The organism is Mucilaginibacter sp. (assembly GCF_041088075.1).
GTDB lineage: Bacteria > Bacteroidota > Bacteroidia > Sphingobacteriales > Sphingobacteriaceae > Mucilaginibacter_A.
Genome location: NZ_JBGCVY010000065.1, coordinates 1 through 57671, shown reverse-complemented (window position 1 = coordinate 57671; position 57671 = coordinate 1). Strand labels below are relative to the sequence as shown.

Annotated in this window: 41 protein-coding genes (1 of these 41 running past the window's edge); 27 read left to right on the top strand and 14 right to left on the bottom strand. The window is 42.9% G+C overall.

Going from position 1 to position 57671, the window contains the following annotated elements:
- Positions 1-782: the 5' end (the start) of a cyanophycin synthetase gene (cphA, locus tag V5804_RS15940; protein ID WP_369592396.1), read on the bottom strand. It extends 1843 nt beyond the left edge of the window; the window shows 782 of its 2625 coding nt (coding positions 1-782); it begins with the start codon at positions 780-782; its stop codon lies off the left edge, out of view.
- A gap of 150 nt (positions 783-932) precedes the next feature.
- Between cphA and V5804_RS15935 the strand changes: the two genes are divergently transcribed.
- The 9 genes from V5804_RS15935 (at position 933) to V5804_RS15895 (ending at position 10555) form a co-directional block, all read left to right on the top strand.
- The gene (locus tag V5804_RS15935; protein ID WP_369592395.1) at positions 933-1844 is read left to right on the top strand and encodes a cyanophycinase; all 912 of its coding nucleotides are present in this window, start codon (positions 933-935) and stop codon (positions 1842-1844) included.
- Position 1845: 1 nt separating this feature from the next.
- Entirely contained in the window at positions 1846-2688 is an 843-nt protein-coding gene (locus V5804_RS15930; protein ID WP_369592394.1) for an isoaspartyl peptidase/L-asparaginase, read from the top strand.
- A gap of 65 nt (positions 2689-2753) precedes the next feature.
- Entirely contained in the window at positions 2754-3350 is a 597-nt protein-coding gene (locus tag V5804_RS15925; protein ID WP_369592393.1) for a hypothetical protein, read from the top strand.
- 221 nt (positions 3351-3571) lie between these two features.
- The gene (locus V5804_RS15920) at positions 3572-3802 is read left to right on the top strand and encodes a hypothetical protein (protein ID WP_299289992.1); all 231 of its coding nucleotides are present in this window, start codon (positions 3572-3574) and stop codon (positions 3800-3802) included.
- 341 nt (positions 3803-4143) lie between these two features.
- On the top strand, positions 4144-4647 hold the full coding sequence (locus V5804_RS15915; RefSeq protein ID WP_369592392.1) for a DUF3347 domain-containing protein: 504 nt from the start codon (positions 4144-4146) through the stop codon (positions 4645-4647).
- Between the two features lie 91 nt (positions 4648-4738).
- The gene (locus V5804_RS15910) at positions 4739-6274 is read left to right on the top strand and encodes a PAS domain-containing protein (RefSeq protein ID WP_369592391.1); all 1536 of its coding nucleotides are present in this window, start codon (positions 4739-4741) and stop codon (positions 6272-6274) included.
- The gene (locus tag V5804_RS15905) at positions 6274-6636 is read left to right on the top strand and encodes a PleD family two-component system response regulator (protein ID WP_369592438.1); all 363 of its coding nucleotides are present in this window, start codon (positions 6274-6276) and stop codon (positions 6634-6636) included. Before V5804_RS15910 ends, V5804_RS15905 begins: the two co-directional genes overlap by 1 nt.
- Before the next feature lie 309 nt (positions 6637-6945).
- Complete coding sequence (locus V5804_RS15900; RefSeq protein WP_369592390.1) at positions 6946-9303, top strand: TonB-dependent siderophore receptor; 2358 nt, start codon at positions 6946-6948, stop codon at positions 9301-9303.
- A gap of 43 nt (positions 9304-9346) precedes the next feature.
- Positions 9347-10555, top strand: a complete 1209-nt coding sequence (locus V5804_RS15895; RefSeq protein ID WP_369592389.1) for a PepSY-associated TM helix domain-containing protein — start codon at positions 9347-9349, stop codon at positions 10553-10555.
- A 192-nt stretch (positions 10556-10747) separates the two neighbouring features.
- On the opposite strand, the gene V5804_RS15890 is transcribed toward V5804_RS15895, so the two are convergent.
- The 5 genes from V5804_RS15890 to V5804_RS15870 all read right to left on the bottom strand — a co-directional run bounded on the left by V5804_RS15890 (position 10748) and on the right by V5804_RS15870 (position 17375).
- Entirely contained in the window at positions 10748-11833 is a 1086-nt protein-coding gene (locus V5804_RS15890) for an efflux RND transporter periplasmic adaptor subunit (protein WP_369592388.1), read from the bottom strand.
- A gap of 5 nt (positions 11834-11838) precedes the next feature.
- The gene (locus tag V5804_RS15885) at positions 11839-15096 is read right to left on the bottom strand and encodes an efflux RND transporter permease subunit (protein WP_369592387.1); all 3258 of its coding nucleotides are present in this window, start codon (positions 15094-15096) and stop codon (positions 11839-11841) included.
- Positions 15097-15109: 13 nt separating this feature from the next.
- Positions 15110-16501 (bottom strand): TolC family protein, encoded by a 1392-nt coding sequence (locus tag V5804_RS15880; protein ID WP_369592386.1) that lies wholly within the window; start codon positions 16499-16501, stop codon positions 15110-15112.
- Between the two features lie 108 nt (positions 16502-16609).
- On the bottom strand, positions 16610-16912 hold the full coding sequence (locus V5804_RS15875; RefSeq protein ID WP_369592385.1) for a hypothetical protein: 303 nt from the start codon (positions 16910-16912) through the stop codon (positions 16610-16612).
- Positions 16913-17114: 202 nt separating this feature from the next.
- A complete protein-coding gene (locus V5804_RS15870) occupies positions 17115-17375 on the bottom strand; it encodes an MOSC domain-containing protein (protein WP_369592384.1) in 261 nt (86 codons plus the stop codon).
- Between the two features lie 333 nt (positions 17376-17708).
- Here V5804_RS15870 and V5804_RS15865 point away from each other — a divergent pair, with 333 nt between their 5' ends.
- Entirely contained in the window at positions 17709-18689 is a 981-nt protein-coding gene (locus tag V5804_RS15865; protein ID WP_369592383.1) for a hypothetical protein, read from the top strand.
- Positions 18690-18832: 143 nt separating this feature from the next.
- Here the strand turns inward: V5804_RS15865 and V5804_RS15860 are convergent, their stop codons facing one another.
- Positions 18833-19114 carry a hypothetical protein gene (locus V5804_RS15860; protein WP_369592382.1) on the bottom strand — a complete coding sequence of 94 codons (282 nt, stop codon included), beginning with the start codon at positions 19112-19114 and terminating at the stop codon, positions 18833-18835.
- Positions 19115-19450: 336 nt separating this feature from the next.
- On the opposite strand from V5804_RS15860, the gene V5804_RS15855 reads away from it, so the two are divergent.
- The 5 genes from V5804_RS15855 (at position 19451) to V5804_RS15835 (ending at position 26044) form a co-directional block, all read left to right on the top strand.
- On the top strand, positions 19451-20521 hold the full coding sequence (locus tag V5804_RS15855) for a glycoside hydrolase family 43 protein (RefSeq protein WP_369592381.1): 1071 nt from the start codon (positions 19451-19453) through the stop codon (positions 20519-20521).
- Between the two features lie 98 nt (positions 20522-20619).
- Positions 20620-22713, top strand: a complete 2094-nt coding sequence (gene pta / locus V5804_RS15850) for a phosphate acetyltransferase (protein WP_369592380.1) — start codon at positions 20620-20622, stop codon at positions 22711-22713.
- A 235-nt stretch (positions 22714-22948) separates the two neighbouring features.
- The gene (locus tag V5804_RS15845) at positions 22949-24163 is read left to right on the top strand and encodes an acetate/propionate family kinase (protein ID WP_369592379.1); all 1215 of its coding nucleotides are present in this window, start codon (positions 22949-22951) and stop codon (positions 24161-24163) included.
- Between the two features lie 280 nt (positions 24164-24443).
- Positions 24444-25283 carry a three-Cys-motif partner protein TcmP gene (gene tcmP, locus V5804_RS15840; protein WP_369592378.1) on the top strand — a complete coding sequence of 280 codons (840 nt, stop codon included), beginning with the start codon at positions 24444-24446 and terminating at the stop codon, positions 25281-25283.
- Positions 25283-26044, top strand: a complete 762-nt coding sequence (locus V5804_RS15835) for a DUF5131 family protein (RefSeq protein ID WP_369592377.1) — start codon at positions 25283-25285, stop codon at positions 26042-26044. Before tcmP ends, V5804_RS15835 begins: the two co-directional genes overlap by 1 nt.
- Positions 26045-26086: 42 nt before the next feature.
- Here the strand turns inward: V5804_RS15835 and V5804_RS15830 are convergent, their stop codons facing one another.
- The 5 genes from V5804_RS15830 to V5804_RS15810 all read right to left on the bottom strand — a co-directional run bounded on the left by V5804_RS15830 (position 26087) and on the right by V5804_RS15810 (position 33521).
- Entirely contained in the window at positions 26087-27136 is a 1050-nt protein-coding gene (locus tag V5804_RS15830) for a PmoA family protein (RefSeq protein WP_369592376.1), read from the bottom strand.
- Positions 27137-27156: 20 nt separating this feature from the next.
- On the bottom strand, positions 27157-28512 hold the full coding sequence (locus V5804_RS15825) for a Gfo/Idh/MocA family protein (protein ID WP_369592375.1): 1356 nt from the start codon (positions 28510-28512) through the stop codon (positions 27157-27159).
- 21 nt (positions 28513-28533) lie between these two features.
- Entirely contained in the window at positions 28534-29898 is a 1365-nt protein-coding gene (locus V5804_RS15820) for a DUF1080 domain-containing protein (RefSeq protein ID WP_369592374.1), read from the bottom strand.
- A gap of 211 nt (positions 29899-30109) precedes the next feature.
- Positions 30110-30619 (bottom strand): DUF962 domain-containing protein, encoded by a 510-nt coding sequence (locus V5804_RS15815; RefSeq protein WP_369592373.1) that lies wholly within the window; start codon positions 30617-30619, stop codon positions 30110-30112.
- Between the two features lie 421 nt (positions 30620-31040).
- Positions 31041-33521 carry a hypothetical protein gene (locus V5804_RS15810; protein WP_369592372.1) on the bottom strand — a complete coding sequence of 827 codons (2481 nt, stop codon included), beginning with the start codon at positions 33519-33521 and terminating at the stop codon, positions 31041-31043.
- A 795-nt stretch (positions 33522-34316) separates the two neighbouring features.
- On the opposite strand from V5804_RS15810, the gene V5804_RS15805 reads away from it, so the two are divergent.
- The 11 genes from V5804_RS15805 (at position 34317) to V5804_RS15755 (ending at position 55553) form a co-directional block, all read left to right on the top strand.
- Entirely contained in the window at positions 34317-36860 is a 2544-nt protein-coding gene (locus V5804_RS15805) for a kelch repeat-containing protein (RefSeq protein ID WP_369592371.1), read from the top strand.
- A gap of 759 nt (positions 36861-37619) precedes the next feature.
- Complete coding sequence (locus V5804_RS15800) at positions 37620-40829, top strand: SusC/RagA family TonB-linked outer membrane protein (RefSeq protein WP_369592370.1); 3210 nt, start codon at positions 37620-37622, stop codon at positions 40827-40829.
- A gap of 14 nt (positions 40830-40843) precedes the next feature.
- Complete coding sequence (locus V5804_RS15795) at positions 40844-42763, top strand: RagB/SusD family nutrient uptake outer membrane protein (protein ID WP_369592369.1); 1920 nt, start codon at positions 40844-40846, stop codon at positions 42761-42763.
- Between the two features lie 11 nt (positions 42764-42774).
- Positions 42775-43536 carry a DUF3823 domain-containing protein gene (locus V5804_RS15790; RefSeq protein ID WP_369592368.1) on the top strand — a complete coding sequence of 254 codons (762 nt, stop codon included), beginning with the start codon at positions 42775-42777 and terminating at the stop codon, positions 43534-43536.
- Between the two features lie 357 nt (positions 43537-43893).
- On the top strand, positions 43894-46080 hold the full coding sequence (locus V5804_RS15785) for a hypothetical protein (protein ID WP_369592367.1): 2187 nt from the start codon (positions 43894-43896) through the stop codon (positions 46078-46080).
- 172 nt (positions 46081-46252) lie between these two features.
- Positions 46253-48523: a GH92 family glycosyl hydrolase gene (locus V5804_RS15780; RefSeq protein WP_369592366.1), complete on the top strand. Its 2271-nt coding sequence runs from the start codon at positions 46253-46255 to the stop codon at positions 48521-48523.
- A gap of 138 nt (positions 48524-48661) precedes the next feature.
- Entirely contained in the window at positions 48662-49615 is a 954-nt protein-coding gene (locus tag V5804_RS15775) for a nitrilase family protein (protein ID WP_369592365.1), read from the top strand.
- Positions 49616-49855: 240 nt separating this feature from the next.
- Positions 49856-50506, top strand: coding sequence for a basic secretory protein-like protein (locus tag V5804_RS15770; protein ID WP_369592364.1), 651 nt, complete (start codon positions 49856-49858; stop codon positions 50504-50506).
- 6 nt (positions 50507-50512) lie between these two features.
- On the top strand, positions 50513-52801 hold the full coding sequence (locus V5804_RS15765; RefSeq protein ID WP_369592363.1) for a GH92 family glycosyl hydrolase: 2289 nt from the start codon (positions 50513-50515) through the stop codon (positions 52799-52801).
- A 359-nt stretch (positions 52802-53160) separates the two neighbouring features.
- The gene (locus V5804_RS15760; RefSeq protein ID WP_369592362.1) at positions 53161-54903 is read left to right on the top strand and encodes a GMC family oxidoreductase; all 1743 of its coding nucleotides are present in this window, start codon (positions 53161-53163) and stop codon (positions 54901-54903) included.
- Positions 54904-54926: 23 nt separating this feature from the next.
- Complete coding sequence (locus V5804_RS15755) at positions 54927-55553, top strand: gluconate 2-dehydrogenase subunit 3 family protein (protein ID WP_369592361.1); 627 nt, start codon at positions 54927-54929, stop codon at positions 55551-55553.
- Between the two features lie 181 nt (positions 55554-55734).
- Here V5804_RS15755 and V5804_RS15750 read toward each other — a convergent pair whose 3' ends face one another.
- Positions 55735-56847 carry a Gfo/Idh/MocA family protein gene (locus V5804_RS15750; RefSeq protein ID WP_369592437.1) on the bottom strand — a complete coding sequence of 371 codons (1113 nt, stop codon included), beginning with the start codon at positions 56845-56847 and terminating at the stop codon, positions 55735-55737.
- A 159-nt stretch (positions 56848-57006) separates the two neighbouring features.
- On the opposite strand from V5804_RS15750, the gene V5804_RS15745 reads away from it, so the two are divergent.
- Complete coding sequence (locus V5804_RS15745; protein WP_369592360.1) at positions 57007-57243, top strand: hypothetical protein; 237 nt, start codon at positions 57007-57009, stop codon at positions 57241-57243.
- A 29-nt stretch (positions 57244-57272) separates the two neighbouring features.
- Here V5804_RS15745 and V5804_RS15740 read toward each other — a convergent pair.
- On the bottom strand, positions 57273-57671 hold a 399-nt coding region (locus V5804_RS15740; RefSeq protein WP_369592359.1), incomplete at its 5' end, for an ImmA/IrrE family metallo-endopeptidase.

Here is a 57671-nt window from a genome sequence, read left to right as displayed (position 1 = left end):
CCATCCAACGGCTTGAAAACCAAAGGGAAACCAACTTTTCGGATGGCTTCGTGAACGCCTTCAACAGAAGTGATGGTGATGCCTTTAGCCACCGGAATGGCCTGTTCTTCCAGTAAACGTTTGGTTTCTTCTTTATTTCCGGCCAAATCAACGGCAATGCTGCTGGTGCGCTCGGTCATGGTGGCACGGATGCGCACCTGGTTTTTGCCGTAGCCCAATTGCACCAACGATTGGTTATTGAGCCTGATCCAGGGAATATCATGGGCAATTACCTCTTCTACCAAAGAACCTGTACTTGGCCCCAAACGCGTTTGCTCGCGGATTTTTTTAAGTTGTTGAATGTCTTCCTCCAAATCATAAGGCAAATTATTGATCAGTGCTTCAGCAATTCTAACGGCCGCTTCGGCTGCGTAAACGCCTACTTTTTCTTCTTCATAATTAAAAACCACATGATAAACGCCTTTGGTATGGGTTTCGCGCGTGCGGCCGTAACCGGTATCCATCCCGGCCAGGGTTTGGATTTCGAGGGCGATATGTTCAATCACATGCCCCATCCAAGTCCCTTCTTTTACCCTGGCAAAAAACCCTCCGGGCACGCCTGGCGAACAGCGATGGCTGTACAACGAAGGCATAAAAGCTTCCAGCCGTTCGTAAAAACCGGTAATTGTATTAGTTGGCTGTTCTTCCAATTCCTCCAGGTCCAGGCGCATTTGTATCAACTTTTTCCGGTAAGTGCTCCAAATATTTGGCCCTTTCAGTACCTGAATCTTTTCAATCTTCATAAATTTTATCCTGCTAATACTGTTTTTACACCTGTTTTTTTGTTAAAACACCTGCAATTAAATAAGTTTTTGAATATTAAATGCAATTATCATTCACTTTTTAGCGCTGCGTGCCGTTATCTTTGGAAAAATACCTTTAATTTTTCATTGATGAGCATACCAACAGGCAAATTAGTAATTATAGGCGGTGCCGTTGACTTAGGTACAAACATCAGTGCCTTGGAAAACATCAAACAGCCAGACCATCTCCGGTTTTTTGAGCACGGAATTTTAAAACGGATCATTACAGAATCTGCCACAGAAAATCCTGTTGTTGAAGTGGTTACCACGGCTTCCCAAATCCCGGAACTGGTGGGCACCGAATACATCAAAGCTTTCAGCCAGCTTGATGTGGAGAACGTAAACGTGCTGGACATCCGCAGCCGCGAAGATGCCGCCAACCCTGATTATTTAGCGCGCATCAAAAAAGCAGATGTGGTGATGTTTACTGGCGGCGACCAGCTTCGTTTAAGCTCTATTTTTGGCGGAACCGAGTTTTTGTTTATCCTGAAAGACCGTTACCTGCACGACCATTTGCTTGTGGCCGGAACTTCCGCCGGTGCGGCCGCTGCTTCTGCCAACATGATTTACCGCGGCCAAAGCAACGAAGCGATGATCAAAGGCGAAGTGCAAATTACGGCTGGTTTGGGTTTTATTGATTCTGTAATTATAGACACCCATTTTGTGCAGCGCGGGCGCATCGGCCGTTTGTTTTATGCTGTGGCCAGCAACCCTGGCATTTTAGGCATTGGTTTGGGCGAAGATGCCGGGCTTTTGATCACCGAAGGCAAAACAATGGAAGCTATTGGCTCCGGCTTAACGATTGTAGTTGAAGGCCGCGACATCATCGAAACCAATATTTATAATGTAGAAATGGGGACGCCGGTTTCTGTTGAAAACTTGAAAGTACATGTAATGTCTATTTATGATAAATTTGACTTGCAGCAGCACAAGTTGTTTATCAACAAAACGGCCAAGGTTTTAAACAACCATGCCCTGAACATTCCAGACAACAATTATTGATATGAAACTGATTATACACGGCGGGTTTTTTAGCGAATCTGGCACCAACCAGGAAATTAAAAAAGCCAAACAGGAAGCTTTGGCCATTATTGCCGAGGCCAGTTATGTTTTTTTAAAAACACATTCGGCGGTGCAAACTGCTGTTTTTGCCGTGTCATTGTTGGAAGACAGCGAACTGTTCAACGCCGGTTACGGTTCACAAATCCAAAGTGATGGCAAAATCAGGATGAGCGCGGCTTTGATGGACGGCGGCACGGAACGTTTTTCGGGCGTGATCAATATAGAAGATGTAAAAAACCCGATCCGGATAGCCGAAAAATTATTGCCGCTGCAAGACCGTGTTTTAAGCGGAAGCGGTGCCAAAGATTTTGCCCGCGAACATGATTTCCCATACTTCAACCCGCAATCACCGCAGCGCAAACACGAATACGAGCAGAAACTGCAAAACTCGGTACGCTTAGGCACGGTTGGCTGCGTAGTGTTGGATGAATTTAACAACCTTGCCGCAGCTACCTCAACCGGCGGAAAAGGCTTTGAAATACCTTGCCGTGTAAGCGATTCGGCCACGGTTGCCGGCAATTACGCCAACCGTTTTGCAGCAGTTTCGTGCACCGGCGTTGGCGAGGATATTATGAGCGGTGCCGTGGCCGCCAAAATTGTAACCCGCGTAACCGATGGTTTCAAACTGGGCGATGCCTGCGAAAAAACATTGACCGAACTAAGCGGGTTTGATGGTTTTGCAGGCGTGATCGGCATAAAATCAACCGGCGAGATTTATCATGCCGATACACATCCGTATATGGTTTGGGCAAGCTACGATGACGGGCTGGAAGTTTTTAGTTAAGCACAACACTTTTAAGCTTTGGCCGTTAATTAATTGATTTGTTTTTCTATAACAATCAGCGTTTTATGAAAATAGTATATACTCTTTTTATCGGCCTTTTTTCATTGCAGGCTTCGGCACAGCTTTATGTTAAAATGCCCTGGCAAAAAAAACACGAACGCTTTCCGTCATTAGGTTTAGTGAAGGAGAAAACGCCGCCACCAGCACTTATCTACAATACTTCTTTTAGCACCTTTAAAACCGATTTAGGCCGAAGCCGCTACAGCATTGATGCCGAAGAAGCCTTGTGTATGCGCAATTTGCGCCACAGCATGCGTTACGGGCAGGCAGCCATGCGCATTCAGTTTGATAGTTTGGCCAATTTTTATTTTCGGCAAAACCGTTTTTCGGAAGCCAAATGGTACGTGCTGCGCAGCAATGCCATTTCGCGCCAGCAAAAAAATTATGAAGGCATTATCGGTTCGCTGGTGGTTTTGGCGGATGTAAAATCAAACCTGGGCGATTTTAAACAGGCCGGCGAAGATTTAACGGAAGCTAAAAACATTGCTGCCTTGCACAGTTTAACGCCCAACCTGCTGCTGATAGAACAGCACACAAAACAGATCAAGCTAAACAAAGACGGCGGCATTAAAGTAGAAAACCATTACGCCGAGCTGCTGTAGCAAACCTGTTTCAATATTTATTTTTGACAGGAATATTAAAACCGGCATGCTTCTTTTACCACATAAAAATTGGTGTTGTTGCTATGAAAAAGTATTATTTAAGATCATGGCTTTTAAATATTCAAAATAATATTCAAGGTTAAAACGGCATTTGTGTTATTTGATATAAACAAATTGTATTTTTACGAGTTAAAGTAAAACAATTATTAAAAATCTAAATCATGGCAAAAGCTAAAAAAGAAGAAACTGAAGGCGGAATAACAGCTTATTCTGTTAAAACAAAAACCAAAAATGTCCCGATGGTTGACCCTGTTATCAATTGCAAATCGGGCAGGTATATTGCGGTGGGAAAAGATGCTGATGGGAACAATATGGCTGCCATTTTAGGAAAAGACAAAGCAGAAGAACACATCAAGAACGGAAACGCCAAAAAAGGCGAAGGCTGGGAATAGAAATTGTTGTTTTTTATAAACTACAATTTTTTGTCAGTTTCCGCTATTTTATAAACCGGCATTGCCTGGTTTATAACTAATTAAAGCTATAAGGCCGGCCAGCAGTAAACTGTTGCCGGCTATTTTTTTGCAACAGGTTTTGGGGCTAGTTTGAATTTATGCCATAAAAAACGCCATGCTTCTTTTACCGTCTAAAAATCGGTATGTGCATCAATTTAAACAAACCGAAACCGGGCAAGGCCAATTTTTAGGCGGTAAAAGAAGCATCGGAAATAAATTTTTAAACGCTCCCTTAGCCTTTTACGGTTCAAAGTTTAATTTTGCCTGATTAATATCCGTCTATGAAAACTATTAAATATTTATTGTTGGTGCTGGGCATAGTTGCTTTTCATCAAACCAAAGCCCAAGCCGTTAATGCTGTTTTTAGCCCTGTTTTACACGGGTATTTAAGTGTAGAAAAAGCCCTGGTTGATGACGATGGCAAAGCGGCAAACCAGCAGGCCGCCGAAATGGTAAAAGCCGTGCAGCAACTCAACACCGATAAACTGGAACCTGCACAAAAAGCAGCATGGACAAATTACAGCGAAAAATTGCGGTACAACGCGCAGCACATTAGCGAGTCTACAAGCATCGAACACCAGCGCGAACATTTTGCCGCGCTTTCTGATGCTGTTTTTAGCCTGCTGAAAAAATTTAAGCCCGATGTTACCGTTTACCGGCAATATTGCCCGATGAAAAAGCAGTACTGGATAAACGCTTCTGCCGAAATCCAAAACCCTTATTACGGAAAGAAAATGCAAAATTGCGGCAAAGTAACGGCAACGATTAAAGGCACTGCCTTGTAGCACCGTAAGAAAAAACGGCAAATTGCCCTGTTTTCGCAACCAAAGCCCCGGAAAAATGTATAAATTGCCCATATAAGACGATCAAAATTAAATGGATACAGACAATTCTTTAGGTTTTAATTTTTCCGGCGAATCGCATGAGCTTGATTTCCACTTGCTAAAACTTGCCGTTGATGCTTTTGTTGCAGGCATTATTATTACCGATTACCGCCAGCCCGACCATCCTATTGTTTATTGCAACAAAGCTTTCGAAAAAATTTCAGGTTATCAAAGAAGTGAAATCATTGGCCGCAATTGCCGCTTTTTGCAGGGCGACGACCGCGAACAGCCTGCCCGCTATCTTTTAAAAGAAGCGATTAAAAACGGGGAAACCGCCACAGTAGAATTGCGCAACTATCGTAAAAACGGGGATTTGTTTTGGAACGAGCTGTATTTATCGCCGATAAAAGATGCAAACGGAAACGTAACGAATTTTATGGGCGTGCAAAACGACATTACCAAACGGAAAAATGCCGAGCAGCAATTGCAAAAGGAGCGCGACGAAATGGAACGTCGTGTGATCGAGCGTACCAGATTGTTAAAAGAGAACGAAGAATATCTGTCGAGTATTTTGCAAACGGTACGTGAATCGTTACTGGTTTTAGGGCCGGATTTACGCGTCCTTAGCGTCAACAGGCATTTTTTAAGGACTTTTAAAGTATCGGAAGCTGAAACCATCGGTATAAAACTATATGACCTGGGTGATGACCAATGGAATATTCCGCAATTAAAAGAATTATTAGAAACCATTTTGCCAAGCAACAACCCAGTTTTGGATTTTGAGGTAAGCTACGAGTTCCCGCAAATTGGTAAAAAAATAATGCTGCTGAATGCGCACCAGATTGAACTGGACGGCGAGTACAAACAGCACATCCTGCTTTCTTTTGAAGATATTACGGAACGCAGGGAAAGTGAACAACGCAAAGACGATTTTATTTCCATCGCCAGCCACGAACTGCGCTCACCTTTAACAACGGTAAAAGGCTACATCCAGCTTTTAGAAAGGATGCTCCCGAAAGATAACGACAAGGTTACGCAAGCTATCGCAAAAACCAATGATTACCTAAACCGGATGAACGAGTTGATTACCAATTTGCTGGACACTTCCAGAATCCAAAACGGCAAAATAGAACTGCACAAAGAGGTTTTTGATTTTGACCAGATGGTGAAAGAAGCCGTAGAAAACGTACAGGGAAGCTACAACTCGCATAGGATTGTAATCACCGGCAGCACCAAACTCAGTTACGCCGGAGACCAGCACCGTTTAGAACAAGTGGTTATCAATTTGCTTACCAACGCCATCAAATACTCACCCGAAGCCAGCGAAATAGCAGTTTACCTGTCGCGTGTAAGCGGGTTTATAAAAGTAGCGGTAACAGATTACGGCCTGGGCATTGGCCGCGAAGACCAGAAAAAAGTGTTCGAGCGGTTTTTCAGGGCGAACAGCATCCAAAAGAAATTTCCTGGCATGGGAATTGGCCTGTACGTATGCGACCAAATTATTAAAAACCATAAGGGCACTTTGTGGGTTGATAGTGAAGCAGAGAAAGGCGCTACCTTTAGTTTTACCTTGCCGATAGAATTGTGATGATAAACAAAACAGTACTTGTATGTGATGACGACCAGGGTATTCTCGAAATGCTTGTACTTGTACTGGAAAGTTATGGCTATCAGGCAGTTGCAGAAAGCAACAGCCCGAATATGTTTAAAACGATCGAGCAAGTGCACCCCGGCCTGGTAATTATTGATTTGTGGATGCCGGAAATGACGGGCGACGAAGTGGTTAAACAACTGCGCAAAAAACCCGAAACGCAGGATTTGCCTGTGATTGTAATTTCGGCCAGTATGGATGGAAAACAGATGGCAGACAACGCCGGTGCAACACATTTCATCAGCAAACCTTTTGATATTTTTAATTTGATTGATAAAGTAGAAGAATACTACGCTTAAAAGCGACACCAATTTTTAGGGCATAAAAGAAGCATCGGCAAAAAACGGCGATGCTTTTTTTATGCCTTGTTTTTTTTGCCTGCCAGCAATTAAGCTTGCCGAAACCCCTTTTTTATCTTTACCACGCCTTCTTTTTATTTAAATTAATTCTAAATAATTTTCTGCCGAAAAGATTAAAAATTATATTTGCCGCTAATTAGAATTAATCTAAATAAACGCATGGCTGACTTTATACACTACTTTCAAAAAACAATTACCCTTTCTTTCCTACTGATAATTATAACAACAGGTGTTGATGCCCAATTAATTATGGGTAAAATTTCAGGAAAAATAAAAACAACCGACGGCAAAACCGAAGCCCACGTAACCGTAATGGTTAAAGAACTAAACCGTGTAACCACGACCAAAGACGATGGCAGCTATATGTTTGGCAACATCAAACCAGGGGTTTATACCATCAGGATTTCCTGCATCGGCTGTGCCAACAAAGAAACCGCGGTAACCGCTTTGGCAGGCAAAACCACGGTGGCAGATTTTACTTTGTCCGAAAGTTCTTCCCAATTATCCGAAATAAATATTAATGCCCGTAAAAACAGCAACAATAAACCGGTTACGTTGGGCAAAGCCAATATCAGCCTGTTGGATTTGCCGCAAAGCAGCGGCGTGGTAAGCAGCCAGGTAATTAAAGACCAGCAAGTTAACCGTTTGGGCGATGCCTTGCGAAACGTAAGCGGTGTTTCGCTGACCCAAACCCGCGGCGGCGTTTCCGAATCTTTTTCGGCACGCGGTTATACCATTGGCGTTTCCGGCGGTGCGGGAAGCATTTTCCGAAATGGCGTTTTAACCAATTCTGCCGGTTTCCCGGATGCAAGCACGCTGGAATCAATTGAAGTTTTGAAAGGAAGTGCAGCCTTGCTTTACGGCAATGTTTCGGGCGGGCTGATCATCAATTTGGTTACCAAAAAACCAAAGTTTGATTTTGGCGAGGAAGTTGCCCTACGTTACGGCAGCTACAACGATTACAAACCGATGGTTGATGTTTACGGCCCGATAAGTAAAAACGTAGCTTTCCGCGTGATTGGAACTTATGAAAACAGCGACAGTTACCGCGATCAGGTTAAAACAAAAATAACCAATTTAAGTCCATCTTTACTTTTCAACCTAAATAAAAAAACAACTTTATTAGTTGAAGGAAATTATTTGAAATCAGATTTGACACCAGATTATGGCGTTGGAACTTCAAACAATGGCCGCTTTATTCCTGATGTCCCGCGTTCGAAATTTATCAATACCAATTGGGCATACAGCAGTTTGGAACAGGGAACAGGTTCGGTTACGTTGAACCATCGTTTTAACAACAACTGGAGCTTGAATGCCATCGGTTCTTTGCAAGGCACAAGCGTTAACTCTTTCGGCTCGAGTTTGCCAAACAATGTTGATGCGAATGGAACCTGGAACCGGGGTTTGGCCCGCGCCAAAACTTACGAAGGCGATTATACCGGGCAGATTAACCTGAATGGAAAGTTTAAAACAGGTTCCATCGGTCACCAGCTTTTGGCAGGAACAGATTTTGCAGAAGTGCTAAACGTAACCCGGAACTTTGCCATCAGCGGGATAACAGCAACCAATACGGTTTACGATAAAATCAATATTGTTGATCTGGATGAGTTTACGCCGCGCACTGATATGCCAAATTCCACAGATACTTTACGCACCAAATCGCCTTCTTACCGCTTTGGGTATTATGCGCAAGATTTAATCAGCCTGACCGATAAATTTAAAGTGCTGGCCGGTTTGCGTTACTCCATCCAAAAAACAGAACAAACTTATATTGAGAATTTAAAAACTGGTGTTGATAGCCGCGGCACTGCTTCGACCAAGTTTGACAAAGCTTTTTCGCCCAAACTGGCTTTGATTTATCAGCCTGTCAAAACCACTTCGGTTTACGCCAGCTACAGCAACAACTTCATCACCAATTCTTCTTACACAGATATTTACGGCGCAACTTTAAAACCCTCTACCGTAAACCAATACGAGGCAGGCGTTAAAAACGATCTGTTTAACGGAAAGCTAACCGCCAATTTAAGTGTTTACCGGATTGTGAACAGTGATTTGGCTGTGCAGGCACAACTGGACCGTAACGGAAAACCGAACGCCATTTCTACCATCCGGGAATTTAGCGGGGAAACGACCAGCGACGGTTTTGATTTGGACATCAACGGAACGATTTCTAAAAACTTTTATTTCATCACCGGCTACGGCCACAACTACATCCGCTACACCAAAACCGGCAACACAACAGGTTCTTACACCGTTGGCGAACGTTTGGTGAACAGCCCGGCCAATACTTTTAACGGAAGTTTGTTTTACACGTTTGACCTTAATGCTTTGCGCGGGTTAAGATTAGGCGCATCGGCTTTTTATACCGGCTCTCGTTTTGGCGGCTACAACAACACGGTTAACCAACCCCAAAAATACAGCCGTTTAATCCCGTTAAGCGGTTTTACCACGGTTGACCTTTCTGCCGGGTACGCCTACAAACGCTTCTCTTTGTTGGGCAAAGTTTCCAACATCGGCAATACGTTAAATTATTTAATCCACGATAATTACAGTATCACGCCGATTGCGCCGAGGCAGTTTTTAACCACGCTTTCGTATAAATTTTAATCTTCAACACCACACCAATTTTATACCGGTAAAAACAGTATCCATGAAAACCGTCTTCCGCAGCATTCATCTTTACCTCAGTCTGGCCGCAGGTATCATCATTTTTTGTTCGTGTTTAACTGGTACGATGCTGGTTTTTGAAGATGAAACAGAACACGCCCTGCACCACGAACGTTATTTTGCGGAGCCGCAAAAGCAACGCCTGCCCACGGAACAATTGATTTTTAGTGCGATAAAAACAGTATCAAAAGCCAAATTAGGCAGCGTAAAAGTTTATGTCGATGCCGAAAGAACGGTTGAAGTTGGATTGATCGTTCCGGAAAAAGGCAAAAGCGAAGAACAAAGAAAAAGTCAGGAACATCGGCCCAAAAACACGGAAGCAAAAGAAAAAAAACAGGAAGGCGCAAGGCCAAACCTGACTGTTTTTGTAAACCCTTACACCGGCCAGGTTACCGGTCAGTTGAACCGCCGCCAGTCGTTTTTCTTTACGGTAGAAATGCTGCACCGCTTTTTGCTGGCCGGAAAAGACAGCGTGGGCAACAAAATAGTCGCCTTTTCTACCTTGTTTTTTCTGTTTATTTTGATAACCGGCGTGGTTTTATGGTGGCCGAAAAACAAAAAAATCATGCGCCAGCGGCTGCGCTACAAATGGGACGGCAGCCGGAAACGCCTGGTCCACGACTTGCATATTGTAACCGGATTTTACACTTCTGCCTTTTTACTGGTGATTGTTTTTACGGGATTGATCATGACTTTTTCCTGGGCAAACAAACTGCTGTATGCCATTGCCGGTTCTAAACCTGTTTCTGAGCAGCCAAAACCGCCAACTTCTGTTTTTCAGGCAGGAATAAAACCGCTGCCAATCGGCGAAATTTTGGCTTTGCAGGAAGAATTGGACAAGTCAGCATCGTACACCATCCGTCCGCCGCGCGATTCTGCCGGCACTTATACCTTAAATGTTTTGCAAAAAGGAGCCGCCGTAGAAACAGCAAACGATACTTATTTTATTGACCAATATTCGGGGAAAGTGATCGGCACACAAAAGTTTGCCGATAAAAGTGCCGGGCAACGTGCGCGGGCGTTTGTAAAACCCATCCATACCGGTTCCATCTATGGCTTGAAAACCAAAATTATCAGTTTCATCGTGTGTTTGCTGTCACTGGTTTTCCCGGTTACCGGCGTGCTAATGTGGCTGAACCGAATCAAAAAAAAGACTGGTAAAAGAAGCACCGGCCAAGTTGTTGTGAATTGAGCTATAATACCGGTTATATTTTCAAAGCCTGTTTAAATTCCATCTTAAAAAACTATCATGCTTCTTTTATCCACTAAAAATTGGTGCCTGTATTTACCCCATTGATACGAGGTTTAAAAAAAGCACCAATTTTTAGGTGGTAAAAGAAGCATCAGAAATAACCGGACGAAATTGAGGCAAGGCTTTAATTGATTACCTTAAAACATCGCCTTCTTTGATTTCATCCGTTCCCAGCAATACAATTTTTTCGTTGGCTTTCAGGCTACCAAAAACTTCAGTAGAATCGTGGCTGGCCAAACCTTCTTTTACATCAACCAAAGCTGCTTTTCCGTTACGAACGGCCACAACGTATTTACGCTCGGTAGAACGGACGATGGCACTGCTCGGGACCAGCAAAGATTTAGAGCCGGAAAGCATCGGGATTTGCACTTCTGCATACATGCCCGGTTTTAGCTGCCCGTTTGTGTTGATGACATCTATTTCAATCGCTTCCTGGCGCATACTGCCCAATGCGTTGGCCGAACGGCTGATTTTAGCTTTGAAAGGCTGGCCAGGCATGGCGTTAAAGGTAAATTGCACCGGATTTTTTAAATCAACCTTATCTACATAATCTTCGGGAATGTCCACCTGCAAACGCAACTTTCGGGTATCCTGTAAAATCAGCATGGGCTGGTCGGTTGATTTACCAGGGGCAACCAACGCACCGGGCGAGATGTTACGTTGCACGATCATCCCATCAAAAGGCGCATAAATATTAAGGTAGCCCAACATGGTACGGACAGAAGCCACGTTGGAACGTTCGGAATTAGCAATCGCTGCATCGGCCTTCATCCGCGACAAAGCATTGTCCAAATCAAGCGGCGAAACAGAGCCGGGTTCCAGCGATGCTTCTTTTAGCCGCTGATATTTTTCTTTACTGGCTGTGGCCGTTTCCTGCGCTTGCAAAAAACGCGAATTGGCCGATTGTACTTGTGACTGCATTTCCGGTGCTTCCAAAGTAACCAGCAACTGTCCTTTTTTTACCATCGAACCGCGGTCAACATAAACCTGTTTAACAAAGCCGTTCACTTTCGGAAACAAATTCACTTCGTTAAAAGGTTTTAACTGGCCTGGCAAACGGGCCGATGATGACAATGATTTTTCGGCCACAGTAGCCAATTCGTGCTGTCCTGCTGATTTACTTTTTACATCGGCCGTTAAATCAACCGGTTTTTGGTTGCCCGAGCAGGCATATAACAAACAGCAAATAGCTGCCGGTAAAATGGTTTTATAGTTCATGGTGGTTATGCGTTAATTGGTTCGGGTTTAATTTGAGCTTTTGTTTCTGATTCGGTTTCATTTTCAGGCATCAAGGCAGGCGAATCGTAAGTAGTTTTGTTTTGTACCCAGGCAAATACTTGCGGCAGGATAAATAAAGCCGCCAGTGTTGAAGCGAATAAACCGCCGATTACAGCGCGGCCGAGCGGTGCTGATTGTTCGCCTGCTTCCCCCATTCCGGAAGCCATCGGGATCATCCCTGCAATCATGGCCAAGCTCGTCATCAATATTGGCCGCAAACGGATGGAAGCACTCGTGATGGCAGCTTTGGTGGCATCGCGGTATTCCAATCGCAGGTTTTCGGCGTTGGTTACGATCAGGATGGCATTGGCAACCGATACACCAACCGACATGATCATGCCCATATAAGATTGCAGGTTGAGTGTGGAGCCGGTAATCAGCAACATCAGCAAAGAACCCAATACCACAGCGGGAACTGTAGAAAGCACCGTTAAAGAAACTTTGAACGATTGGTAATTGGCTGCCAGCAACAGGAAAATAACCAGGATGGCAAACAGCAATCCGTTTTGCAAACTGGACAAAGTATCAACCAGCAAGCCAGACATGCCGCCGATCGTAGCTAACAAACCTTTGGGCGGCGTGCCTAATGATGCTACGGCTTTTTTAACATCAGATGTGGCTGTGGCCAAATCTTTTTTATAGATATTGGCACTGACGGTAAGAAAACGGCGCGGCCCACTGCGGTCGTATTCGCCCGGAACATAGGTGGTTTTAAAAGTGGCAATATCGCCCAGGATCGGGCTGCTTTGCCCTTTAACCAATGGGATTTCTTTCAACTGATCCATCGTGTTCATCACATACTCCGGCACTTGTACCTGAACCTGATAAGTGTAAGCGCCTTTTTCATCCAGCCACAAATTCTTCTCGGTAAAACGGCTGGAAGAAGTACTGGCTGTAACCGACCGGGCAATATCTTTAACATTCAAGCCCAATTGTGCCGCTTTTAATCGGTCAAGTGTAATGGCGATGACCGGAAATTTTAATGGCTGCACAATCTGCACGTCCCGCAGGTAATTGATTTTTTTAAGCTGACCGACCACTTTATTGGCGTAACCTTCAATTTGCGCCATGTCTTTTCCGGCAACCTGCACTTCAATTGGTGTTGATGCTCCCTGGCTCATGATCTTTTCCGTCATGTCAATCGGCTCAAAAGTGATCTGCAGTTCGGGCAGTTCATGCGCGATATTTTTGCGCAATGCATCCTTCAGCTCATCCATGTTCACCTTGTACTTTTCGTCGAGGTTTACCTGCAAAACGGCTTCGTGCGTACCTGTATTGAAAATGTACAGGTTGCTGCTGCCATAACTGCTTGGGATCAACCCGATATAACCGGAAGTAATCTCCACATGGTTGTTTACCGTTTTGTTGATGATCTGTAATACCTGTTTAAACTTGTCCTCCGTTCGTTCCAACCGTGTGCCTTCCGGTTCTTTAATGCGCATTTGGAACTGTCCGTTGTTTATTTTCGGCATCATATCTTTTCCTATGTAAAAGAAGCACAGGCCCGCCAGCAGCACGACAGTTACCAGGTAAAAAGGCACAATCAGCCGTTTGTTCGGCATCCAGTGGGCAAGGATATTGGTAAACTTTCCTTTTATCTTTTCAAAAAAATCATTTTCTCCCGGCTCATTTATTTCGGCAGAACGATGATCGTTCACCTGGATCTCTTCGCGGCGGTCTAATGCTTCACCAGCATGTGCATGAATATGTCCGTGTTGCCCATGCTGGTAACGGTCTGCTTTAATCAGCCAGTTACTTAAAATCGGAACAACAGTTTGTGCCAATACATAAGAAACGATCATGGTCAATCCGATGGACATCGAAAGCGGCAGGAACATTGCTTTTGGGATGCCGTTCATTAAAAAAGAGGGTGCAAAAACAGCAAGGATACAAAGCAGGATCAGCAACAACGGAAAGGCGATTTCTTCGCAGGCATCATAAATTGCCAACCGCTTGGATTTGCCCATTTCTAAATGCTGATGGATATTTTCAATCGTTACCGTCGCCTGGTCAACCAAAATACCAATAGCTAAAGCTAATCCGCTTAAAGTCATGATATTGATGGTTTGCCCGAAAAGGCTCAGTAACAATACACCGATCAGTATAGAAACCGGGATTGTGATCACCACAATTAAACTGCTTCGCCAATCGCGCAGAAAAAGCAAAACCATCAAGCCGGTTAGCAAAGCACCCAGCCCGCCTTCGGTCATTAAGCTTTTTACGGCATTCACCACAAATATGGATTGGTCAAATTCGTAGGACAATTTGACATCATCCGGCAGCAAAGACTGCATTTCGGGCAGCTTGCTTTTCAGGTTTTGTACCACCGTCCAGGTAGAAGCATCTGCTGTTTTTACCACCGGAATATAGACGGACCGCTTGCCATTGATCAAAGCATAATCCACCGTGATGTCTGCTGCATCTGCTACCCGCGCCACATCTTTTACAAAAATAGGTACGCCGTTTTGTGTTTTAACAGGGATGTTGCCAAAGTTTTCCGAATTCTTAATCAGCGAGTTCATGGTCGTCAAGTAAATGGTATTATCCAACCTAAGGTTTCCTGAAGGCGACATGGTATTAAACTTTGAAAGGGCATCCACCACTTCGTCCGGTGTTAAATTATAACTGCGCAATTTATCAGGATCAACATTGATGGTGATCGTTCGTGCGTTGGCGCCAAACGGCGGAGGTGCAGAAAGGCCGGGAATGGTAGAAAACATTGGCCGGATGCGCGTGGCAGCCAGATCGTAAATATCTTTTAAACTGCGGGAAGGGCTCGAAAAAACCAACTGCCCAACCGGCAAAGAAGAGGCATCAAAACGGATAACCTGCGGCGGCAAAGCACCTGGCGGAAAAAAGCTGGTTGCCCGGTTTACCTGCAAAGCTACCTGCGCTGAAGCTTCGGCCATGTTGGTGCTTTCGTAAAACTCCAGTTTAATCATGGTTAAGCCTTGTATATTTTTACTGGTGATGTTTTTGATCCCGTTGATGTACAAAAACTGGTTTTGCAAACCGGTGGAGAAAAAACCTTCCATTTGCTGCGGCGACATGCCGCCGTAAGATTCAATCACATAAATGGTAGGCAGGTTTAGCTGCGGGAAAATATCAATCGGGATTTTTATTGCGGCAAGCACTGCAAAAATTAAAAGACTCATGGTGATGACCATCGTGGTGATCGGCCTTTTGAGTGCGGAGGTAACCATTGACATATGCTTGTTATTTTAATAGGTTAAGTAATGAACCAACTTGGTTTTGGGCGAGGGATTTTTGGAACAAGGCCCGGCAGTAGGCATTTTGGGCATTGGTATAATCCGTTTCGGCACGAAAAAGGATATTTAATGCGGCATCCAGTTCTACAATATTGGTAAGGCCATTTTTATAGAGTGAAAAATTACGCCGGTAAGCCGCTTCGGCTGCCTGCAACTGAATGGGTATTTCGCGAAGCCTTTCTTGTGCGGTAAACAATTCTGCATTGGCCTGGCCCGAACTTAACACCAAAGCATTTTGCTGTTCCTGCAAGGTTTTTAAAGAATAGTTGGTTTCTGCTTTTTGAACCCCAAGCCGAAGCTGCCTTCTTTTCAGGTCAAAAACATTATAGCTGATGCCTACACCAACCAGATAATTGCTCCGCTGAAAGCCCCAACCATCAGAAAGAGCGTTAAAATGATCGCTGTTGTCAACACTTGCACCGCGCCCCCAAGCGGCGCCTTCCAATAATATTTTAGGGTTATAGCTTTTTTTAACTAATAATTCTCGTTGCCGACTGGTTTCGTAAAGTGATTGGTAATAGTTGATAAGCGGATGGTTTACCGTATCTGCCCCCGGCAAAGCCGCAACAGGCGCAGAAGAGATCAACTGAGGGATTGCATTGGTATCGGCAACCATTTGCACGGCAGGGATACCGCTGATGGCGGCAAGCTGCAACTGCACCTGTTTGGATTGGTTGGCCAGTTCGATATAATTTAACCGTGCTTTAGAAAGTTCTGCCGTTGCAATAGAAGTATCTACGCCGGCCCGAACGCCGCTACGGGCAAGCGACAAAATAGAACGCCGGATCTCTTCGTTCCGTTGAATGTTTTTCTGCTGGATCAAAAGCAAGCCTTGCAGGCGCAGCAGTTCCAAATAATTACTGATGGCGTAACCCTGCAACTGAAATTTGGAACGAAGGAACAAGTTTTGCTCGGTATTGACTTCGGAGGCCGCCACTTTATTTTGGGCACCGTAAGCGCCAAAATTGTAAATTTCCCAATCAAAAGAAGCAATGCCCAGATTGGTTAAAGCTGCATCTGTATTGCTGGTAGCGCGCCTGCCGCCAGAATTGGACGGGATAATGCCGAAGCCAAAATAACCACCGGCCGTATTGTTATTTGTGCCGATATCCGCCTGGTAATTTAACCTAAGGTTGGGCAGCCAGTTATACCGCGTTTCCTTTGCTTCTGCCTGGCGGGTTTTGATGGCAGCAGAATCTGTTATTAACGAAGGCGCATTTTGGTTGATGCGGTTGAGCAAAGTATTTAGGTTGATTTGTGCCGGTTGTTGCTGTGCGTAAAGCTGATTTTTAATTAAAAAAAACAGGAACAGTAAACCGGCCTTTTTAAGGCTAAGCATAAGTTGTTGTTAAATTTTCTGAAAAAATAACGAGGGCTGGTGCAAGCGGAACGGCTTGCCCAATTCAAAAACAGCCGGAGAGGTTTAGGCTGAAATTTTTCAGAAAAATCAAATGCTTAGTTTGCCAACCAGCAAAAAATGCCAGTCTGCGGGAACAATCTTAAAAAAGGTATTTTTTAACCCAAAGGTGGTTTTGCGGACGGAAGCCCAAAACCCGAAACCCAAAAAAAGGGCGATAAAAGAAGCATAACGCAGTAACAGTTTAAAAACAGGAGCGGCAAATTTTTGCTCAACAGAACTTATTTCTGCCACAACATCTTCCGTATATTCCCCTTCTTTTCTTTTTCTGATCAGCCTGGATAACAAAAAACGGTTGGGCTGATTCTCTGTATTTAAAACCCTTTTGTACATATTAAATGCAACCAACGGTTTTGCAACGAGCAAAAGCGCAAGGATGAAAATTAATATTTTTACAGCTTTCAAAGGGTGCATCAGCAATTATGGCTACTGTTATCGAAACACAAATTTGAACATAATGTTACTGATTAAACACTGGTAACGCAATTGTTGCAATAGCAGAATGTAAATTTATTCCAACCTAAGCTGTTGGATTTCATGCTACTTTAAGCACATCGCCCAGATTTATCGTCCCGCCGTTCAATATCCGCGCCGTAATCCCGCCATGTCCACGGACGGCATTGTACCCGCCTTCGCCCAAAATTTCTTCCATCCGCGAACAGGGATGGCATTCGCCCGTGTATTCCAGCAAAACTTCGCCTACCCAAAACGTTTTATCTTTTAAGGCCAGCAAGTTGATGCCTTGGATTACCAAGTTCCGTCTCAGCATTTCGGGCAATACTTCTTTTACCTGCATAAAAATGAAGGACACACCCCTGGCCCCTCTCGAGAGGGGAACCTGCAAACGTCGCCTTTCTAAACGTTAGAAAGGTAGGCGTCATATTTCCCCTCTCGAGAGGGGTTAGGGGTGTGTCCTTTAATAAATAGCTGTACATAACGATGTAATGAATAATAAAAGTTTAAACAAGTTCGATAACAGCGTTTATAGGTTTGCCAATTTTTACCCGGTAAAAGAAGCATTTAAGTTTTAGGCTGATTAAAAACCGGCATAAAACCCAGGTGCAAAAATCAAACAAAAAAAGCTTCGTTTGTTTCCTAACTACATTTTTTAAAGAGCAGGACAAACACAGTGCAAACGTTTTTTAACAAGGCGAAACAAGCGGTTTACATCAGGATAGAACTTCAGCCAGCGCAGGAAGGAATGATCGAAGCAAGCACTTTGGCCAAAATACTAAATGCACTGGAAACTTCTTTTGTAAACCTGGCAGAAGCCGAAATCCAAAACCGGTACAGTGGGCAAACTTCGGCCTTAAAAAAAGAAACCAAACTGTTTTTGGCGGCAACAAAATTAATGGTGGTTGATTTTGATTTCGCCCGGATGACTTTTGCCCTTGCGCCCGACCTTTCGCCCGCCGATTATCCGTTTAAAGTGCTTACCAATTTTATGGCGATAAAAGAAGCATGTTTTAAACTTTGGGTTGATACTGTTTTTACCGATGCTTTTTTTAGTGCCGATGTTGTTGAAAAGATGGCCGAAAAATACAGCGCAAAACAACGGATCGGTATTTTTAAACCGGTTTATGACGAACTGATCAACCAGGAAGGTTTTACAATTTATTTTGGGAACGACGCGACATCAACCTCAAAAAAATGGCTTAAAACAGATGACCAGGCATTGCTGACCAAACTGATGCCCGAAGCTGTAAAAAAAGCCAAAGAAGCCGTAGAAACGTATTACCAATTGGTTAAAACGGGCGAAGAGAATGACCTTTTTGGCAAAAGATCAACTTATAAAAAAGTTTTGGTTACAGAAACTGCCCGGCAGGATGTTTATCCTTACCAGGTTAAAAAAGTCAAGGTTGATCAAAAAGTTGTTTTTTTGAGCAGGCAACTTTCGGCAGAAGTGCAGGTGAAAGACGGCTTTTACCAGATCAGTTTGCCCGAACTTCAAATCAGCGTAACAGAAAAACAACGGGCCGACGCAGAAAAAGCTTTTGATGCCGCGCTGGCCCAACTAATTGACCGTTTTAACAAAGGCAACTTGAACAGCACAAATCAAAAATCAAGAACAGTATTTTTGAAACTAAAGGAATTGTTAACCGAGCATTAAGAATTTGATTAGATTTTGTTTGTCATCCTGAATTTATTTCAGGATCCCTCTTTTCGGTCAGAACCTTGCTTGTGGGATGCCGAAACAAGTTCGGCATGACAAAACACAACCGGCCTTAATTCTCGTGATGCTTCTTTTAGCGGCTAATTTACGTTGTGAAACTTTTCAAAATCTTTTCCGCTCAGCTCTACCCAAATTTGCGTCCCGGATATCCCGGACGCCATTTGCAACGGTTCTTGTATAATATTGTAATAATTTTGAAATGGCTGCGGCAGCTTGCCCAGGTTCGGGTGCTTTTTTACAGGCTTTAAAGTAATACCCGTGTAGGCATCTTGTTTATCAATACAGGTGATTTGCGAAAGGCAATATTTGTACCCTCGTTTGATCAAAAAACCCAGCAAACGTTTGGTCAATTCCGTTTTCATAGCTTTTGGTTAAATAAAATAAATGTAGGTAAATGCTGTTTCAAAATAACCCGTATAAATACCTGAAATGAAAATATTTTTACCTGTTTTTTTATCCAATACCAATCAAGATATAAACCAGAACCGGGAAAAGATAAAGTGCTTATTTCTTTTTAGGAGCAAAACGGTCAATCTCAAATGCTTCTTTTAGCACCCTTTTTTTTGGTGTTAGTTTTTTTGGAAATTGAAAGGATCTGTTCACTAATTTTTGACTGGTAAAAGAAGCATTTGAAATTTGCCGGATAAAACCGATCTTGCAAAAAAACCTGGCCGCCTAAACCAAATATCCTAATAAAATTGAAAAACCTAAACCTCATATTCCTTGCTTTTTTCCTGCTGATTGAAGGAAACATCTTATTTGCCCAACAAAAAAAGGCGGCAACAACATCCGGAAACCCGGTTTTCCCTGGTTGGTATGCCGATCCGGAAGCGATTGTTTTTGATGATACGTATTGGATCTATCCAACTTATTCTGATGATTACGGCAAACCTTCGCCCCAGCCCAAACTCTCGCCGCTGCAATTAAAAACGCAGCAAAACACCATCAACAAACAATATTTAAAGCAAACTTTTTTGGATGCTTTCTCTTCCAAAGACCTTATGTACTGGAAAAAACACCCGAAAGTTTTAACCATTGAAAATGTAAAATGGGCGGCTTACTCGATCTGGGCGCCTTCCATCACCCGGAAAGACGGAAAATATTACCTGTTTTTTGGCGCGAACGATATCCAGAACGACAACCAGCCCGGCGGCATCGGCGTTGCTGTTTCTGATAAGCCCGGCGGCCCTTTTATAGATTATTTGGGCAAACCTTTGGTGGATAAGTTTTACAACCATGCGCAACCGATTGACCAATTTGTTTTTAAAGATGTAAACGGCGAATATTACCTCATTTACGGCGGCTGGCAGCATTGCAACATCGGCAAACTGAATGCTGATTTTACCGGTTTTGTCCCTTTTGCAGATGGTGAAATTTTTAAATCCATCACGCCGGAGCATTATGTAGAAGGCCCTTACATGATTGTTCGGAATGGAAAATATTATTTGATGTGGTCGGAAGGCGGTTGGACCGGGCCGGATTACAGTGTGGCTTACGCCATGAGCGATTCGCCTTTGGGCCCTTTCAAACGCATCGGAAAAATTTTGCAGCAAGACCCGACCATTGCAACCGGCGCAGGCCATCATTCGGTTATCCATATTCCTAAAACGGATGATTGGTACATTGTTTACCACCGGCGACCTTTAACTACCACCAATGGCAACCACCGCGAAACTTGCATTGACCACATGTACTTTGATGAAAACGGGTTGATTAAGCCGGTAAAAATCACCAAAGAAGGCGTTGAAAAAAGGGTTTTGGGGAAATGATTTTCTAAGCGGAAACCGTCAATTTCTCACCTCGCCCCAACAAAAACAGCTTGTGTTTCTTTATCTGTTATCAAAGTTAAAGCAACACCAATTTTTGTATGATAAAAACAGTATTCATTGCCAGCACCGAAGCCTACAGCGGAAAATCCATCATTTCCATCGGGCTGGTAAATATGCTTTTGGGCAAAGCGCAAAAAATCGGTTTTTTTAAGCCGATCATCAGCCAGCATTTCCCGGAAAAGAAAGACGACCATATTGATACAATCCTCACGCATTTTGACCTTCCGATAGCTTACGAAGACACCAACGCTTTTACCTGGCAGGAAGCGATGCGCCAGATGGAAACCGAAAGCGAAGGCGAAATGATTGACACGATCATCCGTAAGTTTAAAAACCTGGAAGATAAATACGATTTTACGGTTGTCGAAGGCACGGATTACCAGGGCGAAGGCGCGGCTTTTGAGTTTGAGATCAACGTGCAAATCGCCAAAAACCTGCGCGCGCCGGTTATTATTGTGGTTTCGGGGGAAGGAAAAACGACGGCGCAAGTAGTAAACGGCGCGCTGGCGGCCATCCATAATTTTGATGCACGGGAAATACAGGTTCTGGCGATTGTGGCCAACAAAGTAAAGCAGCAGAGTTTGCAGGATGTGGAAGATCTATTGAAGCAGCAATTGTCTTCCGGTATTTTAATCGCGGTGATCCCTGAAGATAAAACGCTGCAAAATCCATCGGTAAAAGAAGTATATGAAAAACTGAACGGCAAGCTGCTTTTCGGCAAAGAACATTTATCAAACCAGGTTGATCATTTTATTACCGGAGCGATGAACGTGCCCAACTTCCTGAATTACTTGAAAGAAAACGTGTTGATTGTTACGCCCGGCGACCGCGGCGATATTATCATCAGCGCGTTGCAGGCCAATATTTCCACCAGTTATCCAAAAGTTGCGGGTATTGTTTTATCCGCCGGTTACGAGCCGGAAGAACCGATTTTAAGATTGATACAAGGTTCTGAAACGGTTGTGCCGATCATCGCTGTAAAAACCGGCACGTTTGAAACGACGAATACGGTCGGTGCTATCCGCTCAAAAATTACGCCGGGCGATACCAAAAAAATCCAATTGGCGATTGATACGTTTAACAAGTACATCAACATGCCGGAATTGGACAAGCGCATCATCACGCTAAAACCTTCGGGCATTACGCCGCGGATGTTCCAGTACCAAATTACCAGTTGGGCAAAAAGCAACAAAAAACACATCGTTTTGCCCGAAGGAACCGACGAACGGATTTTGAAAGCTGCCGCAAGGTTAATCAGCCAGGATATTGTAAATCTGACGCTGCTTGGCGATCAGGAACAAATTGCAGCGATCATCAACAAGCTCGACATCAACCTCGATTTGAGCAAGGTAAAAATAGTAAACCCGGCCAGCGATGCGCATTACGATGATTACGTGAACACGCTTTACGAGCTGCGCAAAAACAAAAACGTGAACCTGGAAATGGCGCGCGATATGATGACCGACGTTTCCTATTTCGGCACGATGATGGTTTACAAAGGCCACGCGGATGGCATGGTTTCGGGCGCGGTGCATACCACGCAGCACACCATCCGGCCGGCTTTGCAGTTTTTAAAAACCAGGCCGGGCATTTCGGTGGTTTCTTCGGTTTTCTTTATGTGTTTGCCCGATCGGGTTTCTGTTTTTGGTGATTGCGCCGTAAACCCAAACCCAACGGCAGAACAACTGGCCGAAATTGCCATTTCCTCCGCAGAAAGCAGCTTGCGTTTTGGGATAGAACCGCGCGTTGCGATGCTATCCTACTCTTCCGGCACATCGGGCGAAGGCGAAGATGTAGAAAAAGTGCGCCGTGCGACAGAAATCGTGAAAGCAAAACGGCCGAGTTTAAAAATTGAAGGCCCAATTCAATACGATGCCGCCGTAGATTTGGTGGTTGGCAGCAGCAAAATGCCGGGATCGGAAGTGGCAGGAAGGGCAAGCGTTTTGATCTTTCCCGACCTCAACACCGGAAACAACACGTACAAAGCTGTGCAACGCGAAACCGGCGCTTTGGCCATCGGCCCGATGCTGCAAGGTTTAAACAAACCGGTAAACGATTTGAGCCGCGGCTGTACGGTGGATGATGTTTTTAACACGGTAATTATTACGGCTATTCAATGTCAGGATGTTTAATTTTGATGCTTCTTTTATCGCCTAAAAATTGGGGTAATTATATTTTGTCATGCCGAACTTGTTTCGGCATCTCATCAGAAAGGCTGTTACTTTTCACGAGGGATCCTGAAATAAGTTCAGGATGACAATTCAATGCTTCTTTTAGACCTATAAATTAAATGTTTCCACCGATTAGAGGTTATAGACACCCACCAATTTTTACCCGATAAAAGAAGCATCAGCAACTAAAATCAATATGAACATTTTTGTCATCAACTCGGGCAGTAGCTCCATCAAATACCAGTTGTTTAAAATGCCTTCTTCTGCGCCGGTTTGTATTGGTTTGGTGGAAAGGATTGGCTTGGAAAACGCCGTGATCACCTATAAAACCACCATCAACGGACAGGACTTTAGCATCAGCCAAACGCTTGAAATACCCGACCACAAAACGGCTTTAAAAGAAGTAAACCGCTTGCTGACGGACCGGGAAACCGGCGTGATCCAAAACCCAAACGATATTGAAATTGTGGGCCACCGCATTGTTCACGGTGGCGAAGATTTTACCACCACCACCATCATCACACCGGAAGTAAAAAAAAAGCTGAAAAATACTTTTCAATTGGCGCCTTTGCACAATCCTTCGGCTTACCGGGGGATTGAAGTGGCCGAAAAAATCTTTGCCAAAGCCACGCACATTGCTGTTTTTGATACGGCTTTTTTCCAGACTTTGCCTGCCGAAGCTTTTCGTTACGCCATCCCCAAATCGTATTACACCGATTACAATATCCGCGTTTATGGTTTCCATGGAACGAGCCACAAGTATGTTTCCAATGAAACCAATAAATATTTAAATAAACCGGACGCAAAACACATCACCATTCACTTAGGCAACGGCTGCAGTATGAGTGCGATCAAAGCAGGTAAAGCGATTGATACGAGCATGGGTTTTGGGCCGTTGGATGGTTTGATAATGGGCACGCGTTCCGGAAATATTGATCCCACCGTTATTTTTTATTTGGTTAACCAGTTGGGTTTTGATGTTAACCAAATCAGCAATTTACTAAACAAACAAAGCGGCATGTTGGGCCTGACCGGTTTCAGCGATATGCGCGATATTACCAAAGCTTTGAACGAAGGAAATGCAGATGCAAAATTGGCTTACCAAATGTATGCTTACCGCATTAAAAAATACATTGGCGCTTATGCCGCCGCGTTGAATGGTTTGGATGCTATCGTTTTCACCGCCGGTGTTGGAGAAAATGATGCGTTAATTAGAAAAATGGTTTGTGCCGAAATGGATTACCTCAACATCAAACTGAACGAAGAAGCGAACCAAAAACGCGAAAAAGGCATTCGGGATTTGAGCGCTACCGAATCCAAAGTAAAAATTTTGGTTGTGCCAACGAATGAAGAATTGGAGATTGCCAAGCAATGTTTTGATTTGGTGGAACGGGGAAGGATAACGAGTTAAACCAATGCTTCTTTTATCGGTATAAATTTAATAAGTCAAGCAAAAACCGGCATACTTAAATTAGTGGCATAAAAGAAGCATAATAAAAGTGGTTGACAATGAAGGTTTGGACAATATTAAAATGGTAAAGCTAAAAGTAAACGGAAGGTGGAACGGGGTTAACAAATTTTAGCTACTAAAAGAAGCATGGCGATAGTTGGGAAATTGGGAGAATTAGGTATTGATTAAAAATGATTATCAGAAATACTAATTACTTTAGTAAATTTACAGAAATGATTTTATGATGAATCAATTTGGTGGCAATTGGACGGAAGCGAAGATGAAAATAGTAGTTGATTATGCAAAAGCATACTTAACTATTATGAATAAACAATCTTGGGCAAAAACATTATATTTTGATGGCTTCGCCGGTTCTGGTTTAATTGAAGTTGATGAATATAACGAAGCTGTAAAAGGTACGGCATTAAGAATTTTAGATATTGAACAGCCAGAACCATTTGATATTTATTACTTTGTTGAGAAAGAAGATGAGTATTTCGAAGCACTTAAACAAAACATAAAAATCAACTATCCCAATAAAGACAATGCTTTTGTAGTAAAAGGTGATTGCAATACAAAGTTGTTTGATATGGCTAACTTTTTAAAAAGAGATATTAATTACAGGGCACTTGCTTTTATTGATCCGTACGGAATGTCTGTTAACTGGAACTCCATTGAGTCTTTAAAAGGTTTAGGGGTAGATTTATGGATATTAGTGCCAACGGGGTTAGGAGTAAACAGGTTGTTAAAAACTGATGGTAATATTTCTGATGCCTGGTTAAATAAATTAGAGCAATTTTTAGGTTTGCCAAGAAGTGAAATAATTAATCATTTTTATTCTAAGACAACTGTTAATACTTTATTTGGAAACGAAACTTTTGTGAATAAAGAAAAAAGCGCTATTCAAAAAGCTGGTGTTTTATACACGCAAAGATTAAAAACAGTTTTTGAATTTGTTTCACAATCATTTGTGATGCGCAATAGTAATAATTCAATTATGTATCACTTTATGATGGCAACTAATAATACAGCAGCTTTAAAGATTGCCAATGATGTCATCAAACCAAATTATAAATTATAATGGCACAATCAAATATAGAATGGACAGAACTAACATGGAACCCGGTAACAGGTTGCAATAAAATTAGTCCGGGTTGCAAATTTTGCTATGCAGAAGTAATGTCCAGGCGGTTAAAAGCGATGGGCATTGAAAAGTACAAAGATGGCTTTAACATTCGTACACATACCAATGCTTTGAATATTCCTTTCACCTGGAAAAAACCAAAAGTAGTTTTTGTTAATTCCATGAGCGATCTTTTTCATCCTGAAGTTCCGGTTGAATTTATCAAAGCTGTCTTTGCCGTAATGAACAAAACACCTCAACATATTTATCAAATATTGACCAAACGATCTGAAAGGTTATTGGAATTATCAACTGAATTAAATTGGACAAGTAATATCTGGATGGGCGTTTCCGTAGAAAGTGAAGATTATACTTTTCGGATAAACGACTTATCTAAAACTAACGCTGCAATTAAATTCCTCTCCATAGAACCTTTAATTGCACCGGTTAAAAGTTTGGATCTAGAAAAAATTAACTGGGTAATAGTTGGCGGGGAATCCGGCCACAAAGCAAGGCCCGTTCAAAAAGACTGGATTGATTTTGTAAAAGCCGAATGCGGAAAAAAAGGTGTGGCATTCTTTTTTAAACAGTGGGGAAAACCTAAGTTTAATGTAAATCCACAGGATCCAACTATTTTGGCTGACCATCCTCATCATGCTAAAGGTGGTTGTGAATTGGATGGAAAAATATACCGGGAAATGCCAGAAAAAGCTGCCTAATAAACAGCAGCTTTTTACCATTCAGCAAATGCTTCTTTTACCCTAATTTTTTCGGGCAAAATCAGCCGTAAACTTTTTAATTTGGGCCGTAGAAATGCTGTTCTTCCCTTCCTCAACCACAATTCGGTAACGAAAAGTAACCGATTGCCCTTTTTTTAACTGCAAATTTTTTGCGCTTTTGCCGTTGGTAAAAACCTTTTCGCCAAGCGGGTTTGCGGCAAACAAGCCATAGCCGCGCGCATGCCAAAAGGTTGGATAGTTGGGGTTTTGCGGATGATCAATGATGACTACACTTACCGAATCCGCTCCCATTTTGCCGTAAACTTTGCACCAGTTGCCGCGCGTGCTCCAGGCATCGTTTCCGGTTTTGCCTTCGCTGGTGAGGTAGTTTCCTGTGGCCACGTTGTCCGTTCCGCCTTTTACTACGGTTACATTTCCTTTATCGTCTGTAAATTTTTGGTCTTCTTTGGTCGGCATTTGCAGTTGATGTGCCAGCCGCATCCCCAACAAACCATCTTTGGCATCGGTAAAATTAACATCGGTGTTGGCCTTTAAGGTAGTTGTCCGGTCAATCAGGCGATTATGGCCAACTTGTGTAAATTCAAACCGGGTTGTTTCTTCCAGTAAAATCGAATTTTGTTGGTTCACCCAGTTGGCATGGTACGCCAATATACCTTTTGCACCGCTTTTTAGGTCGAGGATTTTATCGGTTTTGATCCAGCCATACTGGCTTTTTTTCTCCTTTGGGATGGCGTAAGAATTGTTCCAGAAATCCAGCCCGTTCACATTCTCAAAATTAAACCAAATACCAATGTGATGCGGATGGTCGGTTGGGTCGCCAGACTTGGGGTTTAAAGGAAAACCGCGGGTTACATCCGTTCCTTCAGCCGTAAAAACCGGGTACAAAACCGGCTTTTCCAATGTATCCGGGTACAAAAAGCTGGTAAAAGGTTTGTTGCCGATAAACACATCAATTTTATTTTTATTGGCCTCTTTCAGCACCTTCACCATTTCATTGGATTGGGCAAAAGCAGCCGAAAAAAACGACGTGCCGATGGCGCAAACCGCTAAGTATTTCAAATATTTTTTCATTGCCGATGCTTCTTTTATCCTTAATATTTAAATGCTTTGCCGCCAGCCATTACTTCCTGCGTCCGTTCGTCAAACGTAACTTTTTGGCCGGTGTGCACGGCGGCGTTCGTCATGATGGTAGCGATAGAATGGCTGTAGCCTGCTTCAACCGGCGCGTGGGGCTGTTTGCGGCTGCGGATACATTCCATCCAGTTGCGCACATGGTTGGAAGTCAGCACATCACCGCCGGTATTGGCAGAAGACACTACTTTTTCGGTGTTGGACAAACTTAGTTCGGGCAATAAATTGGGCTGCATGCCCATTGCCGCTGCAAAGTTTTTGGTTAAGCCGCCTGTGGGCGAAACTTTGTTGGTGTTGAGGTTAAGCTCGCCGCCGTTGGAATAATAAATTTCGGCCGGGTTGTCATCGCCGTTGTGCATCCGCGAAGAAAAAGTAACCTGGAAACCATTTGCAGGATCAGCCATTGGGCCATAATCAAAAACCGCGGAAATCGTGTCCCAGTTTTTGCGGCCGTCTTTCCAGGCATAAATCCCGCCGTTGGCCACTACGCTGCGCGGATGCTGCAAACCGGTAAACCAATGCACGGTATCAATTTGGTGGCTCATCCATTGGCCGGGCAAACCGGATGAATATGGCCAGAACAAACGGAACTCTAAGTATTTTCTCGGGTCGAAAGTATCATGCGGACGGTTCATCAAAAAGCGTTTCCAGTCGGTGTCTTCTTCTTTCAGCAAAGGCACTTCTTTTGGCCGTCGCCATCTTCCCGGCTGGTTTACGTTCCAGGTAAGTTCTACCATCGTGATCGGCCCAAACTTCCCGGAACGGATAAACTCGTTGGCTGCCTGATAATTGCTGCCGCTCCTGCGTTGCGAACCAATCTGCACAATCCGGTCTGTTGCTTTAATGGCTTTTAATGCATTCCGGTTGTCTTCCATGGTTTCTGCAAAAGGCTTTTCGCAATACACATCGCAACCGGCTTTTACCGCTTCCATGGCGTGTAAAGCATGTTGGAAATCGGCTGTGCCTACAAAAACAGCGTCCACCAGTTTTTTATCGTACATTTCTTCGTTGTTGCGGCAGGCGGCCACATCATGCCCCATTTTTTCTTTCCACATGGCCGCGCCGGTTTCCCTTCTTTTGTTCCAAATGTCGGATACGGCCACAAAATCAAAGTTCAGTTCTTTGTAGTGGTTCATAAAACAAGGCATGTGCGTGCTTCTGTGCCTGTCGGAAAACCCAACTGCGCCAACCCGAACCCGGTCATTGGCACCAATAATCCGGTTGTAGCTTTGCGCGCTCCAGCCAACTTTAGAAACCATAACACCGGCACCGGCCAGGGCAGCTTGTTTGATAAACTGACGACGAGAATTTTCCATACTTCTTTTATCGGGTAAAAATTAGTGTAACTCTTTGATTTTGATACTGCGGAAGGAAACCTGGTTGCCATGGTCTTGCAGCAGCAAATGGCCGGCCTTGGCCTCGCCAAAATTGGGCCAGATATGGTACTTGCTGAGGCTGACCAAATGTTCAAACTCTTTGGAGCCGCGGTCGTATTCCAAAACTTTCAACCCGTTAAGGTAATGTTCCACGTGGTTGTTGGGGTAAACCACCACGCGGCCGGTATTCCAGGCGCCAATCGGATGGATGAAACGCGCTTGCTTTTTAGCCGTTATTAAATCGTACAAAGAAGCCAGCGTGCGGTCGCCGTCGCGGCCCAGTTTTGCGTCCGGGTGCAACTCATCGTCCAAAACCTGGTATTCCAGCCCGATGGCCGAACCTTCTGTTTTTTCCTTCAGCGTTACAAAATATTTCAGGCCGCTGTTGGCGCCAGGCGTGAGTTTAAAATCAAAAGAAACATCAAATGCGCTGTACAAACCGGTGGTAACAATATCCCCGCCGTTGGCCGCTTCTTTTCCCGCAGAATTTAAAACGGTCATCAACCCGTCTTCAATTTTCCAGCCTTTTGCCGGGAAGGTTTCTGCCGTCGCGCTTCTCCAGCCTTCCGAATTTTTTCCGTTGAACAGCAGTTTCCAGCCGTGCGTTTTTTCGTAACCGTTGATGAAGTTGGGCACGTTGTTTACCACATAAATATCCGCCGGAAAAGCACTTGGTTTTAAGTTGGATGTTTGGATGCGGATATTTTTAAAATACACTTTTTTGCCGGCCTGCGCTGCGGTGGTAACGGCATGTACCTGCAGACCGATAAAGCCTTCGCGGTCAATGGTATCAACCACATAAGCAACCGGAATATTGTTGATCCAGGTTTTGGTTTCGTTGCCGATACATTCAATTTTGATATGGTTGTATTGGCCAACTTTAAAAGCGGTTTTTGCTTTGGCGTTTAAATCTACCGGGTACAGCCATTGGCGCCGGTCTTCATCGTAAACACCGCCCGACCAGGCACGTGCCGAAGGATCAATTTCTACCTGACGGCCGTAAACTTTTCCGTTGTGGCCTTCGGTATTGTAGTGGCTCCTGATCTGGACTCCGGAGTTGCTTTCGGCGCTTTCGATCTTCGCATCCAAATTAAGTACAAAATCACGGTATGCTGCTTTTGTTACCAAAAAACTGTTGCCCGAATTGATGACCGTTGTGCCTACAATTTCGCCGTTTTCGGCTTTATAGTCTGCAGTCCCGGCCTTACGCTCCCAGCCGTTTAAAGTTTTGCCATCAAAAAGATTGGTGGTTTGTGCCTGCACTAAATTTTGTGCCATAAAAACAGCACTGATCAGTAACGCAATGATTAGTCCGAATTTTCTCATCGTTATAAAATAATGTTTGTTTTGTTCGTCAATCTCCAGCAAATATTTACACCGGATTTAATGAAAGCCAAACAAAACGGTTAAAGCAAATGGTGGTTCACTTTTGGGTTTGATAAATTGGTTTGTAAAAAACGACAAAGCAATGCTAATCAATTTTATTGCTTATACAAAACGGAACGTTGTAATATTTTTGATCCTTTTTTGACGGAGGTCAATATTTTATCCGAAACCTATTCAATATAAAGTGGAGCAGCCAGATGGGGCCGATCAGCAGGAATTTCAGATCATCCAAAAAGGATGGTTTTTTGCCTTCGATTTTATGCCCGATGATTTGGCCGATCCAGGAAAACACAAAAACAACAAGGCAGGATTGCCATAAATGCGGGCCGCCGGCTTCCTGCCATTTAATCAATAAAGAGATGAGGTAACAAAACAGCATCACAACCATCAGCATAAAATAGGAAAGTACCGGTGATAATTTGTAGTAATAATAAATAGCAAAAGCGATGAGAAAAGAGGCCCAGTTGAACATGCCGTTAAAGCTGCCCAAAAACCGTATGTACGGAAACGGGATGGCCCAAACCAGGCCCAACAAACTAAACGCAATCAGCGGGACGCAGACCCAATGAATGCGTTCGTTGCTTGGGTTTTGGTGGCTTTCGGCGTATTTTTTAAAGTATTCGTCCACCAATCGGAGCTTTGGTTTTGCAGCAGTTTTCATCAGGGTTTAACTGGTTGATGGTGCGAATGTAAGCTTATTTACGGGGAATGGAACGGCGTTTTCGGCACGGAAATACTGCTTGTATAATTTTTTTTGTTTGGCTTGATGCTTCTTTTAGGGCATAAAATTTAGTGTCCGGCGCTTTTGATTTTTTTGGCTAAAGCCCCTGGCCTGCTTCTGTTATCCCCGGCCTGAAGGCCGGGGCAATGAAACACCTGAAAATTTGTAAAGCAACATCGTTCAATTGCCGCTGTTATTTTCTGCTATTCTATTTGCCGCTATTCATTGCCCCGGCCTTAAGGCCGGGGTTTAAAACGCCCGATTATTGGCTTTAGCCAAAACCACCCTTCAAACTTTCCCCATAAAAAACCCTTGTAAAAGAAGCATTTACAAGGGTTAATATTTTTAAAAGAATTACCTGTTATTGAACTGGTGGCGCATCGGTATTTGGTGCAAGCCTTGATTTTGCATTGGTAAAAATAGCATGGTTCCTCGGGCCAAAAGTAGTTTTGACTTCGCTCGATGCCTCGTCCACTTTATGCGGCGTTTCGTTGCCGTTGGTAGATTGATACGTTTCGGTTTTCTTGTACTTGGTACTTAAACTGCCCGAAGCAAAATGGTAAGTAATGGTTAATGCGCCAAACAAATTTCCGTTGATGGTATTTTTAAAGGTCTCTGTACTGATCAACTTAGCGCCGTTAATGGGCACGGTATATAAGTTATAAAGCCCTGCCGTACCTTTAAACTCAACATTGGCTTTTTGGATGCCCACATGCACGGCTCCATAACTGCTGGCCGCATAAGTCGCTTTTACATCGCCGTTAACAACCATGGTATTAGCAATTGCGGCATTAAAAACACCGCCTGGATGCGCGCGGTTGTAATCGCGGTCCCACTCGCCATTGCCTGTTTGCCCGTTGCCCCCCGCCGAAATGGTTTTGTTTTTGATACCGGTATTGTTGGTTTCGCCGGTATATTCCAAATCTACGGTCAGGTGTGAACCCCGGCCTTCGGCAATTTTGCCCAGCCCGAAGTTGATTACGTGGGCCAAGCCGGTATAACGGTAATAAGTCATCCCCTGGGAAAGGTCAAAAAATCTTTCGTATGGGTTGACGCGTTCGCCGGTGGTTAAATAGGTGGCGTCTGTGGCCACCAAAAACGGCCCAACGCTTAAGCCCACATGTCCGCCCCAGTTAAAGTAATTGCTTTTGTATTGCGGCACAGCGCCCAAAGGCCCGGGCGTAGTGCTGTTGTCATCACCAACACTGCGCTGCCCATAACCTACAAGCACGCCAAACTCCGGGTAGATAACCGGTTTAACACCTTTTTCTATAAGGTTAATCATATTTGAAAAGTAAATATCAGAGCCTAAGCGCATTTCCAAACCGTTTTGCGTAACACGCGAACCTTTTTGGTTGATGTTATTGCCGTTTAAAAACTCAGGGACGAAATCAACGGCATCAAAAGCAGCACGGTATTCGGTATGGCGGCTGCCCAAACTGATCGTCGGGTTAAACAAAACCGCATTTTTTGTTTCCCGGGTTTCGGTGGAAGCATAATAATTGACAATGCCGACACCAACCTGCTGCAAGGTTAAATAAGCTTTTGGCCGAACAATAACCGGCACATCCGGAGAAGCGACGGCAACCAAAACCAAATCAGAGTTCGTCATGTCGTTGGTTTTGCTTTTTCCAAAACCTAAAGATTTTAATTGTTCGGTTCCATGGTTGGCCAGTTCGCCCAAACGTTTTGGCGTAAACTCGGTGGTTTGCCTGGCCGGGATAGCACCTTTGCCTTCCACCAAACTTTTCAACAGTTTTACGGCATCGCGCTCGCCATAATGCAAAGCGGTCAGCGTCATCAGTTCCATCGCTTTGTCGTGGGCGCGGGCTTGTATTTTATTTGCGTTGATGACAGAATCTTCCGTTAACAAAACTGGCCCTTGCGTTCCGGGTACGTTCGCATCAAAAAAGTTGTTGTTTTTCAGCGCATTCACCACATTGCTGCTTTGGCCTTTTTTCAAATCATTGGTCAAAACATCCACAAAGTTTCGGGTTGCCGGATGCCGGGTGATATCGCCCTGCTGCAAATCAATCAACTGGAAAAGCGCGCGCCGGTAGTTCTCGTTGGCGTTTTCTTTGGAGATTTTTCCGGGGAAAGTATGCTCGCGAAAATCTAATACGGCTGCTTTTTCTGCCTCATATTTGTTTTTCCCTTTCGACTGGTTATTGGTCAAAATCTGCTTCAGCGTAATTTCTTTTCCATCATAATCAATAATTGATAATCCCGGTGTTTCGCGCATTTCGCGCGTAGCAGAAGTGATGGTGATGGTGTTACTTAGTTTGGTGGCATAATCCCGTGCCATATAAGCCAGAAAGATGTTTTCTTTCCATTGAGACTCATTGTTGGAAAAAGAGCCCGGCTTGGCCGCAACAGTTGCCCGAAGATTGCTCAATACCAATGGGTTAGTGCTGGAGGTTACATCCGCTTCGTTCTCTGTCCTGAAATTAATGCTTTCGCCTTTGGGCAAATGTTTGTTCACCAAATCAAACAACACCACAACGCCGTTTGCGCCTTGTTTCACCACGTATTGCAGGTCATCATTGCTGAACAACTGCTGGATGGGAACGCCTTTTTTCGTGTCGTATTTAGTAGTATCTGCCAGCATTTCGGCCGCTTTTACCGCCGCGCCAACGATGCGCGAATCAGGTTGGTAAGGCTGGGTGGTGGTTTTGAAAGTAGATAATGGATCGTTCGGCGAACGCTTGGTTTTGGCCGTGTCCTGCGGCGCGCGGTATTGCGCACGGACTTGGGCCGACAAAACCAGACAACCACACGAAACAGCAAAACAAAGGGCAAAGCGGTGGTTGAAAAAATTTTTAATAAGGATAGGTTTTTTCATAAATGAATTGATTTATTGCAGTATTGATAGAATCATTAAGTTTATTTTAGGTTTAAATCCGGTACAAAGGCTCAACTTCTGTACCATCGGCATGAGGCTTTAAATTTAGCATTTATTTATTCAATTAAAATTAATTGAGAAATTTGCTCTACAGATTGGGGAATTTATGCACCGGAACCTATTTTCCTGTGCCGTAGCTTATACGCAAAAACTTAATGCAGGTTTTAAACTTAGGGCTGATGGAAATGCAGTTATGCCGATGCTGTTTTTATGGCTATAAATTCAGGATAAGTTTTTAAAAGGTTTTGCCGAAAGGCACAACACGTATTAAAAAAAACATTCGATATTAGGGCCGCCAGGATTATACAACCAATTGATGCTTCTTTTACCGGGTAAAAATTTGTGCCTGCTGATTGCTTTTTAGGAGATTTGAACCACTGATTTTCTATATTAAGTTGTCCAAACTTATTGCTAACTACTTCTTTTATCGTTGTTTAAACTTTTTTTTAGGCTATCTTTTTGGGGTTGATACTTCTTTTACCCGGTAAAAATGTTAGTCATTGGGTTTGTTGATTTATTAAATGCATATTAACACCAATTTTTGCCCGGTAAAAGAAGCATGGAGTTTTTTGGTTGTACAAATAAAAACAGAGCCCTAAAAGTTTAAACAACTTCTTGATTTTATATATCCTCAGTATAATTATTATTGAGTAAAATTTAAATACTTTCTTAATTAGAAAAACTACTTTTGTAACAGATATAATAGTGAGAAGCCCAATTGACCTAATTTTAACAATGAAGAATAAGGTAAAAAAATCATTGTTTCGGTTATACTTGATTGCTTTTGTCCTGATATTATTCTTTCCAGTATTTAGCTGGGCACAAGGCTTAATGTTTTGTTCCAATGATAGCCTGGTGGCCAAAAGAACTTCTTACAATGTATTTTCAAACTATGCTCCCGTCTTTAAAACACATTTATTGATAAGTTTCGACTTATTGCTGTGGGACAAAGACCATTTAGGTTATATTTTTGATATTGCCGGTAAAAACAACTCATACAGTTTAAGCTATCTTAATACTAATGATGCAGCTTACTTTAATTTTAATATAGATAGGGTAAGCAATAAGTTAAAAATCCCGCTACAAAGTATAGATTTAAGAAAGCGGAAATGGATTAAGGTAAAAGCTGATTTTAACCTGGCTAACAATACGGTGAACCTGAGCATCAATAATAAATGTTATAAGGCCACAGATTTAGGGTTTGGAGGTCAATTGCCAACAAAACTGTTTTTTGGCAAAAATCAGTATTATACGGAAGTACCTAACATGGCCATTAAAAATTTGTCTGTCAGCGATAATTCCTCGTCATACTTTTTTCCCCTGGATGAATGGAAGGGCAACAGCACCCACGACATGGGCGGCGAAGCTATTGGTGTAGTTGAAAACCCGGTATGGTTAATTAATGATTCTTATTTCTGGAAACCTGTTTTTAAACATAATTTCACTACGGTTGCAGGAATAAACTTTGATACAGCAGGACAAAAGTTATTCGTTTATAAAAAAGATTCCCTGTTGGTTTATAACACCAGCTCAAATAGTTTGTCGGCGCTTCATTATAAAAATAAACTTCCGGTGCCCATGGTTTTAGGCAAAAGTATATTTAATCCAAAGGAAAATAAATGCTATGTCTATGAAGCATATTATGATGTGCCAAAGGGGAAAACAAGTATAGCTGCCCTGGATTTGAAAACGCAAAGATGGGAAACAGTAGGCAAGGCTGTTTTACAGGAGCAAAGGCACCACCATAATACTTTTTATAATGCCAGGCAGGACAGTATTTATTTGTTTGGTGGCTATGGTTCATTTAAATACTATAATTCGTTTTACAAGTACAACAGTAAAAAAGACCAATGGAAACAGGCTTACTTTAAAGGCGATAAAATAAACCCCCGTTTTTTTTCAGCCACCGGCAGTGCCGATAATAAGGATGAAATATTTTTGTTTGGAGGGTATGGAAACGAATCCGGGAACCAAATTATTGGCGGAAAGCAATTTTATGATTTGTACAGGGTTAATTTAAGGGCCCATACGATAAAAAAATGCTGGAATATAAAACCTAAGGAAAGATTTGTACCCGCTAATAACCTAATTTTATCAGCTGATAAAAAATATTTCTATGTATTGTGTTATCCCCATGAAAGTGCAAAAACGAATTTTAAATTATACAAGTTTGCAGTAAAAGACGGCTCATACGAGGTAGTAAGTGCGCCAATAAATGTAACTTCCGAGAAAATCGAAACAGATATTAACCTCTTTTACGACCATAAAACCGAAATTTTTTATTGTTCGGTTCAGGAATTTACTAACCCGCAAAATTCTTCGATCAGGGTTTATTCGCTTGCAGCACCTCCAGTAAGTGCTGCGCGTTATCTTCAGGCAATTACGCCTAAAAAGAAAACTCTCCCTATGTTTTTGTATGTAGCGATCTCTTCTGCTGCTTTTTCAAGCATAATTATTCTGGTCTTTTTATTTAAAGGCACAAAAAAAAGCGTGCCGCAAAAAATTGAAGAAATTACAGAAGATAATTCTAAATCAATTCCGGGCCACCCTCCTGATATAATTCAAAATAATGCGGTGTACCTGTTGGGTGAGTTTTTAGTATTTGACAAAAATAGCCGTAATATCACTTATCTTTTCAGCCCTAAAATCAAACAACTGTTTTTGTTAATATTGTTGCATAGTAAAAATGGTAAAGGTATCAGCTCAAAAAAGATATCGGTTGCATTGTGGCCTGATAAGGATGTAACTAAAACAAAAAATATCAGGGGCGTTACATTTAACCATTTGCGAAACACTATAGCAAGTTTGGATGGCATCCATTTAGTGTTTACAAATGAGAGCTTCCTTTTTACTATTGATAATAATTTCTTCTGCGACTATTTGGTAATATGTAAGGAAGTAGATAACATCATTACCGGGAACAACAAACAGGTTGATAAATATTATAATTTAATAGCCAGAGGCCCATTATTAACTGAAATGAACGAACCGTGGCTGGACAATATTAAACAAAGCTACGACGAAAGGTTGATAGAAGTTTTATTACCGCAGTTGGAAAAACTCTACAAAGAAAAAAACTTTAAGCAAATTTTAGAATTAGCCAGATTAATACTACATATAGACCCCTTTAATGATACTGCTTTTAAATACGAACTGAAAGTTTTAAAAATGTTGAAAGGTATTGAGTATTCAAAGAAAATCTACGATCAGTTTTCCCGGGAATATTTTAAATCTTTAGGCGAAGATTACCCGCTCAGCTTCGATAAGGCTGTACTTTAAGCAATACCCTGAACGCCCAATTCCCGTTTTTTGCTTTTAATAGTTACGTGTAATGTGTTTTGAGGTTTGTTTTAATATATACAAAGCCTTTCAACAAATCATAGATTAGGGTAAAACCCAATGCTTCTTTTAAGCATATAAATTTAATGTGTGTTTACATTTGAAGTACCGATAACAAATGCGTGGAAACCTGATGCTTCTTTTAGGCATATAAATTTGGTGTGTTTACATGAAGTATCGATAACAAACGCATTGTAAACCTGATGTTTTTAAGGCGATATAAAAGAAGCATTAAAAATATATTGAATAAAATTTAAACAGGTTGTTAACAGGACAACTTTTTTAATTTTAACAAGTAGATGCCCTGATGGGTTAAAAAGGGTTAGGTTAATAAGATTTATACTTCTTTAACCCTTTTTTTAACCCTCTTTTTAAACCGCTTGGTTTAAAATTGCTATCTGAAAGTGCCACTAAACAAGATTTATTTTAAGGCTTCTTGCTTAGCTGACAACTCCAAACCCAATTAACCTAAATAACCACTTTTATGAAAAAAATTTCTACAGGCCATAGTTGGCTTATGGCGTTTTGTTTTACTAAATTAAAAGCAACCCCTCCATAAGCATTGTATTTTTTGTTGGCCTGGCTTTGCTGCCGCAGATAGTTCTGACACAAGTGTCTACCCATATTACAGGTATAGCGTTAGATGAAAAACAGAAACTATGAACGGATAAACCAATTATTAAAACCAAATATAAATCTATGTACAAAAATTTTATTAAATCACTCAAACAGCGATTGAAAATGGGGAGATATTTAACATCTCTGGGGAGCCTTTTAATCATTGCTGAATTGACCATTACCTCTGCCGGGGCAGCTGTAACTAAAGGTACTTATGTTGTACCTACTAATAGCAATAATATTATTCATTTACACCTTCTCTTGCAAAAAACAATAAGCGGTAAAGTAACCGATGAGAAAGGTGGGCCTCTTCCGGGTGTGAGCGTTATGCTGAAAAACTCCACGACCGGTACGGTTACCGATCAAAATGGTAATTATTCACTTAACGTTCCTGAAGACAATGGGATACTTGTCTTTACTTACATTGGCTTCATTACACAAGAAGTCCCGATTAAGGGGATTAGCACCATAAGTATTCAGCTACAAGGAAAGCCATCGACATTAAATGAGGTGGTGGTAGTGGGCTACGGTACGCAGAAAAAGGTAACCGTTACAGGTTCAATAGCATCGGTAAGCAGTAGGGACATTGTGACTACCAAAAACGAGAACGTGTTGAACACGCTTACCGGTAAAGTTGCAGGTTTGCGTATTGTACAAAACAGTGCTGAACCGGGCAATTTTGACAACTCAATTGATATCCGTGGTTTTGGCAACCCACTTGTGGTTATTGATGGCGTGCCCCGGGATAATATTACGCGCCTTGACCCTAACGATATAGAAAGTGTATCCGTGTTAAAAGATGGTTCGGCTGCAATTTATGGTGTGCGTGCTGCAAACGGTGTGATTTTGGTTACCACTAAAAAAGGTAAAAAAGGAGCGCCTGAACTTAATTATTCGGGCACATTTGGTTTCGAAGTCCCGTCTGGCCTTCCTAAAGCGGTAGGGGCAGCAGATTTTATGATGCTGGTAAATGAAAACCAATTGCACAATGTAAATGGCGGCCAAATCAAATATACTGATGCTCAAATTGCTGAATATGCAAACGGAACCAGGCAAAGTACAGACTGGTATTCACAGGTTATTAAAAACAAAGTACCGCAATCGCAACATACCTTAAATGCAAGCGGCGGTAACGATAACACCAATTACTTTATCAGTTTTGGTCTTACAGACCAGGCAGGTTTCCTTCTCAGCAACGATCTTAACTATAAAAGATACAACATGCGCTCAAATATAAGCAGTAAAATAACCAAAAACCTTACTGTTGATTTGAATATTAATGGTACAATAGATCAAAAAAACCAGCCCTATCAGGATGCATGGTGGATCATCAGATCGTTTTGGCGATCAATCCCTACCCAATCGGTATATGCCAACAATAACCCTGCATATTTGCAAAATGGCCAAGTTGATGGAACTAACCCTGTAGCTCTTTCTGATGCCAATGTTGATGGCTACAAAATTTTAAACAACAAGTGGTTCCAGTCATCGGTATCTGCCACCTACCAGGCACCTTTTGTACCTGGTTTAAGTGCAAAAGGGCTGTACAGTTATGACTACTATATGTCAAGCAATAAAATTTACCAAAAATCATACAACCAGTATAATTATGATGCCGCTTCAGATACCTACGCTCCTATACCTAATCAAACACCTGCTACTATACAGAGGCAATTTTTTGAAAAACCAAGTACATTAACGCAGTTGTCTCTTAATTATAACCATTCTTTTAAAGGCGGCCATAATGTAACTGCGTTATTGCTTTATGAAGAAAGCGAAAGAAAAGGCGATAATATTAATGCACAGCGAGAATTATCATTACCGGTTGATCAACTTATTGCAGGCAACAGCCTTAACCAGATTGGAAGTACTGACGGCGGCGTACTTTATGACCTTGTAAATAAATCAGAGGTTGGTCGTATAAACTACGATTATAACTCGAAATATCTTGTTGAATTTAGTTTTAGGAGGGATGGTTCATCATACTTTTCTCCGGTTAAACAATATGGTTTCTTCCCGGGCGGATCTATCGGATGGAGAGTATCACAGGAAAACTTTTGGAAAAACACTTCGGCACTTTCCTTTATTAACGATCTGAAGTTCCGCGCATCGTATGCTCAGGTTGGTGATGATAGTGCAAATAATTACCAATATCTTACCGGATATTATTACCCGGCAGGTGGTTCAAATAACCAATTGCCTCCGGGATATGTGTTTAACGGTACTTTTGTTAATGGTGTTCAAAACAGAGGTATTGCAAACCCTAATTTAACATGGCAAAATGCTAAACTATATAACATTGGTGTTGACCTGCAAGCTTGGAAAGGACTATTAGGTTTAACTTTTGACGTTTACAGACGTGATAAAACTGGTGAGTACGCAACAAGAGCCCTTAGTTTACCAGGAGTAGTAGGAGCTCTTTTGCCTCAGGAAAACCTAAACAGCAGCCGTGTACAAGGGTTTGATTTTGAATTAAACCACAGAAACAATATAGGCAACGTAAATTATTTTGCAAAAGCTACTTTTGCCTATAACCGTTTTACCCGTTTACATAATGAAGCATCGCCATACGGTAACTCTCAGGAAAACTACATTAACAACCAGAACAACCGTTACCAGGGTATTCAGTACGGGCTGGGTTCAAACGGGCAATATACATCATACCAGGATATATTGAACAGCCCGGTATTTGTAAGCCGCAGTACTGTAGTTGGAGATTATAAATACCAGGACTGGAATGGCGACGGACAGATAAATGGCCAGGACGCTCATCCAATTTCTTATAACGGCTCACCGCTTATCAGCTTTGGTTTAACCCTCGGTGCGTCATATAAAGGATTTGATTTTAATACATTATGGCAAGGGGCAGCGGATGTTGATGTTTCATACTTTGAGCAATTGAACACACCACTATTTGGTGGAGGCAGCGCACTTAGCCAGTTTTTAGACAGGTATCACCCGGCAGATCCTAAAGCCGATCCATATAATCCTAACACGGTTTGGATACCAGGCCACTTTGCTTATACCGGTACTGTAGCAGATCAAAATTCACTGGCCAACATTCAGGATGCATCTTACATCAGGCTAAAAACAGTGGAGTTAGGTTACAGCTTAACCTCAAGTTTTGCTAAAAAGATAGGTATTAAAGGCGCAAGGGTATTTGTAAACGGATATAATGCATTAACCATTACCAAATTGAGATATCTTGATCCGGAACACCCCTCAAGCACTTATGGTTATTTGTACCCACTAAACAAGATATTTTCTTTAGGTGTAACTGTTAAATTATAAAAAGGCTTAAAATCATGAAAAAATATACATACGTCATATTGTCCATTTTTCTCTGCTGGGCATCAGCATGTAAGAAGCTGGATGTTGCTCCTTTAAATATTATACAAGACAAAGACGTTTTTACCAGCACAGGTGGCATACAGGCATATATGTCCAGAATATACAGTCAGTTGCCCATCGAAGATTTCAGGTATTCCCCACAAAGAGGCTTAAATTTTTTCTGGATCATCAGCCCCTTTCCGGCTGTTACCGGTGAGGCATTAAGCCGCGACCAGAATGGCGCCATGCAGGAAAATACGGGACTGAACCCCTCAACCTGGAATGTTTGCTATAGCCTGATCCGCGATGCCAACTACTTTATAGAAACCATGCCTAAATATGCCGGTTCTTATTCACCTGCACAGGTAAGTTCATGGTTAGGCGAAGCCCGATTCATACGTGCTGCTACCTATTTCGCTTTGGTAAAACGCTATGGCGGTGTACCAATTGTTGATAAGGTTTTAAACTATCCTGAGCAAAGCATCGAGGAATTGAGAATCCCGCGTTCATCAGAAGAAAAAGTTTATGACTTTATAGCCGCCGACCTTGATTATGCTTATGCCAACTTAGGTGAACCTAATCAAACAGGCAGGGCCAATAAATATGTAGCTGCAGGTTTTAAATCAAGGGCCATGCTTTATGCAGGTTGCATAGCTAAATACAACCAGATAACCCTTGTTGATGGCAGTGGCAACAGGTTGTGCGGCTTGCCGGTAAGCAAAGCAGTTACTTATTTTAAAGCAGCTTATGATGCTGCAGTATTATTAGAAAATCATTATTCCCTGTACAAAAATGCCTGGGCAGCAGGTGATAAGCAGGCGCAGTATCAAAACTATGTTAACTTGTTTTTTGATGCCAAAAGCGCAGAGAATGTATTTGTACGGCAGTACCACTATCCAGAGTCTGTACATGGTTATGACGCTTACAATGTACCGCGCCAATTAATGGGTGCCAATGGCTATTCATCTGAAGTTAACCCAACATTAAATTATGTTGAACTTTTTGACGGTATTCCTAAAAATGCAGATGGTACAATAAAAACTCAAACTACCGGTAAATATGACCTCTACACTAACACTATGGACCTTTTTGCCAATGCTGAACCAAGGTTAAGGGCAACTGTGATTTTACCAGGCGATGTATTTAAAAACCAAAGTATTGAAATCAGACGGGGAATTTATACCGGTAGTTCTGCTGGTGGTATCAGTCCGCTGTTGCCTGCAGGTTCAACCTCAAACTACCCAACAACTAATATTGTACAATCATCAAATGCTTCACAAACTCCTTATAAACTACCAGACGGAACAACCATGAACCCTGCCGGTTTAAGTGGTATTTTTACAGGCGATCAAACAGATGCAATTTCCGGGTTCTCGGTTCGTAAATTTTTAGTGCCCGATAAACCAACATCAGAAGTTTTAGAGAACCGTTCAGACCAAACTTGGATTGAAATGCGTTATGCTGAAGTTTTATTAAACCGTGCTGAAGCAGCTTATGAGTTAAATGCACTGGGTTCAGTTGATAAAAACTATCTACAGGATGCATTTACAGCTATCAATCAGATACGTGAAAGAGCAGGTGCAAATCTGTTAGTAAGTCCTGCAAACTTAAACAGTGTTGATATCGTTCGTAACGAGCGCAGAAAAGAGTTGGGTTTTGAAAACAAGATATGGTGGGATATGCGTAGGTGGAGAACTGCCGATAAAGAGCAGAATTCAACTATTTACAGAGTATTGATGCCATTCTTCTCGGCCAATGATAAAAAATACTTCTTTGACGCCAGGACCGACGAAAGAAATGTTCGTTACACTTTTGATGTGCGTTGGTACTACGAGCAAATACCACAAGGCCAGATTGCAACAAGTCCGAATTTAATTCAAAACCCTGGTTATTAATATCCAAGAAAATGAAAAAAATACTATATATTATAGCAATAAGCATAATTGCTGTAGCTGCCGGTTCATGTAAAAAGATAGATAACTATGCGGCACCCACAGAAACTTTAACAGGCAGTGTAGTTGATGCCGGTACTGGTAAAACCGTGCAAACTGAAGTTGGGGGCAACGGAACAAGGGTAAAACTATTAGAAATAAGCTGGAGCAGTAACCCAACTCCCTTTTACTTTAACTCTATGCAGGACGGTACTTTTAATTATACCAAATTATTTGCCGGAACGGACAAAGTAAGTGTCGAAGGCCCGTTTGTGCCGCTGGTGCAAACCGATGCTACAGGCAAAACAATAGTTGACCAAAGCCAAACTGTTGATATAAAAGGAGTAACTACCCTTAAGTTTTCGGTTGAACCTTTTTTAAGGGTTGAATGGATAAACGAACCGGTTTATAATACCAGCACTGGTACTATAACGGCTACCTGTAAATTTACACGCGGCACCAACAATCCTAATTTTCAGCAAAACGTAACTGATGTTTTCCTGTTTGTAAACTCAAACGGTTATGTTGGTAACAATAATTATGACAACAGGTATTCGCAGCGTATAGTTTATAGCGGCACCAACGGAAATAGTCAAATTGGCCAAACCATAACCTTAACTACCAATAGCGGTTCGCTGCCAGGTAAAAGGCAATACTTTTTAAGGGTAGGTGCCAGGGTGGCGTATGGCCTTAACTATTACAACTACACTGATGTTAAAACTGTAACGGTACCTTAAGAAACCGTATAAACGCCTGTTTCAAAATCTTTTTATCAATGAAGCTGTTTAAACTTTTTTCCGGCCCTCTTTTTTTGGGCCAATGCTTCTTTTACCCTATAAAAATTGGTGCCTGTACTGGCCCGAACAAATTAAAAATCAGGCAATGCCGATTTTTAGGCGGTAAAAGAAGCATAGTGTAAAGCACAAAAGAATAAGTTTAAACAAGTTCAATACCAAAAATTGGCAATGCTTCTTTTAGCCCTATAAATTTTGTGTCTTTACAAAATGGATTGATATAAGATTTTAGGCGATAAAAGAAGCATGGAAAATAAACCAGACGAAGTTTAAACAGCTTCTAAACAAAGATAAACTTATATGAAAAATATTCTTCTTTCTTGCGGAACGATAGCCATTTCTTTTGCTTGCTTCGGGCAAAATGCACAAAATCCTACATCCAATCCAAAGGAAAAAACCGCCTTCCAAACCAGCAGTCCCTGGAGGCCTGAAATTGATGTACGCTCTGATATTGCGATTGTTTATGGTACAAACGACCGTCCGGGAATGACCTTTGAAGAACGCGTAAAAACTTGGCGCGACCACGGCTATCAGGTAAATTTTATGACTGGCATTGCCTGGGGCGAGTATTTTGATTACTTTTTGGGCAAGTTGGATGGAAAAAACCACCTCGGCGTGGGCCAGGTAACCATCAAAGGCGATACCATCATGCACGGCAAAAACATGCCTTACGTTGTCCCGGTACAATCGTTTATTGATTATATGAAAACGGCCGTTGTCAAAAGGGTAATTGATGCCGGCATCGGCACTATTTTTTTGGAAGAGCCGGAGTTTTGGGCGCGGGCAGGCTACAGTGCGCCATTTAAAGAAGAATGGCAAAAATATTACGGCTTTCCCTGGAAACCGCAGGATGCCTCCGCCGAAAACACTTACCTCTCAAGCAAACTAAAATACCATTTGTATTTTGATGCCATAAAACAAGTATCCATTTACGCCAAAGCTTATGGCAAAAGCAAAGGAATGAATATCAAGGTTTTTATACCCACGCACTCGCTTGTTAACTACTCTTCCTGGCAAATTGTAAGCCCGGAGGCAAGCTTGGCTTCGTTGCCAAGTATTGATGGTTACATCGCCCAGGTTTGGACGGGCACCTCGCGCGAACCAACGTATTTTGACGGTAAAGAAAAAGAGCGGGTTTTTGAAAATGCCTTCCTTGAATACGGATCGGTCGTTTCCATGACCGCGCCAACCAAACGCAAAGTATTTCTCCTGACCGACCCAATTGAAGACCGTGTGCACGACTGGAGCGATTACAAACGCAACTACCAGGCTACTTTTACCGCCAAACTTTTGTACCCCATGGTGGCCGATTATGAAGTAATGCCCTGGCCGGAACGCATCTACACCCATCCCTACCCTGTGGTTGGCAGCAATGAAAAAACGTTGATCCCAAAATTTTATTCAACCCAAATGCAGGTTATGGTCAATGCCTTGAACAGTATGCCAAAGTCAGACAACCGCGTATCGGGCGTAAACGGTATTGGCGTATTGATGAGCAATACGTTGATGTTCCAACGTTTTCCAACTCATGCCGGATATGAAGACCCGCAGTTTTCTAATTTTTACGGACAAACCTTGCCTTTGTTAAAACGAGGCGTGCCTGTGCAAACCGTGCACATGGAAAACCTGGGCTACGCTGCTTCTTTAAAAGATATTAAGGTTTTGGTGATGAGCTATTCAAACATGAAACCAGTATCTGCCGAAGTGCATACCCAACTGGCCAACTGGGTAAAACAGGGCGGCATATTGATTTATTGCGGTAAAGATGATGACCCTTACCAATCGGTAATGGAATGGTGGGACACAAACGGAAACAAATTCACCGCGCCATCGCAGCACTTGTTCAAATTATTGGGCGTCAACCCAACAAAAGACAACCAAAAATTTAAAGTTGGCAAAGGTGCGGTTTATGTGTTACGCCAAAACCCAAAGGAATTTGTAATGCAGGCAAATAACGACGGTACATTTGTGGACTTGGTGAAGCAGGGTTATGAGAATGATGCCAAAGCAGGAAAATTATTGTTTAAAAACAGCTTGTACCTGGAGCGCGGGCCTTATGATGTAGTTGCCGTATTGGATGAAAACGCCGACAGTAAGCCATACACGGTAAAAGGGCCGGTTATAGATCTGTTCGATCCGCAACTGCCGGTGCTTACCCAAAAAACCGTAAACCCCGGCGAGCAATCGTTATTATATGTGGTAAACCGTGTTCCCGATAAAACAAAGCCCCAGGTTTTGGCTTCGGCATCCAGGATTTATGGTGAGGTCAGGGCTTCCAACAAGTATAGTTTTACCTGTAAAAGCCCGATAAATACCGTCAACAGTATGCGTGTGCTGTTGCCCGCGCATCCAAAAAACGTTTCCGTTGCCAACAGTAAAGGCGAGAAAATTAATGCGGTAAAAACAGCATGGGACGCCTCTTCAAAAACCTGCTATCTTGGTTTTGACAATAGCCCTGATGGGATTAAGGTTGATATTTCCTGGTAATGCCTGTCTAAAACCCGCCAATCATTTTTTAAAAATGCCGATGCTTCTTTTACCGCATAAAAATCCATCTTGCCGCAAGCTTCTCCATAAGAAAACCTAAAACGAACACCAATTTTTTAGTGCTAAAAGAAGCATTGCTATTTTTGATTTTAACAAATCCTTATCTACCTAAATGAAACTCAAACCCTTAATCTCTTTGATGCTGTTTTTACCGGGCAAAATTTTGTTTGCGCAGGAAACGGATTTGGTAAAATATGTAAACACTTTGCAAGGCACCAATTCTAAACAGGAACTGACCCACGGCAACACTTATCCAACCACTGCTTTGCCTTTTGCCATGCACACCTGGACACCGCAAACCGGCAAAAACGGCGACGGCTGGAAATACCAGTATTTTAAAGACCATATCCGCGGGTTTCAGCAAGCGCACCAATGCAGTTCGTGGACACGGGACTACGCCGTTTTTTCTTTAATGCCCGAAAGCGGTGATTTAGTGGTGAACGAAAACGACCGGGAAGCTAAATTCAGCCATTCAAACGAGATTGCGAAACCAAATTACTACAAAGTAAAGTTTGATAACCAGATCACGACGGAAATTTCCCCTTCAGAACGTGGCGCGCACCTGCGTTTTACTTATCCCAAAGGAAAAAAAAGCTACCTGGTTTTAGATGGTTATACGAGGATCAGCGGCGTAAAAATCTATCCGAAAGAAAACAAAATTACCGGCTATGTAAACAATGGCGAAGGTTTTAAAGCCGGTTGGAAAAGCTTTTTTGTGCTGAAGTTTGACCAGCCGATCAAAGCTTTCGGAACCTGGGAAAACAAAAAAAATACGGTTCATGCAGATTCTACGGCAGCAGAAGGTTTGGGCAAAGGCGCTTACATCCAATTTAAAGACGGTGAAAAAGTGCAGGTAAAAACAGCATCGTCCTACATCAGCCCGGAGCAGGCCGAATTAAATTTAGAAAGAGAACTGGGCGCAGACAAAACGCTGGAGCAAACCAAGGCAAAAGCGGCTGCAGTTTGGAACAAATCATTAGGAAAGGTTTTGGTGGAAGGCGGCAGCGAAGAAGACAAAGCCACTTTTTATTCCTGCTTTTTTAGGGCGAGTTTATTTTCGAGGAAGTTTTATGAAGTTGGCCAAGATGGCAAGCCTTATTATTTTAGCCCTTACGATGGCAAAATCCATCCCGGCTATATGTTTACCGATACTGGTTTTTGGGATACTTTTCGCGCGCAATTCCCGCTAAATACGCTTTTACAGCCCGAAATGCACGGCCGGTATATGCAGGCATTGTTGGCGGCTTACGAACAATGCGGCTGGCTGCCTTCCTGGTCTTTCCCAAGTGAAGCTGGCAGCATGATCGGCAACCACGCCATTTCTTTGCTGACCGATGCCTGGGCAAAAGGCATCCGTACGTTTGATCCGCAGGAAGCCTTGAAAGCCTATTTCCACGAAGCAACCAACAAAGGCCCCTGGGGGCCGGCAAATGGCCGCGATGGTTGGAAAGAATATTATGAATTGGGCTACGTGCCATACACGCAATACCGGGAGGCAACCGCAAAAACGCTGGAATATGCGTATGATGATTTTTGCGGGTACAAGCTGGCCAAAATGACCGGCAATGATTTTTATGCTGGGATATTTGCCAGGCAGCTGTTCAATTACAAAAACGTTTACGACCCTTCAACCCGGTTTATGCGGGGAAAAGACAATACCGGTAAATGGAGGCCAAACTTTGACCCGGCTGAGTGGGGCGGCCCGTTTACAGAAGGAAATGCCTGGCACTGGCAATGGTCGGTTTTCCATGACATTCAGGGTTTGATCAATTTGATGGGCGGCAACCAAAACTTTACGGCCAAACTGGATTCGGTATTCTCAGAACCGAACCGTGTAAATGTAGGCAGTTACGGCGGCATGATCCACGAAATGACAGAAATGGTGATGGCCAACATGGGGCAATACGCGCATGGAAACCAACCGATCCAGCACATGATTTATTTGTACAATTATACAGGCCAGCCCTGGAAAGCCCAGTTTCATGCCAGGGATGTGATGTATAAATTGTACAATTCAACAGAAAACGGCTATCCCGGCGATGAAGACCAGGGGCAAACTTCTTCCTGGTATGTGCTGAGTGCTTTGGGATTTTACAGCGTTACGCCTGGAACTGATGAGTATGTAATGGGCAGCCCAATGTTCAAAAAAACCACGATCACTTTGGAAAACGGCAAAAAATTTATCATTGAGGCACCGGCAAATTCCAAAGAAAACGTGTACATCAAAACGGCCAGTTTAAACGGAAAACCTTTTGACAGGGATTTTTTAACACACAGCGAAATAACCAACGGCGGCGTTTTAAAACTCGAAATGGACAACAAACCGGCTACCAACCGTGGCATTGCTCAGGAAGACAAGCCTTTTTCGGTAAGCCGGAAATGAAACAAACGAAATTAGAATAATGGCTAATGCTTCTTTTATCACCTAAAAATCAGTGTTATTTTAACTATTTTTCCAAGCGTTAATTTTACAACTAGCTGCTATTTTACAACCACAAACATTCCAAATTTAATCCTTGACATGGAGAACCTAAAAATTGCAACGGCACAATTTGAAAACAAAAGCGGGGACAAGGCCTATAACCTTTCCGTTATCGAAAAGTTGGCCGAAAAAGCCGCGCAGCAAGGTGCCGATGCCATTTCTTTTCATGAATGTTCGGTTACCGGTTATACTTTTGCCAGGCATCTTTCCAAAACACAAATGCTGGAGCTGGCCGAATTTATACCCGGCGGGCCAAGTGTGCTGCAATTAACCGAATTTGCCAAAGCCTTTAACATTGCCATATTGGCCGGGCTGTTTGAAAAAGATGCGGAGGGCAACATTTTCAAGGCTTATGTATGCGTGGACAAAAACGGTTTGGTTGCGAAACACCGAAAACTCCATCCTTTTATCAACCCCCATATTTCTCCCGGAAACAGCTATACTTTGTTTGATTTAAGCGGCTGGAAATGCGGGATTTTGATTTGTTACGACAATAACATCATCGAAAATGTAAGGGCAACAACATTATTAGGCGCGCAGGTTATCTTTATGCCCCACGTTACGATGTGTACGCCTTCAACCCGGCCGGGGGCAGGTTTTGTTGATGCTGATTTATGGAAAGATAAAAAAGCAAACGCGGAGTTGCTGCGTAAAGAATTTGACGGGCCGAAAGGAAGGGAATGGCTGATGAAATGGCTGCCTTCGCGCGCTTATGATAATGGCATCTACGCTGTTTTTTCAAATCCTATTGGCATGGACGATGACCAGTTAAAAAATGGCTGCTCCATGATCATTGACCCTTTTGGCAATATCATAGCAGAATGCCTAACGCTGAACGATGAAATTGCCATTGCCGAAGCAACGCCGGATAAATTAACGATGGCCGGAGGATATCGTTACATCAAAGCCAGAAAACCTGAATTGTATGGTGAAATTATAGCAAAAGGCCACCACAGCGAACAAAAAGTTGTTTGGCTGGATGAGAAAATTTGAAGCGGATTTGCAGTAATATCCCTCACCAATTTTTTACCCCTAAAAGAAGTATTGTATTATTTTGGATGTAACTTAAAATTAAACCTCAAAAACTTATCTTAGCCCCCACTAACTAATTCATCAACCTGAGCAATATCAACGGTTTAAAATTTGTTGCTACCGTAATACCCGTAGCTTTTTTTAAATAAGGTGATTGTTTTAAATTGGCTTCCCGATATGAGAAAAACCGCTTTGTTAAGCATGCTGTTCTTATTTGCCCTGCTCCCATTTTCAAGCCTTAAAGCGCAGGACATTACCCGTAAAAATGGCTATACGCTTACTTTTGAAAGTAATTTTGCAGCACTCGACCCGACTTTGAAAAAACGCCTGACCGAAACCTTTTTTACCGTTTACCCAAAACTGGCCAAAGAATACAACCCGGAAACTTCAAAAAAAGTTACGTTTTTTGTTGATACCGCTTACAAAGGCGTTGCCGCAACTTCAAACGACAGGGTTGTTTTCAGTCCCGCTTACATGAGCAAACATCCTCAAGACGTGGATGTGGTTACGCATGAAGTGATGCACATTGTACAAAATTATGGCAACAGTGCTGGCCCGGGCTGGCTGACGGAAGGCATTGCCGATTATGTACGCTACAAATTCGGTGTGGACAATGCCGGTGCCAAATGGACTTTGCCGGACGTAAAACCAACGCAAAGCTATAAAAACAGCTACCGCATTACGGCCAGGTTTTTTGCCTGGATGGGAGCCAAAGTAAAACCGGGCATCATCAAAACCGTAGATAAAAGCCTTCGCGACCATACTTATACAGACGATCTCTGGAAAAAGCTGACCGGAAAAAACTTAGACGAACTTTGGTCCGATTATCTAAAAAATCCGGCACTAACATAAACCTCAATGAAAAAACTACTTATTGCACTATTTAGCTTTAGCGCGGCAGCATCTTCTGCACAAATGGTAACTAAAGTTACCGACCCGGTCGAATGGATCAACCCGTTGATGGGTTCTGCTTCAAAACCAAGCTTATCAAACGGAAACACGTACCCAGCAATTGCCCTGCCCTGGGGGATGAACACCTGGATACCGCAAACCGGCAGAATGGGCGACGGCTGGGCCTATACTTATGATGCCGACAAAATCCGCGGGTTTAAACAAACGCACCAGCCATCGCCCTGGATGAACGATTACGGTGCTTTTGCCATTATGCCCGTTACCGGGAAATTGAAATTTACAGACGATGACCGTGCAAGTTGGTTCAGCCACAAAGCAGAAGTATCAAAACCTTATTATTACAGCGTTTTTTTAGCGGATGCGGATGTAACCACCGAAATCACGCCAACAGAAAGGGCAGCCCAGTTCCGCTTCACGTTCCCTAAATCCGACAGTTCTTTTGTGGTTATTGATGCTTTGGACAAAGGTTCTTACATCAAGATCATGCCAAAAGAAAGAAAAGTGATCGGTTATACCACCAAATACGCCCGCGGGCCGATCCCCAAAAACTTTAAAAACTACTTTGTTATTTACTTCGACAAAGACTTCAGTTTGGCAAAAACCTGGTCGGGCAACAAACTGAACAACCAGGACCTGGAACTGCAAAGCGACCGTACCGGTGCCGTCATTGGTTTCAAAACCACCAAGGGCGAAAAAATAGGGCTAAAAACAGCATCGTCTTTTATCAGTTTTGAGCAGGCAGACCTCAATTTAAAAAGAGAACTGGCCAACGATTCTTTTGATGCAACCAAGGCAAAAGCAAAAGCGGTGTGGAACAAAACATTAAGCAGGATTTCGGTAGAAGGCGGAACGGTAGACCAGATGCGCACTTTTTATTCCTGCGTGTACCGCACCTTGTTCTTTCCGAATAAAATGTACGAGATCAATGCCAGCAACAAAATTGTGCACTGGAGCCCGTACAACGGGGAAATTTTGCCGGGCTACATGTTTGCCGGTACGGGTTTTTGGGATACTTTCCGAGCGTTGTATCCATTCCTGAACTTAGTTTACCCTTCCATCAACAAAGAAATGCAGCAGGGTTTGATCAACGATTACAAAGAAGGCGGCTGGCTGCCCGAGTGGAGCAGCCCGGGTTATGCCAACATTATGGTGGGCAACAATTCGGCTTCTGTTGTTTCTGATGCTTACATTAAAGGAGGTCGTGGTTACGATATCAACATACTTTGGGAAGCTTTAAAACATGGTGCCAACAACCAAGGCCCGATTGAAGCGGTTGGCCGGAACGGAGTTGAGTATTACAACAAGCTGGGCTATGTGCCGTATGATGTAAAAATAAGTGAAAATGCGGCTAAAACTTTAGAGTATTCTTACGATGACTTTACCATTTACCAGTTGGGCCGTGCTTTGGGCAAACCAGCTTCTGAAATAGACATTTACAAAAAAAGGGCGATGAACTACAAAAACCTTTTTGATCCTTCATCCGGTTTGATGCGCGGTAAAAATGCCGACGGAAGTTTTCAAAGCCCTTTCAACCCATTCAGGTGGGGCGGTGCTTTTACAGAAGGGAACAGTTGGCATTATACCTGGTCAGTTTTCCAAGATGTGGATGGCTTGGCAAAAATGATGGGCGGCCATGAAAAATTTGTAACCAAACTGGATTCCGTTTTTTCTATGCCCCCTGTTTTTGATGACAGTGCTTATGGCGGTGTAATCCACGAGATCCGCGAAATGCAGATCGCAGACATGGGCCAGTATGCACATGGCAACCAGCCCATCCAGCACATGATCTACTTGTACAATTTTGGCGGTGCCCCTTACAAAGCGCAATATTGGGTGCGCGAAACCATGAACAGGATGTACAGGGCCACACCCGATGGCTATTGCGGCGACGAAGACAACGGGCAAACTTCTGCCTGGTATGTTTTCTCGGCCTTAGGTTTTTATCCGGTAACGCCTGCAACAGACCAATATGTTTTGGGCGCGCCTTTGTTTAAAAAGATAACTTTAAATTTAGAAAACGGAAAAACCGTAACCATCAACGCCCCTGCCAACAGTGCCGAAAATTGCTACGTGCAATCGCTGCAAATGGACGGAAAGCCGTATTCTAAAAACTGGATTAGTCATAGCAGTTTGCAGAAGGGAGCGGTTCTGGATTTTAATATGTCAGCTACACCAAATAAACAAAGAGGATCAAACCCGGCCGATTTTCCTTACTCTTTATCAACCGAAAAATAATTAATTTGGAAAGGCTAAGGATACTTAATGCTGGGAAAATGGAGTTATTATCAAAAGCTGGTTAAACTTTATTAAGAATATTTTTTAGATGCTTCTTTTATCGCATAAAAATCAGTGTACTAAAAGCAAAAGATTTATAGGCATAAAAGAAGCATTATAAATTGTTTTCAGATGAAAGGCTGTAAGAAAAATATCCTATCTTTAGCCATCAAAACCATTAAACCAATACATTAAAAATTATTTTTTAAAAGGAACACGATGCTTCTTTTACCGGGTAAAAATTAACCTTGTTGCCGTGTTTTTGATAGCTAATTGCTGAAAGCTGACAACGACTATTAACCAATTTCTATTTCATTTTTATGAGTGATTTTCAAATCAAAAAATCAGGTACCACTTATGATGCTGTAATTGTTGGCTCGGGCGCCGGCGGCGGTATGGCCGGTTATGTTTTGGCACATGCAGGCTTAAAAGTATTGATGCTGGAGGCCGGCGCATATTTTGACCCGGCCAAAGATTCCCAGCAATTGAAATTTCCATACGAATCACCAAGAAGAGGGGCTGCCACAACACGCCCTTTTGGCGATTTTGACGCGGCTTACGGCGGTTGGGAACTGGATGGCGAACCTTATACCACTAAAGATAAAACAGAATTCAACTGGTTTCGGGCAAGGATGCTAGGCGGCCGCACCAACCACTGGGGCCGCATTTCGTTGCGGATGGGTCCGAACGATTTTAAAAGCCATCATTTGGATGGTTTGACCGATGATTGGCCGATTACTTATGCGGATGTAAAACCTTTTTATGATAAAGTTGACCGGCTGATCGGCGTGTACGGCACTGTCGAAGGGCTGGAAAACGAACCGGACGGCATCTTTTTGCCTCCGCCAAAACCTCGCCTTAACGAATTGTTTATTAAACAAGGCGCGACCAAGGCCGGCGTAAAAGTAATCCCGGGCAGAGGTTCGGTTTTGACAGAAGCTTTGCCCAACAACAAAGACCGCGGCTCGTGCTTTTACTGCGGGCAATGCGGCCGTAGCTGCAAGGTTTATGCCGATTTTTCTTCTTCCTCTTGTTTGGTTATCCCGGCCGTAAAAACCGGCAATTTAAAGGTGATCACCAACGCTATGGTGCGCGAAGTCCTTACCGGGCACGATGGCCAGGCCACCGGCGTTTCTTATGTGGACAAGAAAGATCTGCAGGAGTACCAGGTGAACGCCAAAATTGTGATTTTGGGCGCCAGTGCCGGAGAAACGGCGCGTTTGCTGCTTAATTCCGTCTCGGCCAATCACCCCGGCGGGCTGGCAAACAGCAGCGGCATTGTGGGCAAATACATCCATGATTCTACCGGCGCAAGTTTGGGCGGATTTTTACCGCAGTTGATGGACCGCAAACGCTACAATGAAGACGGCGTAGGCAGCGTGCATATTTATACGCCGTGGTGGCTGGACAATAAAAAACTGGATTTTCCGCGCGGTTACCATATTGAATATGGCGGTGGCCTGCACATGCCTTCTTATGGTTTTTCGGGCGGCATTCAAGGTTTTAACGGATTGGTGCCGGGGCGCGATGGCAAAAAGAAAGAAGCCGGCGGTTTTGGTGTTTCCTTAAAAGATGATTACCGCCGTTTTTATGGTACACAGGTTGGCATGGCAGGCCGTGGAACCGCTATCGCAAGGGAAGACAATTATTGCGAAATAGACCCTAACGTGGTGGACAAATACGGTATCCCTGTTTTAAGGTTTCACTATAAATGGACGGATGCCGAAATTAAACAGGCAAAACACATGCAGGAAACCTTTCAATCTATCATGCATGAAATGGGCGCCATTATTACTTCGGATATCCCAGGCCCTGAAACTAATTACGGTCTCGAGACGCCGGGCAAAATTATCCATGAAGTTGGCACGGTAAGAATGGGCGACGACCCTAAAAAATCAGCCTTGAACAAATGGTGCCAGGCCCATGATTGCAAAAACCTGTTTGTGGTGGATGCCTCCCCTTTTGTGCAGCAAGGCGATAAAAACGCTACCTGGACAATCCTGGCCTTGTCTATGCGCACCAGCGAATACATTTTGGAGCAAAGAAAAAAATTGAACGTTTAACAGCTATTTTCAATATTACTATAATGAACAGACGCGATTCCTTAAAAGCATTAGGCTTAGCCACCCTTTCAACAGCCGTATTACTGGATGCCTGTAAACAGGATACGAACAAAACAGCAGAAGTTGCGGCAAACCCCGCAGGGGATGAAGCTGGCCGACAGCCTTACGAAATAGACCGGGACAAGAAATTAAAGGCCGAAACATTTTTTACCAAGCAGGAAATGGCAACGATAACGGTTTTGGGCGATATCATTATCCCAAAAGATGCGCACTCCGGAAGCGCATCGGATGCCAAAGTGCCGGATTTTATAGAGTTTATCGTAAAAGATATTCCCGAACACCAAACGCCAATGCGAGGTGGCCTACGCTGGCTTGACCTGCAATGTATGAACCGCTATAACCATACTTTTACAGATTGCACGCCGCAACAGCAAATAGAAATGGTTACCGAAATAGCCTACCCGCTAAAGGCCAAACCAGAAATGAAGCCGGGCGTTATGTTTTTTAACCGGATGCGCGACCTTACCGCTTCCGGTTTTTATACCAGCAAAATAGGCATCAAAGATATTGGTTATGTGGGCAACTCGCCAAACCGGTGGACAGGCGTGCCGGAAGATGTGTTGAAGCAATACGGCATGGAGCATGTTTAAAGCTGCTTTATAAAAACTTTGTTCCGGTTATTTTCAATGCTTCTTTTATCACCTAAAAATTGGTGTGCTTTTTCGATGCTTCTTTTATCGGGTAAAATTCAAACACTAAATTTTACCTGATAAAAGAAGCATGATTATTAATTCCCGGCAAATAATAAATCCCGTTCAACCAACAACAAGCTTACAAAACCACTCTTTTGCCGCTTGCTGCCGAGCGTTTTGCCGCATCCAGTATTTCCATCACGATCATGTTGTATTTTAAGGATGAAAGATCATCGGTTCCCGGAAGCTTGTTTCGAAGGACAGCGGTTAGATAAGCAATCGGGGATGCGATCTGTTCAGCCAACGGCCCGGCTTTTTTTGAGCCTTTGATGTTTTCCCTCATCCGGCTGGTGATGTTTTCGCTGTTTAAGGCGTGCAAATAGCCTGTTTCTCCAAAAACCTCTAAATCTTTAATGGAAAACGGCCAGTTCCAGGAACCTTCGATCAGGCCGGTAGCTTCCGGGTATTCTACAAGGATAGTTGCATCGTCATCAACTTTAGGGTAAACAGCAGGTTTGTAGTGCCGCGTAACAGCCGTTACGGCAATGGGTTTTCGCCCTTTCATCAGCCAGGTCATCAAATCGGCACCATAACAGCCAAAATCGTTCAAAGCACCTGCGCCGTTTAATACCGGGTCTGTCAGCCAGCTTAAAAACTCCGGGCTACAGCCAATTTCTTTCGGGCCCTGGTGCCCGTCGTGCACTACCATTTTTCTGATCCGGCCAATGCTGTCTTTTTCAACCGTATTGTAAACATCGGCATACGAAGGGTACCAGGTGGTTTCAAAGTTGGTCAACACTTTGATGTGGTATTTATTTGCCAATGCTTCAATTTGTTTTGCTTGCGCCAAAGTTGCGGCCAAAGGTTTTTCTACCATCACCGGAATTCCTAAGGGCGCGCATATTTCAACCACTTCCAGGTGCTTTCCTACGGCATTGTAGCCCAGCACGGCATCCGGTTTTTTCTGTACCACCAATTGTTTCAGGTCGCTGGCAAACAAGGATTCGGGCAGATGATAAATCTTGCCAAATTTTTGCCACAACTGCTTGTTCGGTTCGGCTATTCCAACAATATCTACTTTGCCTTTGCCATACTGGCTTAAAATCCCATGCACGTGGTCGTGGTTTAAGCCGGCCACCACTACGCGCAAAGGCTGTTGGGCGGCAGCATTTTTGGCCGTGCCGATAACCACCATCACGATGAGCAGCTTTTTAAAGTTGGCCAAAGTTTGTTTTAACTTGCTTTTGTTCATCACCGTAATTAATTAAGGGTTGTTTGTTTTAAATCTGTTTGTTTTTTTGATGCTTCTTTTATCCCCTAAAAATCATAACATAATTTAGGGGGAATGTTTTTGGGTGGTTAAATTTCCTGATTTCTGGTTAGTGTCTCAGTTTGAATTTAATTCTTTTTTATGCTTGACAAAATATCTTTAGCTTCGGATATGGCAAAAAAGGATATTAACCAGTTGGCTAAATTCATAACCGATGTAGCTACTGGAGAAAGCGAAAATATAAAAAAGGAAGATAAGCCCCTAAAAGGCCGTTCTGGTGGCCTTGTTGGCGGTAAAGCACGTGCTGATAAATTAACGCCCGAAAGACGTGTTGAAATAGCTAAAAAAGCGGCTGAGAAAAGATGGGGCAAAGAATAAAATTAATTAATACTTTGCCCTTATCCTTATTAAATAACAACCCTTAATAACTTAGTTTTTACCCTCGGCTTTACACCAAAATAAACATCGTTTAGTTCTTCAAGGTTTATATTAAGAAGGTCGGCCAATCCTTCTTTTGTATATCCCATTTCCTGAATATGTGTATCAATCAGTTCTTTAAGTAAAGAAATATTATCTGGCTCAATATCAACAGGTTCTTTTGTTCTGTAGCCTAAATAACCCATTTGACGTACTAAATAATTATACTGATTGTCTGCAATAAATTTTAGACTTTTTGCCTTGTATAAAATTGCTTGCATAGATACTTTCCAATACTGTTTTAATTCTATTAATTTGTCAATTGTGATTCCATTTGATAGATGAGAAGCAATATCTACCGTTGGAAGTAATAGTTCATTTGCGAAGGT

What these genes read in the sequence shown, in the direction of transcription:
- V5804_RS15870 (WP_369592384.1), bottom strand. Translation starts at nt 17,375, where the DNA reads ATGCAGGTAAAAGAAGTATTGCCCGAAATGCTGAGACGGAACTTGGTA.
- V5804_RS15780 (WP_369592366.1), top strand. Translation starts at nt 46,253, where the DNA reads ATGAAACTCAAACCCTTAATCTCTTTGATGCTGTTTTTACCGGGCAAA.
- V5804_RS15875 (WP_369592385.1), bottom strand. Translation starts at nt 16,912, where the DNA reads ATGTACAAAAGGGTTTTAAATACAGAGAATCAGCCCAACCGTTTTTTG.
- V5804_RS15890 (WP_369592388.1), bottom strand. Translation starts at nt 11,833, where the DNA reads ATGAACTATAAAACCATTTTACCGGCAGCTATTTGCTGTTTGTTATAT.
- V5804_RS15920 (WP_299289992.1), top strand. Translation starts at nt 3,572, where the DNA reads ATGGCAAAAGCTAAAAAAGAAGAAACTGAAGGCGGAATAACAGCTTAT.
- V5804_RS15845 (WP_369592379.1), top strand. Translation starts at nt 22,949, where the DNA reads ATGAACATTTTTGTCATCAACTCGGGCAGTAGCTCCATCAAATACCAG.
- V5804_RS15860 (WP_369592382.1), bottom strand. Translation starts at nt 19,114, where the DNA reads ATGAAAACGGAATTGACCAAACGTTTGCTGGGTTTTTTGATCAAACGA.
- V5804_RS15775 (WP_369592365.1), top strand. Translation starts at nt 48,662, where the DNA reads ATGGAGAACCTAAAAATTGCAACGGCACAATTTGAAAACAAAAGCGGG.
- V5804_RS15830 (WP_369592376.1), bottom strand. Translation starts at nt 27,136, where the DNA reads ATGAAAAAATATTTGAAATACTTAGCGGTTTGCGCCATCGGCACGTCG.
- V5804_RS15900 (WP_369592390.1), top strand. Translation starts at nt 6,946, where the DNA reads ATGGGTAAAATTTCAGGAAAAATAAAAACAACCGACGGCAAAACCGAA.
- V5804_RS15935 (WP_369592395.1), top strand. Translation starts at nt 933, where the DNA reads ATGAGCATACCAACAGGCAAATTAGTAATTATAGGCGGTGCCGTTGAC.
- V5804_RS15880 (WP_369592386.1), bottom strand. Translation starts at nt 16,501, where the DNA reads ATGCTTAGCCTTAAAAAGGCCGGTTTACTGTTCCTGTTTTTTTTAATT.
- V5804_RS15755 (WP_369592361.1), top strand. Translation starts at nt 54,927, where the DNA reads ATGAACAGACGCGATTCCTTAAAAGCATTAGGCTTAGCCACCCTTTCA.
- V5804_RS15800 (WP_369592370.1), top strand. Translation starts at nt 37,620, where the DNA reads ATGTACAAAAATTTTATTAAATCACTCAAACAGCGATTGAAAATGGGG.
- V5804_RS15795 (WP_369592369.1), top strand. Translation starts at nt 40,844, where the DNA reads ATGAAAAAATATACATACGTCATATTGTCCATTTTTCTCTGCTGGGCA.
- V5804_RS15790 (WP_369592368.1), top strand. Translation starts at nt 42,775, where the DNA reads ATGAAAAAAATACTATATATTATAGCAATAAGCATAATTGCTGTAGCT.
- V5804_RS15835 (WP_369592377.1), top strand. Translation starts at nt 25,283, where the DNA reads ATGGCACAATCAAATATAGAATGGACAGAACTAACATGGAACCCGGTA.
- V5804_RS15885 (WP_369592387.1), bottom strand. Translation starts at nt 15,096, where the DNA reads ATGGTTACCTCCGCACTCAAAAGGCCGATCACCACGATGGTCATCACC.
- V5804_RS15910 (WP_369592391.1), top strand. Translation starts at nt 4,739, where the DNA reads ATGGATACAGACAATTCTTTAGGTTTTAATTTTTCCGGCGAATCGCAT.
- V5804_RS15825 (WP_369592375.1), bottom strand. Translation starts at nt 28,512, where the DNA reads ATGGAAAATTCTCGTCGTCAGTTTATCAAACAAGCTGCCCTGGCCGGT.
- tcmP (WP_369592378.1), top strand. Translation starts at nt 24,444, where the DNA reads ATGATGAATCAATTTGGTGGCAATTGGACGGAAGCGAAGATGAAAATA.
- V5804_RS15925 (WP_369592393.1), top strand. Translation starts at nt 2,754, where the DNA reads ATGAAAATAGTATATACTCTTTTTATCGGCCTTTTTTCATTGCAGGCT.
- V5804_RS15810 (WP_369592372.1), bottom strand. Translation starts at nt 33,521, where the DNA reads ATGAAAAAACCTATCCTTATTAAAAATTTTTTCAACCACCGCTTTGCC.
- V5804_RS15915 (WP_369592392.1), top strand. Translation starts at nt 4,144, where the DNA reads ATGAAAACTATTAAATATTTATTGTTGGTGCTGGGCATAGTTGCTTTT.
- V5804_RS15770 (WP_369592364.1), top strand. Translation starts at nt 49,856, where the DNA reads ATGCTGTTCTTATTTGCCCTGCTCCCATTTTCAAGCCTTAAAGCGCAG.
- V5804_RS15905 (WP_369592438.1), top strand. Translation starts at nt 6,274, where the DNA reads ATGATAAACAAAACAGTACTTGTATGTGATGACGACCAGGGTATTCTC.
- V5804_RS15930 (WP_369592394.1), top strand. Translation starts at nt 1,846, where the DNA reads ATGAAACTGATTATACACGGCGGGTTTTTTAGCGAATCTGGCACCAAC.
- V5804_RS15760 (WP_369592362.1), top strand. Translation starts at nt 53,161, where the DNA reads ATGAGTGATTTTCAAATCAAAAAATCAGGTACCACTTATGATGCTGTA.
- pta (WP_369592380.1), top strand. Translation starts at nt 20,620, where the DNA reads ATGATAAAAACAGTATTCATTGCCAGCACCGAAGCCTACAGCGGAAAA.
- V5804_RS15895 (WP_369592389.1), top strand. Translation starts at nt 9,347, where the DNA reads ATGAAAACCGTCTTCCGCAGCATTCATCTTTACCTCAGTCTGGCCGCA.
- V5804_RS15815 (WP_369592373.1), bottom strand. Translation starts at nt 30,619, where the DNA reads ATGAAAACTGCTGCAAAACCAAAGCTCCGATTGGTGGACGAATACTTT.
- V5804_RS15750 (WP_369592437.1), bottom strand. Translation starts at nt 56,847, where the DNA reads ATGAACAAAAGCAAGTTAAAACAAACTTTGGCCAACTTTAAAAAGCTG.
- V5804_RS15745 (WP_369592360.1), top strand. Translation starts at nt 57,007, where the DNA reads ATGCTTGACAAAATATCTTTAGCTTCGGATATGGCAAAAAAGGATATT.
- V5804_RS15785 (WP_369592367.1), top strand. Translation starts at nt 43,894, where the DNA reads ATGAAAAATATTCTTCTTTCTTGCGGAACGATAGCCATTTCTTTTGCT.
- V5804_RS15820 (WP_369592374.1), bottom strand. Translation starts at nt 29,898, where the DNA reads ATGAGAAAATTCGGACTAATCATTGCGTTACTGATCAGTGCTGTTTTT.
- V5804_RS15765 (WP_369592363.1), top strand. Translation starts at nt 50,513, where the DNA reads ATGAAAAAACTACTTATTGCACTATTTAGCTTTAGCGCGGCAGCATCT.
- V5804_RS15805 (WP_369592371.1), top strand. Translation starts at nt 34,317, where the DNA reads ATGAAGAATAAGGTAAAAAAATCATTGTTTCGGTTATACTTGATTGCT.